The organism is Flavobacterium panici (genome assembly GCF_024499525.1).
In the GTDB taxonomy this organism is placed as follows: Bacteria; Bacteroidota; Bacteroidia; order Flavobacteriales; family Flavobacteriaceae; genus Flavobacterium; species Flavobacterium panici.
Genome location: NZ_CP100437.1, coordinates 4,152,345 through 4,210,015, shown reverse-complemented (window position 1 = coordinate 4,210,015; position 57,671 = coordinate 4,152,345). Strand labels below are relative to the sequence as shown.

Annotated in this window: 53 protein-coding genes (2 of these 53 cut by a window edge); 29 read left to right on the top strand and 24 right to left on the bottom strand. The window is 34.5% G+C overall.

Features of this window, described 5'->3' with window-relative positions:
- From NLJ00_RS17710 to NLJ00_RS17675, 8 genes are all read left to right on the top strand, one after another.
- A protein-coding gene (locus NLJ00_RS17710; protein WP_256634797.1) for a transposase crosses the window boundary here: on the top strand, window positions 1–50 show its 3' end. 559 nt of this gene lie to the left of the window's left edge; the window shows 50 of its 609 coding nt (coding positions 560–609); the start codon falls outside the window, past its left edge; the stop codon is at window positions 48–50.
- A 266-nt stretch (window positions 51–316) separates the two neighbouring features.
- Window positions 317–598: a hypothetical protein gene (locus NLJ00_RS17705; RefSeq protein WP_256634796.1), complete on the top strand. Its 282-nt coding sequence runs from the start codon at window positions 317–319 to the stop codon at window positions 596–598.
- Between the two features lie 1,296 nt (window positions 599–1,894).
- Window positions 1,895–2,263 carry a hypothetical protein gene (locus NLJ00_RS17700; RefSeq protein ID WP_256634795.1) on the top strand — a complete coding sequence of 123 codons (369 nt, stop codon included), beginning with the start codon at window positions 1,895–1,897 and terminating at the stop codon, window positions 2,261–2,263.
- A gap of 4 nt (window positions 2,264–2,267) precedes the next feature.
- Window positions 2,268–2,918, top strand: coding sequence for a S24 family peptidase (locus NLJ00_RS17695; RefSeq protein WP_256634794.1), 651 nt, complete (start codon window positions 2,268–2,270; stop codon window positions 2,916–2,918).
- An 88-nt stretch (window positions 2,919–3,006) separates the two neighbouring features.
- Window positions 3,007–3,366 (top strand): peptide chain release factor 1, encoded by a 360-nt coding sequence (locus NLJ00_RS17690; protein WP_256634793.1) that lies wholly within the window; start codon window positions 3,007–3,009, stop codon window positions 3,364–3,366.
- A 171-nt stretch (window positions 3,367–3,537) separates the two neighbouring features.
- On the top strand, window positions 3,538–4,698 hold the full coding sequence (locus NLJ00_RS17685) for an IS3 family transposase (protein WP_256634792.1): 1,161 nt from the start codon (window positions 3,538–3,540) through the stop codon (window positions 4,696–4,698).
- An 8-nt stretch (window positions 4,699–4,706) separates the two neighbouring features.
- Window positions 4,707–5,306 carry an IS3 family transposase gene (locus tag NLJ00_RS17680; RefSeq protein WP_256634791.1) on the top strand — a complete coding sequence of 200 codons (600 nt, stop codon included), beginning with the start codon at window positions 4,707–4,709 and terminating at the stop codon, window positions 5,304–5,306.
- A 40-nt stretch (window positions 5,307–5,346) separates the two neighbouring features.
- The gene (locus NLJ00_RS17675) at window positions 5,347–5,601 is read left to right on the top strand and encodes a hypothetical protein (RefSeq protein ID WP_256634790.1); all 255 of its coding nucleotides are present in this window, start codon (window positions 5,347–5,349) and stop codon (window positions 5,599–5,601) included.
- Between the two features lie 724 nt (window positions 5,602–6,325).
- Here the strand turns inward: NLJ00_RS17675 and NLJ00_RS17670 are convergent.
- From NLJ00_RS17670 to NLJ00_RS17645, 6 genes are all read right to left on the bottom strand, one after another.
- Window positions 6,326–9,376: an efflux RND transporter permease subunit gene (locus tag NLJ00_RS17670; protein ID WP_256634789.1), complete on the bottom strand. Its 3,051-nt coding sequence runs from the start codon at window positions 9,374–9,376 to the stop codon at window positions 6,326–6,328.
- 8 nt (window positions 9,377–9,384) lie between these two features.
- Complete coding sequence (locus NLJ00_RS17665; RefSeq protein ID WP_256634788.1) at window positions 9,385–10,470, bottom strand: efflux RND transporter periplasmic adaptor subunit; 1,086 nt, start codon at window positions 10,468–10,470, stop codon at window positions 9,385–9,387.
- An 11-nt stretch (window positions 10,471–10,481) separates the two neighbouring features.
- Complete coding sequence (locus NLJ00_RS17660; RefSeq protein WP_256634787.1) at window positions 10,482–11,813, bottom strand: TolC family protein; 1,332 nt, start codon at window positions 11,811–11,813, stop codon at window positions 10,482–10,484.
- Window positions 11,814–11,869: 56 nt separating this feature from the next.
- Window positions 11,870–12,487 (bottom strand): TetR/AcrR family transcriptional regulator, encoded by a 618-nt coding sequence (locus tag NLJ00_RS17655; protein ID WP_229350995.1) that lies wholly within the window; start codon window positions 12,485–12,487, stop codon window positions 11,870–11,872.
- A gap of 91 nt (window positions 12,488–12,578) precedes the next feature.
- The gene (locus NLJ00_RS17650; protein ID WP_256634786.1) at window positions 12,579–12,866 is read right to left on the bottom strand and encodes a Rossmann-fold NAD(P)-binding domain-containing protein; all 288 of its coding nucleotides are present in this window, start codon (window positions 12,864–12,866) and stop codon (window positions 12,579–12,581) included.
- 245 nt (window positions 12,867–13,111) lie between these two features.
- Window positions 13,112–13,555 carry a winged helix-turn-helix transcriptional regulator gene (locus tag NLJ00_RS17645; protein ID WP_256634785.1) on the bottom strand — a complete coding sequence of 148 codons (444 nt, stop codon included), beginning with the start codon at window positions 13,553–13,555 and terminating at the stop codon, window positions 13,112–13,114.
- Between the two features lie 78 nt (window positions 13,556–13,633).
- On the opposite strand from NLJ00_RS17645, the gene NLJ00_RS17640 reads away from it, so the two are divergent.
- Both NLJ00_RS17640 and NLJ00_RS17635 read left to right on the top strand, forming a co-directional pair.
- Entirely contained in the window at window positions 13,634–14,437 is an 804-nt protein-coding gene (locus tag NLJ00_RS17640) for an enoyl-CoA hydratase/isomerase family protein (RefSeq protein WP_256634784.1), read from the top strand.
- Window positions 14,438–14,442: 5 nt separating this feature from the next.
- Window positions 14,443–15,444 carry an NADP-dependent oxidoreductase gene (locus NLJ00_RS17635; RefSeq protein WP_256634783.1) on the top strand — a complete coding sequence of 334 codons (1,002 nt, stop codon included), beginning with the start codon at window positions 14,443–14,445 and terminating at the stop codon, window positions 15,442–15,444.
- A 210-nt stretch (window positions 15,445–15,654) separates the two neighbouring features.
- Here the strand turns inward: NLJ00_RS17635 and NLJ00_RS17630 are convergent, their stop codons facing one another.
- Entirely contained in the window at window positions 15,655–16,545 is an 891-nt protein-coding gene (locus NLJ00_RS17630; RefSeq protein WP_180860256.1) for a LysR family transcriptional regulator, read from the bottom strand.
- Window positions 16,546–16,675: 130 nt separating this feature from the next.
- On the opposite strand from NLJ00_RS17630, the gene NLJ00_RS17625 reads away from it, so the two are divergent.
- Both NLJ00_RS17625 and NLJ00_RS17620 read left to right on the top strand, forming a co-directional pair.
- A complete protein-coding gene (locus NLJ00_RS17625; RefSeq protein ID WP_053471268.1) occupies window positions 16,676–17,248 on the top strand; it encodes a hypothetical protein in 573 nt (190 codons plus the stop codon).
- On the top strand, window positions 17,245–18,219 hold the full coding sequence (locus NLJ00_RS17620) for an NAD(P)H-quinone oxidoreductase (RefSeq protein WP_256634782.1): 975 nt from the start codon (window positions 17,245–17,247) through the stop codon (window positions 18,217–18,219). The genes NLJ00_RS17625 and NLJ00_RS17620 overlap by 4 nt, the downstream gene beginning before the upstream one ends.
- Before the next feature lie 768 nt (window positions 18,220–18,987).
- Here the strand turns inward: NLJ00_RS17620 and NLJ00_RS17610 are convergent.
- From NLJ00_RS17610 to NLJ00_RS17575, 8 genes are all read right to left on the bottom strand, one after another.
- Window positions 18,988–19,893, bottom strand: coding sequence for a carbohydrate kinase family protein (locus NLJ00_RS17610; protein ID WP_256634781.1), 906 nt, complete (start codon window positions 19,891–19,893; stop codon window positions 18,988–18,990).
- Between the two features lie 23 nt (window positions 19,894–19,916).
- A complete protein-coding gene (locus NLJ00_RS17605; RefSeq protein WP_256634780.1) occupies window positions 19,917–21,473 on the bottom strand; it encodes a glycoside hydrolase family 32 protein in 1,557 nt (518 codons plus the stop codon).
- 21 nt (window positions 21,474–21,494) lie between these two features.
- Window positions 21,495–22,892 carry a DUF4960 domain-containing protein gene (locus tag NLJ00_RS17600; protein WP_256634779.1) on the bottom strand — a complete coding sequence of 466 codons (1,398 nt, stop codon included), beginning with the start codon at window positions 22,890–22,892 and terminating at the stop codon, window positions 21,495–21,497.
- A gap of 18 nt (window positions 22,893–22,910) precedes the next feature.
- Window positions 22,911–24,602 carry a RagB/SusD family nutrient uptake outer membrane protein gene (locus NLJ00_RS17595; RefSeq protein ID WP_256634778.1) on the bottom strand — a complete coding sequence of 564 codons (1,692 nt, stop codon included), beginning with the start codon at window positions 24,600–24,602 and terminating at the stop codon, window positions 22,911–22,913.
- A 14-nt stretch (window positions 24,603–24,616) separates the two neighbouring features.
- Entirely contained in the window at window positions 24,617–27,718 is a 3,102-nt protein-coding gene (locus NLJ00_RS17590; RefSeq protein WP_256634777.1) for a SusC/RagA family TonB-linked outer membrane protein, read from the bottom strand.
- Between the two features lie 167 nt (window positions 27,719–27,885).
- Window positions 27,886–29,502 (bottom strand): glycoside hydrolase family 32 protein, encoded by a 1,617-nt coding sequence (locus NLJ00_RS17585; protein WP_256634776.1) that lies wholly within the window; start codon window positions 29,500–29,502, stop codon window positions 27,886–27,888.
- Entirely contained in the window at window positions 29,465–30,823 is a 1,359-nt protein-coding gene (locus NLJ00_RS17580; RefSeq protein ID WP_053471260.1) for a sugar porter family MFS transporter, read from the bottom strand. The genes NLJ00_RS17585 and NLJ00_RS17580 overlap by 38 nt, the downstream gene beginning before the upstream one ends.
- Before the next feature lie 230 nt (window positions 30,824–31,053).
- Window positions 31,054–33,792 carry a substrate-binding domain-containing protein gene (locus NLJ00_RS17575; protein WP_256634775.1) on the bottom strand — a complete coding sequence of 913 codons (2,739 nt, stop codon included), beginning with the start codon at window positions 33,790–33,792 and terminating at the stop codon, window positions 31,054–31,056.
- Between the two features lie 637 nt (window positions 33,793–34,429).
- Here NLJ00_RS17575 and NLJ00_RS17570 point away from each other — a divergent pair.
- From NLJ00_RS17570 to NLJ00_RS17550, 5 genes are all read left to right on the top strand, one after another.
- Window positions 34,430–34,552 carry a hypothetical protein gene (locus NLJ00_RS17570; RefSeq protein ID WP_256634774.1) on the top strand — a complete coding sequence of 41 codons (123 nt, stop codon included), beginning with the start codon at window positions 34,430–34,432 and terminating at the stop codon, window positions 34,550–34,552.
- A 747-nt stretch (window positions 34,553–35,299) separates the two neighbouring features.
- A complete protein-coding gene (locus tag NLJ00_RS17565) occupies window positions 35,300–36,061 on the top strand; it encodes a LytR/AlgR family response regulator transcription factor (protein ID WP_256634773.1) in 762 nt (253 codons plus the stop codon).
- A 31-nt stretch (window positions 36,062–36,092) separates the two neighbouring features.
- Window positions 36,093–38,330 carry a PAS domain-containing sensor histidine kinase gene (locus NLJ00_RS17560; RefSeq protein WP_256634772.1) on the top strand — a complete coding sequence of 746 codons (2,238 nt, stop codon included), beginning with the start codon at window positions 36,093–36,095 and terminating at the stop codon, window positions 38,328–38,330.
- Window positions 38,315–38,719, top strand: coding sequence for a response regulator (locus NLJ00_RS17555; protein WP_256634771.1), 405 nt, complete (start codon window positions 38,315–38,317; stop codon window positions 38,717–38,719). Before NLJ00_RS17560 ends, NLJ00_RS17555 begins: the two co-directional genes overlap by 16 nt.
- 640 nt (window positions 38,720–39,359) lie before the next feature.
- Entirely contained in the window at window positions 39,360–40,175 is an 816-nt protein-coding gene (locus NLJ00_RS17550; RefSeq protein ID WP_256634770.1) for a T9SS type A sorting domain-containing protein, read from the top strand.
- 275 nt (window positions 40,176–40,450) lie between these two features.
- Here the strand turns inward: NLJ00_RS17550 and NLJ00_RS17545 are convergent, their stop codons facing one another.
- Entirely contained in the window at window positions 40,451–41,383 is a 933-nt protein-coding gene (locus NLJ00_RS17545; RefSeq protein WP_256634769.1) for an NmrA family NAD(P)-binding protein, read from the bottom strand.
- Between the two features lie 71 nt (window positions 41,384–41,454).
- Here NLJ00_RS17545 and NLJ00_RS17540 point away from each other — a divergent pair, with 71 nt between their 5' ends.
- Window positions 41,455–41,805 carry a winged helix-turn-helix transcriptional regulator gene (locus tag NLJ00_RS17540; protein WP_035644047.1) on the top strand — a complete coding sequence of 117 codons (351 nt, stop codon included), beginning with the start codon at window positions 41,455–41,457 and terminating at the stop codon, window positions 41,803–41,805.
- Window positions 41,806–42,214: 409 nt separating this feature from the next.
- Here NLJ00_RS17540 and NLJ00_RS17535 read toward each other — a convergent pair whose 3' ends face one another.
- The 3 genes from NLJ00_RS17535 to NLJ00_RS17525 all read right to left on the bottom strand — a co-directional run bounded on the left by NLJ00_RS17535 (window position 42,215) and on the right by NLJ00_RS17525 (window position 45,020).
- The gene (locus NLJ00_RS17535; protein ID WP_256634768.1) at window positions 42,215–42,715 is read right to left on the bottom strand and encodes a response regulator; all 501 of its coding nucleotides are present in this window, start codon (window positions 42,713–42,715) and stop codon (window positions 42,215–42,217) included.
- Between the two features lie 196 nt (window positions 42,716–42,911).
- Entirely contained in the window at window positions 42,912–44,324 is a 1,413-nt protein-coding gene (locus NLJ00_RS17530; RefSeq protein ID WP_256634767.1) for an SDR family oxidoreductase, read from the bottom strand.
- A gap of 12 nt (window positions 44,325–44,336) precedes the next feature.
- The gene (locus NLJ00_RS17525) at window positions 44,337–45,020 is read right to left on the bottom strand and encodes an SDR family NAD(P)-dependent oxidoreductase (protein WP_256634766.1); all 684 of its coding nucleotides are present in this window, start codon (window positions 45,018–45,020) and stop codon (window positions 44,337–44,339) included.
- Window positions 45,021–45,267: 247 nt separating this feature from the next.
- Here NLJ00_RS17525 and NLJ00_RS17520 point away from each other — a divergent pair, with 247 nt between their 5' ends.
- The 7 genes from NLJ00_RS17520 to NLJ00_RS17490 all read left to right on the top strand — a co-directional run bounded on the left by NLJ00_RS17520 (window position 45,268) and on the right by NLJ00_RS17490 (window position 51,226).
- Window positions 45,268–45,561 (top strand): TIGR03643 family protein, encoded by a 294-nt coding sequence (locus NLJ00_RS17520; protein WP_256634765.1) that lies wholly within the window; start codon window positions 45,268–45,270, stop codon window positions 45,559–45,561.
- 36 nt (window positions 45,562–45,597) lie between these two features.
- Window positions 45,598–47,184, top strand: a complete 1,587-nt coding sequence (locus NLJ00_RS17515; RefSeq protein WP_256634764.1) for a sensor histidine kinase — start codon at window positions 45,598–45,600, stop codon at window positions 47,182–47,184.
- Window positions 47,185–47,865: 681 nt separating this feature from the next.
- Window positions 47,866–48,300 carry a thioredoxin family protein gene (locus tag NLJ00_RS17510; RefSeq protein ID WP_053471248.1) on the top strand — a complete coding sequence of 145 codons (435 nt, stop codon included), beginning with the start codon at window positions 47,866–47,868 and terminating at the stop codon, window positions 48,298–48,300.
- Window positions 48,301–48,340: 40 nt separating this feature from the next.
- Window positions 48,341–49,234, top strand: a complete 894-nt coding sequence (locus NLJ00_RS17505) for an FAD:protein FMN transferase (RefSeq protein WP_053471247.1) — start codon at window positions 48,341–48,343, stop codon at window positions 49,232–49,234.
- Window positions 49,231–49,464, top strand: coding sequence for a DUF4266 domain-containing protein (locus tag NLJ00_RS17500; RefSeq protein ID WP_053471246.1), 234 nt, complete (start codon window positions 49,231–49,233; stop codon window positions 49,462–49,464). Before NLJ00_RS17505 ends, NLJ00_RS17500 begins: the two co-directional genes overlap by 4 nt.
- A 17-nt stretch (window positions 49,465–49,481) precedes the next feature.
- Entirely contained in the window at window positions 49,482–50,666 is a 1,185-nt protein-coding gene (locus NLJ00_RS17495; protein WP_180860288.1) for a DUF3570 domain-containing protein, read from the top strand.
- An 89-nt stretch (window positions 50,667–50,755) separates the two neighbouring features.
- Complete coding sequence (locus NLJ00_RS17490) at window positions 50,756–51,226, top strand: hypothetical protein (RefSeq protein ID WP_256634763.1); 471 nt, start codon at window positions 50,756–50,758, stop codon at window positions 51,224–51,226.
- Between the two features lie 393 nt (window positions 51,227–51,619).
- On the opposite strand, the gene hemA is transcribed toward NLJ00_RS17490, so the two are convergent.
- From hemA to NLJ00_RS17465, 5 genes are all read right to left on the bottom strand, one after another.
- The gene (gene hemA / locus NLJ00_RS17485) at window positions 51,620–52,924 is read right to left on the bottom strand and encodes a glutamyl-tRNA reductase (protein ID WP_053471243.1); all 1,305 of its coding nucleotides are present in this window, start codon (window positions 52,922–52,924) and stop codon (window positions 51,620–51,622) included.
- A 223-nt stretch (window positions 52,925–53,147) separates the two neighbouring features.
- Window positions 53,148–53,741 (bottom strand): globin family protein, encoded by a 594-nt coding sequence (locus NLJ00_RS17480; protein ID WP_053471242.1) that lies wholly within the window; start codon window positions 53,739–53,741, stop codon window positions 53,148–53,150.
- 19 nt (window positions 53,742–53,760) lie between these two features.
- A complete protein-coding gene (locus NLJ00_RS17475; RefSeq protein ID WP_053471241.1) occupies window positions 53,761–54,195 on the bottom strand; it encodes a hypothetical protein in 435 nt (144 codons plus the stop codon).
- A 128-nt stretch (window positions 54,196–54,323) separates the two neighbouring features.
- Complete coding sequence (locus NLJ00_RS17470) at window positions 54,324–55,163, bottom strand: DUF5777 family beta-barrel protein (RefSeq protein WP_256634762.1); 840 nt, start codon at window positions 55,161–55,163, stop codon at window positions 54,324–54,326.
- Window positions 55,164–55,190: 27 nt separating this feature from the next.
- On the bottom strand, window positions 55,191–55,580 hold the full coding sequence (locus NLJ00_RS17465) for an OB-fold protein (RefSeq protein ID WP_053471239.1): 390 nt from the start codon (window positions 55,578–55,580) through the stop codon (window positions 55,191–55,193).
- Between the two features lie 171 nt (window positions 55,581–55,751).
- On the opposite strand from NLJ00_RS17465, the gene NLJ00_RS17460 reads away from it, so the two are divergent.
- From NLJ00_RS17460 to NLJ00_RS17445, 4 genes are all read left to right on the top strand, one after another.
- Window positions 55,752–56,120, top strand: coding sequence for a hypothetical protein (locus NLJ00_RS17460; protein WP_053471238.1), 369 nt, complete (start codon window positions 55,752–55,754; stop codon window positions 56,118–56,120).
- 14 nt (window positions 56,121–56,134) lie between these two features.
- The gene (locus tag NLJ00_RS17455; protein WP_082356405.1) at window positions 56,135–56,674 is read left to right on the top strand and encodes a YceI family protein; all 540 of its coding nucleotides are present in this window, start codon (window positions 56,135–56,137) and stop codon (window positions 56,672–56,674) included.
- Between the two features lie 48 nt (window positions 56,675–56,722).
- Window positions 56,723–57,262 carry a YceI family protein gene (locus tag NLJ00_RS17450; protein ID WP_256634761.1) on the top strand — a complete coding sequence of 180 codons (540 nt, stop codon included), beginning with the start codon at window positions 56,723–56,725 and terminating at the stop codon, window positions 57,260–57,262.
- 376 nt (window positions 57,263–57,638) lie between these two features.
- Window positions 57,639–57,671, top strand: partial view of a helix-turn-helix domain-containing protein gene (locus NLJ00_RS17445; protein ID WP_256634760.1) — the 5' end (the start) only. It continues 372 nt past the right edge of the window; only the first 33 of its 405 coding nucleotides appear in the window; it begins with the start codon at window positions 57,639–57,641; its stop codon lies off the right edge, out of view.

The following is a 57,671-nucleotide window of genomic DNA, read 5'->3' as shown; positions in this document are numbered from 1 at the left end:
GCGAATTAAATCTGCGCGTTTCAGTAAAAAAGTACAAATTCAGAACTTGAAAATATTTGCTTTGTCTTATCTACTCTTTTTGTTTTCAGAAAATGAACTTCAGACAGTTGGCATTAATTAATTCAAAACAAAGCAGCATGAAAGAAAGAAAGAAAGAAAGAAAGAAAGAATTAAACAACCCTCCCTGCACATAATCGGCCAGCCAATAGAAATTAACTGGTGCCGATTAAAAACATAATGAAATAAACAAAGAAAACGCCTCCGGTGCAAAACCAAAACCGGCCCCATTTCGTATATGGGATAAAACAAGCATTCCATGGAACCATCCCCTCTTTTTTGCAACAAAATCCTGCAACTGATTGGCCAAAATTATCAGCGCAGCTGCACCCTGGAGGAGCTTACCAGCATGGCATCCCTGTTTTTATCAGTAAAACCCGAGGACCGCTTTTCCCCTGAACGGGAAAACCAAGCCGCTGTACTCGACGCTTTGCTGCTGCTCAGTGAGAAAGGCCATATCTTTTTAAACTCCTATACAGATCAGAGCTGTATTACCATTAAAGGCCTGCTTGCCATCGGTGATAAGACAATCTGTAATTAATATTATTTAATTCCGCTTCTATCCCTACAAAACTACTTAAGTGTTCCTGTCTCAATAACTCCAAAAATGTCTATCTTAAAAGATAACTGCTGTCCGTTTTTATGATAAAAACATTTTTTTTTAATTAGAAATCAGCACAGAGAGAGTTAAAAAAGTAGTGTTCATCCTTCCGGCTCACAATCAATCACTGCATTTCACTTTCTTCACAAACTATAGTTCAAAATCATTCTATCCATTTCAACTGCAGAAGATCCCAGCCATCCCTTCCCGCCGTCGGCCCGAATAAAATAAAATATCCTTATTGCTTTCAGAAGGTACATACCTTTAAAGAAAGAAAAAAGGAAAAACAAATACTCTTTAATAATTAAAAGCCTTAAATGTAAGATACTGACGGATGCTGCCGGTTCCCTGAACTTTTAAAAATATTATTTCAATCTCAGCTTTACTTTCAGAATTTTATCTGGTTGCAGATTATAATCTGCAACCGCTTTGCAGGAAATTTTAAAAAGGAAACCACAGCAGTTTTGTACATTTAACTGTTTGTTTTTTTTACTACGTATTGATTATTTAAAACTAAAATGCAATAGCATATTTAATCCATACGTTTACATACTCTAACTTATTAATATGCAGAACATGAAACAGGAATTACCAAAACGGAGCCGGCTGTCTTTTAATTCAGAAAAATATAAACGCCTTAAATTTTAAACTGATTTTTCAATCGCGGCATATCTATTTAAACTCATTCAAAATATAGTGCCTATACGGCTAAAGGCACCAAAATTTAAATGGAGGCTAAACATGGAGTTCCACTATGCTGCGTATTGAAAATTTAATATGCCCAATATTATAAAGGGTTTAATTTACAGAACAAATAAATGGTAATCAGCATGTCTTTGCTTAGGATATTTACAGTCCCCGGGGATACAAATACTTATGGCGCTTATAATCACAGATCATTTTTAATTTTTAATCCAAGAGAGCCTTTTCATTATAGATCTGCAGACTGTTTGTAAACAAAATCCAAACAATCCCTTCCTCAACGGCCAGAATAAAAATACAAAAAACCTTCCCTTTAATTAGAAAACACATAGTTTTAAGAAAAAAAAGAATTATTTTTTATTAAAGCCCATATGAAAGAATCCATACTTACCTACAATTATATATTAACAGCTGCTTAAAAATGTCCCAATCTAAAGCCATCATATTTTTTCGTGTTTTTTCATACAAAAAAAAAAACAAATCACAACAAATTATGATTAATTTTATAGTATCATGACGTAAATTCGTATCTGGATGAATATATTATTAGAAAACATTAAAATTCTGGCAGAAAATGAAAATATATCCATTTCAAAACTTGAACAGGAAATGGGTTCAAGCCAGGCTGTTTTATCCCGTGCTATTGCAAAAAACACCGATATACAAGCCAAATGGATTTTGAAAATTGCTGCAAAATATCCTCAATACAGCTGCGACTGGCTGCTCAAAAGAGAAGGACCGATGCTTAAGGAAACGATTCAAAATTCAGACATCTACAGGTTGCTATTAGAGAGTGCAGAAAATTTTAAAGTTTTAGCAGCAAGCCAGCAGCAGACCATAGAAAATCTGCATAAAATAATCTCCTATCTGGAAAAACAGATTCAAGCTGATAAGCAGGAATAGAACCATGAATGAACTGCAGAGAATTAAAATAGCCTTAAAAACCCTAATGAGCCTCGGTACTGCCAAAAACCAGCAGGAAATAGGCCGGCTGATGGGCTATTCCAGCAAATCTTCCTTTTCGCAGGTGTTAAACGGTAAGGTTAATTTACCTGCTGATTTCATTAACAGGTTGTGTGAACTAAATATACTGCTTGATAAAGAATGGCTTACAACCGGAAATGGGAATGTTTTAAAAAACAGCTGTAAAGGCATTGAGAAAAAAAACAAATACCTGTCGCTTATAACAGCAGAAGACTTAACAGCTTACATCTGTGGCAGTACAACTGTTTCTAGTAATAACCAACAATTTTTAATCCCGGTTTTTGAAGACGCAGATTATTTAATTATCATAAGAGACTCCTCGATGCATCCCAATTACCAGAATGGAGATATTGCCGCCTGTAAGCATCTGCCTGCAGGTACTTTATTTCAATGGAACAAAGTGTATGTTATTTTAAGTACTAAACTGGGTGTACTGATCAAACGGGTGTGCAGGTCTGATAATGATAATTTTATTGCACTTGTAAGCGATAATAAAGATTACGATACGTTTGAAATACCAAAATCTGAACTACTTGCGGCATCCATTGTAACTGGCATAATCAGAGTTGAATAGCAGTTTTCATTCGTTTTACAATACAGGAATACTTATTGTATCTTACAAAAGAAAGATACAAATAGATAAAATCTTTAAATTACATGTAATGAATGATATAACGAAAAGATTTTTAATTGTTTATGAATACCTAAAGAAGGCAGATATCATTTCAAATCCTACCAAATTCGCCCTGGAATTAAAAATCAGTACTTCTTTAATAACAGAAATCTGCAAAGAAAGAACCAATGCAGGAATGCTTCCAATACATAATTTATTGGTAAAATATAAAGATATAGATCCTAATTGGTTATTAACAGGTACAGGATCAATGTTAAAAGTCGGTGATAAGAACCATAATATGAATTATAAAGAACTAGCCGAAGCAAGACTTGAAATTATAAAGCTTAAAAATGAAAAAATTGATCAACTTTATAATGAAATTAAAAAATTGAAAGGTTGTAACTAATTCTTCCACTTACTCCAGTATGAGAGACTTTAGTGAATTTGACCTTTGAATTTCATTAAAAAAATAATCTCTCAAAAGGCTTTTTCTGCTTTTAGCTGAAAACCAATCTAACAAAATGCATGCAGTATATTTTGTTATAAAAAAAACTAAAAATCAAATTGTTATCAGTTTATGGCAGGAAAATATAAAAAATATGACCATCTTTTTAAAAAAAATGCTGTGCTGCTAAGTTATGAAAAAGATAGTCTTAAAGAGTTTTCAGAAGAAATTGGTATACTTCCATGTCTTCTAACGAGATGGCGTAAAGAATATCAGGAATTTGGAGCTGGAAGTTTTCAAGGGTCTGGCTATGCACGCGTACATCCCAAAAACAAACTTTTTTTTGAACTAAAAAAAAAATCTAAAGAATCAGAACTCAGATTTGAAATTTTAAAAAATGCATCTCTTTATCTTTATAAAGGAAATATAGTAATCTATCAGTTCATAAAACAAAACGAACACAAATATTCTATATTGAAAATGTGTGAAATTTTAGAAGTAGGCTATGGCAGATACAATAGATGGAAAAACAATGGAATTTCGCAAAAACAACAACAATTAGCTTTATTAAAAAAGGAACTAACCTCTATATTTTATAGTTTTAAAAAACAGCAAGGGAAAGTACCAATTACTAAAGAACTAAATAGCAGGGGATATAAAATATGTGAAGGACATGTATCATTTTATATGAAACAGCTGGGATTGCGTAGAATCGCCAAAAAAAAATTTAAGGTAACAACTAATTCAAATCATTCACATTATATAGCTCCAAATGTTTTAAATCAAAAGTTTAAGACAGACGGCCCTTCAAAAGTATGGGTTTCAGACATCACCTACATACAAACAAAAAGAGGCTTTTCGTATTTAACCATTATTATGGACTTATATGATAGAAAAATAATTGGCTGGAATCTGAGTTCTAGACTTTCCACTCAGAAAACTACTTTACCCGCCTGGGAAATGGCTGTTATTAATCGTAAAGTTTCAAATGGTTTAATATTTCACTCGGACAGAGGAGTTCAGTATGCCAATAAAGTCTTTAGTAATAGACTTAGTTCTTTTAATTGTATTAGAAGTATGAGTCGCAAAGGTAATCATTTGGATAACGCTATTTCCGAGGCTTTCTTTAGTTCATTTAAAAGAGAGCTGTTAAATCGCAAAGATCAACTGCTTTCTACGAAACAGATGAAAGCTGAAGTATTTGAATTTATTGAAGAGTGGTATAATAAAGAGAGAATACATACAGCATTGAACTATAAAACTATAGAGCAGTTTAATAATATTAACAATTAGTGTTGCACATGAATGGAATTAGAAAAAAATATAGTCGATTTTTTAAAGAAAAAGCAGTTCTACTAAGTTATGAAAGAAATTGTTTAACAAAGCTGGAAGAAGAACTGAAAATATACCCTGGTGCTTTAAGCAAATGGAGACAAAAATATGAGAGATTTGGAAGAGAGCATTTTCTAGGAATTGCACCGTTAAAATTAAAATTTGTTGGACATAAAAAAACTCTTGAGCTTGCAAACAAAGTCAAAAGATCAAATTTAAAGTTTGAAATTTTAAAAAATGCATCCACTTATATGTACCAGGGAAAATCGGCGATTTATTATTTCATGGCAGACAATGAAAAAAAATATTCAATTAGAATTATGGCAGAAGCTCTAAATTTAGACAGAACTGCCTATAGCAAATGGAAAAATCAGCTTTTTTCGAAAACACAAATAAGAAAAATTGTAATACAGAAAGAAATTGCCTCAATATTTTTTGCTCGTAAACAACGATATGGCAGTGAACGGATTGCAGTAGAGCTGCAAAATTCAGGATATGATATATCAGCAAGAACTGTTAGAAAATATATGAGAGAATTAAATTTATCTAGCAAAGTAAAAAAGAATTAATTGGTAACACTTATTAGACATAATAATCTATACTTTTAATATGGAAAGAACCCTTCTATCGCTTTATCATAAGGTTTTTTTTGAGAATAGTATTATGATATTTAGAAAAATAATTAGTTTTATAAATAAAACGTTATATTTACATCCTAAAAATAACAGCAGTAAAAAACAATTTGATTCACTAATAAACAATAAGTTAATTAAAAATTTAGTAGTTTTAATTCCATGGCAACATCGTGGCATAATAGATTATAAATTTGAAAAAATGCAGTATAAGCAAGGGTTTCAAGCCTAAGGTTCGAATCCTGCTCTCCTCATCCCTTAGTAAATACACATAATTCCTAATAATTAGATTAAAGCGGTTTAAAACTCTAATATCCCAACCAAATTTTGATTTGAATATTCTCCAAATTATTATATAATTTTACTAAAAACTAACTCGTTCTCATTAGATACCACCAAATTTTATTTTAGGGAATTTTATAAAAATCTATAATATCTTAATAAATTAAAATATAAATAGGTTTTAACATTTTTTAACGTTTAACCCCTACGATACATACAAACCGATTCTAAGTAAAAATTTAAAATAATTATCTTACAAATTCACTTGAAAATAAGCTAATTTCTTTAAATCGTTCATAAAATGGTTTGTAAATTGTTCAGTAAGGGTCACAAAGCCAAATGGCGCCAATTGAAGACAATTGGCGCCATTTTTTTATTTAACCCTTATCAATAAATGAGTTTGACTCGTTTTTGCTTTATTTTCTTCATAAAGAAACAAACTTCAGAAAAACAGTATTTATATGAAAAACAAGATAAATTTAAATTTTAGCGTTCGATAACTTAACAGGATTCGAACACTAAGAACAGAGCTGAAATTAAGTTTTACATTTTCAAAATTTGATAATTTCCTGTCTTCCCTTATCAATCTTTTTCAAGAAAAAAAGCCAGCAGTCTAAAACACGCTGCCGGCTTTAAAAATTATCTTAATTTCAAAAAAAATATTTTCTCTCTTCTTACATCTTTTCAATACTAGGAGGAATCAATTTATACATCACGGGCGTTACAATTCGTGATAATATTGTAGAACTGATTAAACCGCCAATTAACACAATTGCCAATGGTGCAATCAAAGGATTTGAGTTTAATGCAATCGGAATCAAACCGCAGATTGCAGTAATTGAAGTCAGCACTACAGGCAGAAAACGCGTTTCTCCTGCAATTGCAATAGCTTCATCAATTGAATATCCTTCCTGTCTTAGCTGATTGGTAAAATCTACCAGCAGCAAAGAGTTCTTTACCTGAATTCCCGAAAGACCGATAAAACCGATTATAGCAACTAAAGACATCGGACTTCCATTGAGAAGCAATAATAACACACCACCCAAAATTCCCAGCGGAATAATAGATAATACAATAATAATTCCTTTAAAAGTTTTAAACTGCAGCAGTAAAACCGCCACAAACAAAAAGGTACTCAAAATAATTACGGCCAAAAAATTACCGCCCAGCGCATCGCCTTCGGATTCTTTTTCACCTGATAATTTATAGTAATATCCTTTTGGCATTTTCAATTGATCCAGTTTTGGAACTATGTGTGTCAATAAATCATTGGCATAATACCCTTTTGCCGATAAAGCGGTTACTTTTGAAAAGCGTGATTTATTAAAATGGTTAATCGCCGTTGGAGAAGTTTCAAACGAAATTTCAGCAATCTGGTTTAGGGCAATCGGAGTTCCCTGAAGATTATTTACGTACAAGTTTTTCAAAGCGTCAAGGTTCGAAAATTTATCTCGGGGCAATGTCAGCGTAACATTTCTGGCATCTTCCCTATCATCTATATAATCACCGACTGTTAATCCTGCTACCGAAAGACGGATTACCTTATCTACATCGCTGGTCAATACGCCCAATGTTCTGGCTTTTTCTTTATTGATTTTAACTTTAACATCAGTTTTATACGTATTCAGTTCATTGTTGATATAAACAGTTCCTTCCTGCTTTCTCAGAATAGTTTCTACCTGTGAGGAAAGCTTGCGTAACACTTCCTGATCTTCACCAAATAATCTTACGACAATATTAGCTTCTAATGGTGTTCCCTGTTCAAAATCTTTGACCTCCACTTTTGCGTAAGGCATTGTTTTAAATTTATTTCGAAGTTCTTCAATCAAGGCTGTTTTCTCTGATGGTTTAGCTTCATCTTCGAGCTGGACAAAAATCTGCGCAAAATCGGGTTTTCTGTCCTGGGGATGCACATTGTAATAAATCTGCGGATTTCCTTTACCAACGTTCGAAGTGTAATACACAATTTCCTTATGATTTTTAAGCTCTGCTTCTACAATTTTGGTCACACGGTCACTTTCTGAAATATTGGCCTGAAGGGGCATTTTTATATTGATAAGAAACATCGGTTTTTCTGAAGTTGGAAATAATTTAAAACCTGTTACTTTAAACAATCCAAAAGCAGTGATGCTTAAAACTATAGAAATAGCAATAGTTGTTCTAGGATATTTTAATGCTTTGGGCATAATATCACGATACGCTCTGGTCAGGAATTTTTGCAGATATTGAAGAAAAATATTTCCTCCCGCATGATCGTGCGTTTTTAAAAATCGGCTTCCTAAAAACGGCACCAATGTTAAAGCTACAATCATCGATGCCAGTACACTGGTAATAACTGCCATTGGAAGACTTCTGATAAATTCTCCCGAAACATCCGGCAGGAAAGCCAGCGGTAAAAATGCAATTACAAGTGTTGCAGTACAGCCTACAACGGCAATTCCGATTTGTTTGGTACCTTTAAGGACTGCATCCATTTTAGAATGTCCTTCCCGCAGCCATCGCTCTATGTTTTCGACTACCACAATACTGTCATCCACCAACAATCCTAAAGCTACCACAAGACCAACAATACTCAACTGATTTAAAGAAAAGCCAAAAGCATTCATTGCAATTAATCCCAATGCGAGGGATAACGGAATGGAAATCATCACAATTCCCGAAGCTCTTAAACCTAATGGAAGTAATGTCACAATTACCAAAACAATTGCCAGCGTAAAATCAAAACCTAAATGTCCCAAACGCTGCGATACCATATTCGCCTGATCGAAGTTTTTTACTAATTTGATGTTTGAGGGTAATTCTTTAGAAAATTCATCTACAATTGGCAGGAATTCTTTCTGCACATCTGTAATGTTTACATTGTCTTTCATACCAGCTGTAACCAGTACACATCGGTGTCCGTTGATGCGGGTAATATGATCGACAACTTGCGACTTATAGCCTACTTCGGCTACATCTTTCATATAGATTATTTTACCGTTAGCATTGTAAATTACTGTATTGGATACGTCATCCGCATTTTTAAATTTACCGCTGGTTTTTACATTAAATACCTTGCTGCCTAAATCAATACTTCCTCCCGGAATATCCGCTGCTTCGCTCTGCAGGCTTCCCATGACCACGTTTAACGGAATTTTTAATTGTGCCAGTTTTTCAAGCTGTAAATCGATACGAATTTCCTGCTCTGGAATTCCCGCATACTTTACATCTTTCAGATTGGTGATTTTTTCAATTTTAGATTTAAGTTTATCTGCTTCATCACGAAGTTTTTTATCAGATGCATTTTCTGAAACCAACGCTAATTGAAGGATTTTCACATCAGAAGAAGCAATTTTTTCGGTCTTTATCTGATAAATATCTTTTGGAAGCTCGCTGTTTTTAAGGGCATTCATTTCCGTAGAAATCTCCTGATATTTATTGTCAACATCTACTCCGTATTTAAATTTTACCTGAAAAGCTGCAACACCGTCTTCTACTGTGGTTAATATTTTTTCGATGTTTTCGAGTCCGTAAATTTTATTCTCGATTGGTTTTACAACCTGCTCCTCCATATCTTTTGGACTTGTCCCGGGATAGATTACCGTAATTAAATATTGCGGCGGATGTGTTGAAGGATCTTCCGCCCTGGGCATGGTAAACAACGTAAGATACCCTACCACAGCAACCAGCAGAAAGATAATCAGTGTAAACTGATAATTTTTAACAGCAAAGTTTGTTATTTTCATAATACTGATTATTTAATGATCTTGATAGTTGATTGTTCGTTGAGATAAGCACTGTTGGAGATCACAATCTGATCTGTTTTCTGAAGACCTTCTTTTATGAATACTTTATTGTTCTCAAATTTATTAATGGTCACGGACTGGCGTTTTACTTTGTTGTTTTCCACAATAAAAACAAACGCTTTATTTCCGTCAGCTTCAATAAGCGAATTGTACGGAATGATGATGAAATCTTCTGATTGTTCTGCCTTTATTTCGGCTTTTCCAAACATTCCCACCGCTGGTTTACTTTTTTTAAGGCTCAGTTTTAATTCGACTTGAAAGGAGCCCAATGCCGCATCTGCCGCCTGCGATTTTCTAAAAATAAAGGCATCGAATTTTTCATCAGGATAACCGTCAAGCGTCACAGTGGCTTTCTGCCCTACTTTTACCGCGGCCCATTGTTTGTCTGTCAATCCTACTTTTAGCAGATAATTATTGTTTTGGATGGTTTCATTTATGGCCAGAATTGGCGATCCTACGCCAACTACTTCTCCTTCGTTTGCTATTTTTTTCGAAACAAAACCATCTGCAACAGCATAAATTTTAGAATAACGTGCATTAAAAGCCACTGCATCTTTCTGCTTTTTAGCAATGTCAAGACCCGTTTTGGTATTCTGAAGCTGTTCTAATGTATACACACTGTCTTTGTACAAATTGCTTGCTCGTTTATAATCACGCTCGTACTTTTTGAGATTCAAATCGGTTTGGTTCAATCCTGCATTAATCTCTGTTTCGTCTAATGATGCCAGAAGCTGGCCTTTCTTAAAAAACTGGCCTTCTTCAACATAAATACGACTGATGACCCCTCCTATTTTAAATCCATAATTGGCCTGATTTTCTGTTGTTACTAAACCTGATGCGCTTATGGTATTGTTAAGAGCAAAAGATTCGACCGGAGCTGTTTTAATCGGGATGACATCCGCGCTTTCAAAGGGCGAATTTTCCTTTTTTTCTTCTTTACAGGCGTAAAAAAGCGTTAAAGCAAGCAATATAATCAACCCTTTTTTGGAGGCTGCGATATGTTTTTTTAGATAATTGTGAATCGTTAATTTCATGTTTTTTATTTTTAGTTAAAAGTAAAAGTGGCGTTGGCTCTTTCTAATTCTGCAAAAGCAATCCAGGAGTTATAAAGCGAAATATTAGTGTTAAGCTGCGCATTTACCCATTGGTTCTGTGCATCCAGCAGTTCTATATATATTGCCTGACCTTCCTTGTATAATTTGGTAATGTCGTCATTGTATTTTTTGGCCGACTGTTTTTGATTTTTATCAGCATAAAATTGCTCTAAAGCCGATTTTAGATTGTTCTGTGAAACCTGAAACTGAAGCAGTAACTGCTGTTTTACATTATCAGTTTGTGAAATGATTTTTTTACTGTCTTCTTCAACTTGTTTCAGCTTCCATTTGTTTTTGTTTCCCGAAAAAATATTCCACTCCAGCCCCACTCCGGCAAAATAATAGCGTGAGTTTTTATCTGCTTCAAAATCAAAATCCTGAATTCCGAAATCGGCAAAACCACTTACTTTTGGCAGCCAGTACGATTTGTTTAGTTTGCTTACATTTTCGTTTATTTCTTTTGCCTGAGTGAGCTTTTGCAACTCCTCTCTATTTTGGGTATTTTCTGAAAGTACTTCTATTGACGGTGCTTCACTCTGATCAGTTTCTATTGCGGTATCAAGTTTTTGATTCAATAAAAAATTAAAATATGATCTTGCATTATTACTGGTTTGTCGGGCGGTTTCTAAATTCGCCTGAATGCGGATTACCTCATTTTCACTTCGTAAAACTGCAGTCCGGTTTATTTTTTCATTTTTAAATAAAGCCTGATTTACCCTTTGGTTTTCTTTTACCAAAGCCAGGGCATCTTCATAAATCTTAATTCCTTCAACCGACTGCAGGTATTTGTAATAGGCAATTTTAATTTCCTTTACTAACTCTCTTTGATAGATTTCGAGTTCTATTTTTTGAAGCGTCGTCTGCTGGGTTTTTATTCTTTTATTATAAATAATTTCAAAATTCAGCAATGGCATCGTGGTATGAATTTTAGCATCATAAAAATTATCCGGATTTATCAAGACCGACTGATTTTCTAACATTGGAAAAGCGTTAGAATTGGTAATCTGATTTAAAGTACTATACACCGGATTCAGCATATCTCCAATTGGAATATCGATTGTCCTTCCACCTTCTGCTTTGGTGTAACTTCCGTTTAGGGAAACTGTTGGATAAAATAAAGCTCGTGCTTCTTTTAAGGCATACATGCTTTTACTAATGTCAAAATTATGCTGCCTGATTACTTCGTTATTTTTTAAGCCGGTCTGTATATAAGTTTCCAGCTTGTTCTGTGCATACCCTAAATATCCTAGACAGAGTACTGCAAAAGTTAGTTTAATTTTCATTTATTGTACATTGTTTATTATTTGAACACTGTTCATTTTTTTGAGCAAAAAAATTTTTAAAGCTTTTCTATCATTTTTAAATATTCATTATATCCGTCATACAAAATGGTATCGGGATTCGTAAAATTTACATTTTTAATTCTCTGGTGAATTTCCAGACAGCACATACCATGTACCAAACTCCAAACCATAAATGCCAGCGGCTCTACATTATGGCCTTTAAAATAACCTTTGTTAATACATTCTTCAATAGTTTTTTTAACTAATCCAAATGCTGTACATCCTTCGTCCCAATCTTCATTCTCGGAGTCTTTCAGGAATTCTATTGGAGCTTTTAGATTAAACATCAAATCGTACATTTCAGAATTTTCGATGGCAAATTTGATATAGGCAAATCCCATTTTCTTTAATCTTTCCTTCGGATCTTCTATAGTATATAACTCCATAAAATAACTATCTAATTCCTGAAAACCTATTGTATGAAGATCATGGAGAATATCATTTTTATCTTTAAAATAAACATAAACAGTGCCTACACTGTAATTAATTTCTTCAGCAATGTTTCTTATGGTAGTATGTTCAATTCCTTTTTCAACAAAAAGCTTTTTAGCACCTTTTAATATCAGGGCTTTTAAAGCTTCTTTTTCTTTTGCTTTTCTATCAATTGTACTCATACTTATTTTTATTCAAGGCTTGCGGCAGACAAAGATATAAAATAAAATGAACATTGTTCATTTTTTATTCAGTTAAATATTTTTATACCAATTAAGATTGCAATCTGTCCGTAATACCTTTATGATTCAATAACTTGTAAGCTAACTTTGGTAAAAATCTATTTAACAGATAAATCGTTTTTGTATCGCCAACACGAATAGTGTACGTATTGTCTTTTAATCCTTTTATCAAAGCATCAATTAGCACATCTGGTGTTATCGATTTACCTTCCATTCCCTCAGACATATTTGTTTTTACCAACGGCGGCAATAATTCAAATATTTTTATTCTGCTTCCAATTATCTGTAAATGATTGTCTCTTTTTTTATACGCTAACATATAGATTTTTCAAGCCTTTACAGCCTAATAATTGTAGTTCGATTTTTTCACAAGAAATTCTTAGTCTGTTTGAAATAAACAGTCTTCAAGTGGTGCTATAAGAGAATTAATCGAAGCTCAACGATGGTTAGAAATCCCGTTAAGGATATAGGATTTTTTTCTCTTTTGGTTTATCGTAATTTTTTGATACTAAATACAATAATTCCAAAATAATTTTAGTTTCCATCTCATCTGCCTGAGTATCATTATTTTGACACAATCGCTTTTTTCATTTTGTCAGTCAGCTTATCTATAAAAGCCTGTTTATCTTTCTTGATTTCTTTTAAAAATTCAATGTGATGCTCAGAAAGCATAAAATACTTTTCGCCCCAGATATACATCTCGATTAATACCGGAAGCAGATCAATACCCTTCTCAGAGAGTTGATATAAAAATTTCACTTTGCTTTCGGGGTGATCCAGCTTTACAATGATCCCTGCGTCTTCAAGAGTTGATAATCTTGTGGCAAGGATGTTAGTCGCAATTTTTTCATCCGATTTTAGAAAATCACCATAAGTGCACTTCTTATAATACATCAGATCTCGAACAATTAAAAGTGACCATTTATCTCCTAACAAATCAAGTGAACTGCTCACTGGACAGCCCGACCTTTTTTTAATTTCTTTCATTATCATTTCAACTACTTGCATTTTGCAAGTAAATTTAATTATATTTGTGCTTTCAATTTGCAAGTAAAATTACAAAAAATTAACCAAAACAACTAAATTATGATTTTTACCACACACAAAATTACAAATGGATACTGGAAAATCAGTTTCAACAATCCTCCTATTAACATGTTTGATACCGAATTTTCTAAACAGTTAATGACCGTGATGGACGAACTGGAGTCAAATCAAAATCTAAAAGTTGTAGTATTTGAGAGTGAAAATCCAGACTTTTTTGTTGCTCATGTCGAGTTGCTAAATGTTGGAGACTTTCCAAAAGGAACCGGAAAAACAGGCCTTTCTATAGCTTGGCCAGATATTGCACGCAGACTGGAACTTGCCCCTTTTGTAACCATAGCTTCCATCCGTGGCCGTGCCAGAGGACTTGGAAGTGAATTTGCACAAGCATTTGATATACGCTTCGCCAGCAGGGAAAACGCATTCTTGGCTCAGGTAGAAATAGGGATCGGTTCATTTCCTGGTGGCGGAGGACTTGAACGCCTGCATCTGCTTACAGGACGCAGCCGAGCTCTTGAAATTATTTTAAGCGGTAACGATTATGACGCAGATACGGCCGCTTTCTACGGCTGGATAAACCGATCAATTCCAGACGCTGAACTGGATGAATATGTTGAAAAATTTGCAAAGCGCATAGATTCATTTGACAAAAAACCAATTGCTGCCATAAAGCAAATCATGAACCAAAGAGCCAAACTTCCTTCAAACGAAGAAATTTTAGACACACAGGTTAAATTCTTTGCTTCACTCGAGGAGCCTGAAGCGCGTGGCCGTATTAAAAGCTTATTTGAAAACGGACTTCAGCAGAATGGTGATCTGGAACTAAATCTTGCTGATAACATCTAAAAAATATGAAAGCATACATCTTACCTAAATACGGCAAAACAGAAAAATTATTACTCAGCGAAGTAAAAATACCTGAAATTGGAGATTATGAGGTATTGGTAGAAATTCATGCTGCCAGCATCAACCAGCTGGACTTAAAAATAAAAAACGGGGATTTCAAGCTAATCCTTCCTTATCAATTACCTTTAATATTAGGTCATGATATTGCAGGAATAGTAGTAGAAACCGGTTCTAAAGTCAGTCGCTTTAAAATTGGAGACCAGATTTTTGGACGAGCAGCCGATTTTCATATCGGTTCCTTCGCGGAATATATTGCTGTTAATGAAAATGATCTGGCAGTAAAACCTATAAATATATCAATGGAGCAGGCAGCATCAATTCCATTGGTCGGACTAACTGTATGGCAGACATTCGTCGAAAAAGCGAAACTTCGTAAAGGCCAAAAAGTTTTTATTCAAGCAGGTTCTGGCGGAGTTGGTACAATAGCAATTCAGTTTGCCAAACATCTTGGGGCATTTGTCGCCACGACAGCCAGCGAAAAGAATTTTGACATGCTGAAAGCCCTTGGAGCTGATATTATAATAGATTACAAAAAGGATAACTTTGAAAATATTCTTAAAGATTATGATGTGGTACTTAACAGCCAGGATGTTAAAACACTTGAAAAATCATTGACAATTTTAAAACCGGGAGGCAGTATTATCTCAATTTCTGGACCTCCAACTCCAGAGTTTGCAAAATCAATAGGCGCATCAGCAATAATACGATTCATTATTTGGCTGACCAGCCTGAAAATCCGTAATAGGGCTAAAAATTTAAATGTTAATTATTCCTTTTTATTCATGAAGGCGAACGGAAGACAACTCGAACAAATAAGTAGTTTACTAGAATCTAAAGCAATTAAACCAGTTGTGGATAAAATTTTTCCTTTTGAGCAGACCAATGATGCTTTTAATTATCTGGAAAGCGGACATGCAAAAGGAAAGGTTGTGGTAAAAGTAAAATAATAGTGTTATGGAGTTGCCTCAGTTTTTGACGCAATTATAAATTGGAGTTGCCTCCATTTTTTGCCATAAAAAGTTAATCCGGTTTTTTAAAAAGATATTATACGTCAAAATTTTGTAGCAGAATCATGGCACATCATAATGAGAAAACCTGTACCTCAGCAATATAAAGGGTTTCTAAAAAAGGCTCTAATGGCGGAGCGATTTGTTTTTTTAAACTAAATTATGCATTACCATTTTTTTCATGATTAAATTTTGAAAAAATACAAGTGACGCTTTGCGATAAATTCCAGAAGGAAATGTAATAGTTGCTTCACGAGTAATATTTTTACTTTCAATTGGGACCGCAACAAGTTCCGGAAAATGAAACAAGGAAGTATCCATTAATATGGTACACCACTTTTTTGAATTAACCAGATCCAATAAACTGTGAATATCATTGATTTCTATTTTTGCTTTTAATTGCATATTATTTTTTAGAAGTGTTTCGTCCAGAAAATTCCTGATGCTGTAACTTTGCGAAGGCAGCACTAAAGGTAATTCCGCAATTTTTTGAAATGTGATTTTTTTAAGCTTACTCCACGGATGTGATGTATGAAGAATCAATGAAAGATTCGCAGAGAAAAGACGCATCACATCAAGCTGATTATCCTCAGACGAAGGCATAAATGAAAGCATACAGTCAATTTCGTACGAGCGTATTTTTTGCATTAAATCTGATGTAGAACCCAATACAATCTGGATCTGAATATCGGGAAATTCCTCATTAAATTCCGTCGCTGATTGCAACAGTAAATTTACAAGACCATAAGTCGATCCAATAATTATTTTTCCTGTCTTAAGGTTATTCAAATCCATTAAAACCTGTTTTGCTTCTTCTGCCTGTCGAATCGTTCTTCGCGCATATTCAAGCATTATTTCTCCTGATTCTGTCAGTTTAACTCTCCTCCCTATTCTATCAAAAAGAAGAACATTTAGTGACGTTTCTAATTCTTTTATCTGATGTGATAATGTACTTTGAGTAATATATAGATCATCGGCTGCCTGAGTGAAATTTAAAAGTTCTGCCGCGCGGACAAAGTATTTTAATTGACGAAGTTCCATCTTTTCTAATTTTTTTATAAAAATACTATTATAAATCGAAAATTTCGATCGTTTACATCTAAAAATACCATTTCCACGATTGGTTTACATTGTCGAACTTTGACATAAATTAATTTAAAAAATAGAAAAGATGGAAATCGTACAAACACCCGAAAATGCATTATCAGCTTCAATTGTTTCAGCAATAATGAATGCCCCAATTGAAAAAATCAATATAGCAGACTGGCTTCTAAATCTGCCAGATGCCGAATACCAGCGCTGTTCTGTGAACCATATTGCAGCGGGAATTACTTCAAATTTTGAAGGGATACCAATGTCTATCAATGTAGAATACGTCGGAACTGCACTTGTTGTACAGCACTATATTTTTGATGAATATCGTGCCGATTATTGCCGCATGTTATCTATTTCTGATACTATTACAGCGAGCGGAAGATCTAAAGTACAGGTTCTTTGGGAATTAAAAGCAGAAAGAATCGACGACAAAACTTCCAAATTCACCAACACCATTCATGCAACAGCTACACCAGAATTTTTAAATTTCATCAAAGAAAACGGAATTTCTTTAGCGGAAGCTGCAAAAGCAAGACAAGAAGCCTCTGACACCCACAACCACGAAGAAACACCTCTGTTTGCAAAAAGCATTGAGAACAAAGCTTTATTTGGAAAATATAATCTACCTTTTCAACAAATTAGACTATGAAAGCTATTACAATCACAAAATTTGGAGGTCCTGAAGTTTTGCAGCTAACGGAAGTTACTGATTTAATTCCTTCTAAAAATGAAGTGTTAATTCAAGTAAAAGCATCTGGTATCAACCGAAGTGACATTCTCCAGCGTAAGGGAAAATATGCGGCTCCAGATAGCACTTCTAATGAAATTCCGGGTCTTGAAGTGTCTGGTATAATTGCAGCATGCGGTCCGGAAGTTACGCAATGGAAAAAAGGAGATCGTGTTTGTGCCCTTCTTGCCGGGGGTGGCTATGCTGAATATGTTGCTGTTAAAGAAGGTCAGTGCCTGCCTATTCCTAAGGGTTTAAATTTTGTGGAAGCGGCAAGTCTGCCTGAAACGGTATTTACAGTTTGGTCTAATATTTTTGATCGAGGCAAACTCAAAGCTGGTGAATCCCTATTAGTTCACGGAGGTAGCAGCGGTATCGGAATTACAGCTATTCAAATTGCTCATGCTCTAGGGTCAAAAGTTTTTACAACAGTTGGTTCAGAGGAAAAAGCAAAGTATTGTGATGCATTGGGATCTGATCTTTCTATTAATTATAAAACAGAGGATTTCGAAGAAATTTTAAAAGGCAAAGGCGCAGATGTAATTCTTGATATGATAGCCGGACCTTATTTTCAAAAAAATCTCAACGTCTTAAACGAAGACGGAAGACTTATTCATATTAATGCGGAGAATGGAAAAGACGTAGAACTTGATATTTGGCAGTTAATGGTAAAAAGAATCACGATCTCCGGAAGTACACTACGCGCAAGAGATTATAACTACAAAAAACGATTAACAAAAGAAGTATTCCAAAACATCTGGCCATTAATCGAAAATGGAAAATTCAAGCCCGTTATTTACAAAACATTTTCGTACCAGAATGTTATAAACGCTCATCAATGCATGGAAAAAGGAAGCCATATTGGTAAAATTATACTGGATTGGGGTTCCTAAAAATTATTGCAAGCCCTGAAGCAATTTAGTTAAAAGTGCTTCTTTCTCAAATTAAAATTCTAGAGATTATTTTTTTAAAATTGAATTACGCCCTACAGAATAAATGAATTTGAGGGCGTGATTTTTACTTTTTACAAAAGCTTTAAATGAAACACTTTTATTATTGTGGCAGAATGATGGCGTATAGTGTTTTCGGAAATAGAAAGTAAACAAATTCAAGTGTTAACGAGGTTAGGTTCGAAACTGTATTAAATTATCCTCACCGAACCCCTAAATTATTTTTTTAAGTATTCCATTAAATATAAAACCGTTAAACGGCAAGACAGAATACCAGTATATTTTACCTATAAGTCCCAGTGGCTTAAAAGTAGATCCTATAAGGTATTATTGATTATTTTAAATTCCAGCCACGCTTCGCACGAAAGTTTCATTTATGCATACAAAATCAGTTTACCTTCCTTCTTCTCTGCGTATATTACTTTCCCAAAATCCAGTGCATATCCTGCATGTATTTGCTTCCAAATTTTATAATATTACGATAAAAGCCTAATATCTAAAAGATATCAGGCTTTACTTCAAAAAACAAATACTTAAATTAAGTAATTAAAACTTAAACAAAATTCGAAAAACTTACAGTATTTAATAAAATTCGGATTTTAAAAAAACATAAGACCCCTCATAAGCGATATTAAACTTATTATTGTTAACAACACTAACTGCAAGAATTTTGGTTTAACTAACTCATATTTCATTTAAATTTCATAAAAGTTAAATTTTCATTTTTAACATCATCTTTTCAATTCTGGAAAGTGAAATTTCGGGATTAGCGCCAGGAGATTCAGCTACTAATGCACCTACTGCACAGGCAAAATCAATTGAATACTGAGGTTCTTTTCCACTTAACAATGAAGCTATCAAAGCCGCGAGAAATGAATCTCCGGCACCTACGGTGTCAGCAACTTCAACAGGATATCCCTCATTTTCATAAAGTCGGCCTTCCCACATTAGCAAGGCTCCGTGTTTGCCTCTCGTTACACACATTCCCGTTACTTTACTTCGTTCAGCTATAAAATTCATATTGTCTTCCAGACTTGTAAAGGGCGAAGCCATAGCTGCAGTAATTTCTAATAATTCCTCATCATTAAACTTTATAAAATCCGCTGACTGCATGAGGCGATCCAGCATTTCATACGAATAATGTGGTTTTCTTAAATTCACATCAAAAACCTTGTAGACTTTTTTTTGCAGCATTTCTTCCAGTGACAGCCTTGAAACGTCATCACGGCAAACTAAACTGCCATAAATTAAAACATCCGCATTAGCAACTGAATTCCTCGCCAAATCATTCAATTCAATTTTATCCCATGCAGACGGGTAACTGATTTCATAACTTGCCGATCCGCGCTCATTTAAGGTTACGTTGACCAAACCAGTTGGAAAATCTTCAGAAACTACAATTGTATCCGTTTCAAGTCCCAGTTGTTTCACTTGCTCTTTTATTGCTCTCCCGTCTTCATCATTGCCTACACAGCTTATCATAGCTACTTCGCAACCCAGCGTTTTCATTCGCAAGGCTACATTCAATGGTGCTCCGCCAATCTTTTTTTCATTGGCAAAAACATCCCAAAGTACCTCTCCGTATGCCACCGCCTTAAGGTTTTTTCCGTTATTCATTCTAAAATATTTTATTATTGTTCTTATTCAGGCTGGGTTATCTGAAGATTCGAGATTGTGCTCGTTTGTCCTTCAGCAATTAAACCCCATTTATTTTTGTCTCTTCCGTAAACGCGATTTGTGAGCGCTGCTTTTCCGTTTATGTAAACTACGACAACACTTCCTTCAGTAATTATTTCAACATCATATTTTACATTCGTCTGAAATGCAAATGGTAAACGGGTTACTTCCTGCGAAGCCGAATTATAACCGCTTATTTTACTATTAGCAATATCCAAAACCACTTTATAGTAACTTCCTGTATCATTGGTATTAAAAACAAATCCTGTTGTTCCACTAGCTTTCGCTAAAGTAACTTCGGCTTTTATTTTGACTTTCTTTCCAACGCTTTTAAAAGTAACCATTGCTTTTTCTGTTTCTCCGGACAAAGAATAAGTTCCATTGTTAGCTGTTGCATTAGAAGTAATCTCATCTACTTCTGCAGTAGCATTCTTTTTCGAAAATAAATCCTTAACCGATTTCGGTGATTGAGTTCCTAAAGTTCCATCTGAATTCTGAGTTAATTCATGAATGACCATATTCCCCGCCCAATCTTTATTTCCTAAATCATTCTCAGGCGTTTTTCTGGCATTCCATCCAAAAACATATCTTTTATTTCCGTCAGAAGCCGTTTTTCCTGCGTAAAAGTATTCTCCATCAATTCTGTCATTTTCCGGTTTTGTCCATGGACCAGTTATTGATGATGAAATTCTGTAATGCGTTCCTTTATTGCCACTCCAATTCTCAGAAAAAATTAAATACCAATTGCTTCCCATTTTGAAAATATCCGCACATTCCATCATCAGATAATTATCTTCAGGAGTTGTCGTATAAATAGGAGCTTCTACATTCCATTTTCCTGATGCAGGATCTGCGCTTGTAAAATGCAGCAAAACGGCTTTTCTTCCAGGTTCTGTCTGTGTACTTACTAACATGGAATATTTTTTCAATTCATCATTATAAAACACATGCGGATCTCTGAAATCATAATTGTAGTAGCCCGCCGGAGCTGTAATTTTAAAAGAAGGAACTTTTGTCCAGTTTTTCAAATCACTGCTGGTTGCACATAACACACTTTCTCTTGCATTCGATTGTACAAAAGCCGGAGTTTCATTGTGCCCTGTGTAATAGAAATAATAAAGATTGCCCACTTTGACAACTGATCCTGTACCAATAGCAAAATCAGGTTCAAGCGTTGTACCATATGGAATGGTTTGACCTTCATAAGTAAAATGCGCCAAATCTGTACTTTGATATTCATGAATATCATGAAACCCTTTTCCTGCAGGTTTATTCTGTGCATCATGTAGAAAGTAAATATGGAATTTTCCGTTATCGAAAAAAGGCATAATATCTCCGGTATAACCCGCACTGTAATATGGGTCGTTTGCGCCCATCCATTGCGCGGGCGGAACAGGAAAAACACTAGTTATTTCAGAATTTCCTCCTGAAATCGAACCTCCAATATACGTTTCATCCTGACTGCACGAAACCAGCGAAAAGAAAATCGAAGCGATTGTGATTATATTTCTATATTTCATTTTAGTTAAATTCAAGGTGGATTATTTTGCCGCTAGATAATTGATACTGTTTTGTGTCAGCAGTTTAATGTTTGTAATAAACTCGTTTGCCTGACTTGGCACTCCGCTGCTATTGGTTTCATTGTACCAATCATAAGCTCCCATAGAAATAACAATTACATTTTTATTTGTACTCGTGTTCGGGAATTCTGCAATTGTTACTCTTCCGTTCAGTTCATTATCCCAGGCTTCACTTGCCAGATTGGTTCCTCCTGTTTGGTTTCTCCAACCTTCTCCATTATTGTAGCCTCCCCATTCCGGTAAAAACCACCACGCTGTATGGTTTAATCTGAAAGTTCCGCTTTGTAATAAATTGGCTTTTCCAGCTTCAAAAGTGGTTAAACCCTGAAATATTGGATGACCTTCATGACCAACGAATGACATTCCCCATGAATTACCGTCTACAAATCCATTTGGAGGAAAATCACCAAAAACATTATTCGGTCCTTTTCCTGACGGAACAATTCCTAAAGCATCGACATATTGCGAAGCAAAAGAAGTCAAAAGCAAGTTTCCGCCATTTGTTCTGAAATTTTTCAATGCGTTTGTAACCGCAGGATTATAAGCCACAGAAGGTAAATTTGTAGCTGAATCAAAATGCCACCAAATCACATCAATATCACTTAAATCGGCACCGTTTTGTATACTTTCGAAAGAAATGTATTTCGTACCAGGGAAATTATCAAACAACCAGTTCGAAGCTGTAACTTCATCCATGTTTGTAATTCCTGATCTTGTAGCGGCAGTTCCTAAAAACGCCACAGTTAATCCTGTTACCGGAACTCCAACATTTGCTGTATAATTAACGCTTTTTCCGTTTGATGTTATTATAAAAGTAACTGCATTTGTAAAATCAACTGTTGCTCCTGAAGCAGGTGAAATCGTAACACCAGCAGTTGTTTCAATTACTGGTTTTAGCGCTGTCAAATCAGTATTTTCTGGAAGCGTCATATTAATGGTTTTGCTAATATCGTTTACAGTAGCTGCAACACCATTTATCTTAAAACTCTTAATTGGACTTAAAACAGTTGTAGTTACCGTATAATCTTTGTATAAATTACCATTAACCACTCTGAATTTTACTGGATTTGTAAAATTCATCGTCGAATTTAATTCCGGATTTGATGTTGCGCCATCGACAAAAACAACTTCCGGTTTTATAGCTGTTATGTCAGATCCGTAAGGCATTACAACAGTAATTTTTCCTGTTGTCTGATCAATGTTTCCTGAAACTCCATTTAATTTGAATGAAAGTACATTTGAAGGCGAACTCACATCAAATCCGCCAGTTTCAAAACTATTTTCGCAGGCAGTAATCATAAAAATCATTGCCAATACTATAGACACTTTGGTCCAATATTTATTTAAAGCTTTTTTCATATTGCTGATTTTTAAAGATTAATAACCTGGATTCTGTTTGTACAATCCCTGGCTGAAATTAATTTGCTTCAACGGAATTGGGCAATATTCTTCTTTGTGTGCATCAAAAAAAGCATCCTGATAATACGTACGTTTTGTTTTTTCTTTTGCGTAAAAATCATTCATCACCTGATCTGTAATTCCCCAACGAACAAGGTCAAAGAATCGGCTTCCTTCCATCGCCAGTTCTAAACGACGTTCCCAACGCAACGCTTTACGGGCAAAATCTTGTGTCCAGTTACAATTGCTTCCATCCACATACGTATTGATTTTGAAGTTACTCACATAAGGCAGTCTTCCCGTACTTTGCGCTGCTCTTTCTCTGATTTCATTAATTAACGGTAAAGCTTCAGATTGTCTTCCTAATTCAATCAAAGCTTCGGCACGCATCAAAATCACATCAGCATAACGAATCTGAATTCTGTTTTTAGAATTTCCGTAAAACGGATCAATATTTACAACACAGCTGCAATTTGGGGCAACATTTTCCTTTAAAGAAGCAAAATAGCCATAGGTTCCCGGAGATCTTACCCAAGCTTCAACATATAGAAATTCTGGATCATATTTGTAAGGCAGACCTGGCATTGCAACGGTATGATACAATCTAGGATCAACTGTATTGGCATCTATATTTTTATAATCAAAATCTTCGTTGTTGTACGTGTCAAACTCAGGCAAACCATTTGCTCCTGTTTTAAAAGCATTCACCAAGTTTTGACTTGGTTTATGAAAATCGCAACAGCCTAAACCTTGTGGCGTTGAAAGAACATCTGAGAAATTCAATCTTCCGTAAAGCGTTCCGTCATTATCAGAAAATTGGATTGAGAAAATAGATTCCGGTCCGTTTTCGTAAGTTCCCGGCAGGAAGTTGTTTGCAAAATCAGGCTCCAAACTTGCTTTTCCAATTACGTTATCTGTTGCCACGATTACTTCCTGCAGATGCTGCTGGTTTATTCCTGTAACTTTGAATGTTTCATCCTGTGTGTACGCTTGGTACAATCTTGTTTTTGCCAAATAAGCATAAGCTGCTTTTTTAGTTGCACGCCCCACTTGTGGCTGTGTATCTGGCAAATTATCGGCTGCAGCCTGAAAATCTTCAGCAATTTTATTCCAAAGTTCTTCGTTTGAAAGTGCTTTGTTTGAAATCGTTTTATAATCTTCAACCGGAACATCTTCGGTAATATAAGGCACATTTCTGAACATGATTTTCAGCATAAAATAGAAATGTCCTCTTAAAAAATGCATTTCTGCCATTCTTGTTTTCTTCAATGGATAATCGGCTTCTGAGATTTGTTCCAAAGCTTTCAACGCTTTATTGGCTCTTGAAACACCCACATAACTGATGTACCAGAAACTGTCCAACTCTCCAAAATCTGGACGGATATTATTTGAAACTTCAAAAAAGTGAAAATCTTGGATATCATTTGTACCGCTTCCGCCTTTATAAGCATCATCTGAACGAACATTACCAAACGGCCATAAACTGTAAGGAGAATCGTAATGATCATTGCCTAACTGTGCATAAGCCGCATTCATAAATCCTTCAACCGACTGCGGTGTTACAATATCTTCTTCAGACAACACACCACGCGGATCATTTTCTAAAAAATCGGAACAGGAAGCGAAGAAACCCATCACTGCAAATCCTGCTATATATAATATTTTTTTCATTTTTAAATCTTTTATTATAAAGTAAAATTAAGACCTGCCGTAAAAGTTGTTGGCTGTGGATATCCAAAACCTGCATTTTCAGGATCAACTCCTGTGAAGCTTTTCGCATCAAGAATCAATAAATTTTGACCGCTGATATAAAACCTGAAACTTTCCATGCTTAGTTTTTTCAATAAATCTTTTGGCAGACTGTAGCCAAACTGTAAAACTCTAAGTTTAAGATAACTTCCGTTTTCTACATAATATGTTGAAAATCTAGATTCCGCATTTCTGTCAACTGTTGTCAGTGCCGGAATAGTTGAATTTGGATTATCCAAAGACCAGGCATTCAATAAACGAGTTCCTTTATTTGATCCTACGTCATCAACACTCCAAAAATCAGTCTGATATTTTGTGTTGTTAATCACATCAACGTCAGTTGCACCTTCCCAAAAAGTAGTAAAATCAAAGTTTTTATAAGACAAGTTTAAATTGATTCCGTACAACAATCCCGGATTTGGATTTCCGATCCACGTGCGGTCTTTATCTGTAATTGTTCCATCGCCATTTAAGTCTTTGTAACGAATTCTTCCAAGGCCTTTTCCTTCCTGAATTGCCGAGTTGTCCACTTTATCCTGACTTGTAAACAATCCGTCAGTAACATAACCGTACATCGAATTAATTGGACGTCCTAAAATATTATCATCCAATCCGTCGCCTCCGTAGTTGTTTTTTACTTCATCCGGTAATTGTGTAATCTTATTTTTGTTTGCCGAAATGTTTCCGGAAATATCATATTTCAATCCAAATGAAGTTTCATCATGATAGCCTAAAGAAAACTCCCAACCTTTGTTTTCCATAGAAGCACCGTTTACCCAACGGTTTCCTCCTTCGCCAATAACCCCTAAATAAGGTGGCAATACCAAAATATCATCTGTTTTCTTGATATAATAATCTATAGATCCGCTCAATTTTTGTTTGAATAAACCAAAGTCCAAACCAATATTGGTTTGTGTAGTAGTTTCCCATTTCAAATCATCATTTCCGGATTGCGTTGCAATAAAACCAGAAGGAAGCAATCCGTTCCCGTTTCCTGCAATATCGTAAGCTGTTCCAAAAGAAGTTGCCCAAGTTGGGCTTCCGCCTGCGTAACTTGCCAAATAAAGCGAATAAACTGCTGTATTACTTATTTCCTGATTACCGGTTTGTCCCCAGCCTGCTCTTAATTTTAAGTCAGAAAAAACAGGGGCGTTGTTTTTAATGAAATTTTCATTGCTGATTCTCCATCCTGCAGAAACTGCCGGAAATGTCCCGAATTGATTGTTTTTTCCAAAACGAGAAGAACCATCACGACGAATTGTAGCCGAAACCAAATAACGATTATCAAACTCGTAATCTGCTTTTCCGAAATAAGAAAGCAAAGAATATACTGTGGAAGTTCCGCTTGTAAAAGATTCTCCCGTTCCTGCATCCGGATACATATAATCCGGCGTTTCAATCAAAAAGTCATTTTTACGTAATGTATTTGTATCGTAAGTGTCCTTGTACATCTCCGTTCCCGCCATCAAATTCAGATTGCTTTTTCCAAAGTTTAAACTATAAATCGCAGTATTAGTCCAAGTCCATTTATCACTTATTGACTGATCGATAGTTACAGAAGTCTGATCATTTTGCAGATAACCCGATTTGTAGCTTCTTTGTAACGTGCGTTTTTTATAAAAACCATAATCCATTCCGAAACTGGTTTTGATGTGCAGGTTTTTAATGATTTCCAAATCCGCGTAAGCGTTACCAAAAAGGCGCAAATAATCGTATTTGTTGTCTTTATTATATTCTAAAAGACGAACCGGATTTTGTCTGTCGTTCATACCTCCAACCGGTCCTCCCCAACCAATTCCGTCAACTGTGTGCACCGGAATAATTGGTAAAGCTCTAAGAGCAGGATCTAAAACGCCCGGATCTGTTACTTCGTTCGTACGGTTTAAACTGAAGTTTTCTCCGATAACTAATTTGCCATCAAAATATTTATAAGAACTGTTCATTCTCGCAGAAATTCTTTCGAAATCTGTTGTTTTTACAACACCTTCATTTCCATAATAACCTAACGAGAAAACATAATTTCCTTTATCAGAAGCATTCGATACAGACAAATCATAAGAATTGGCAACTCCAGTTTGAGAAATTGCATCATACCAATCTGTATTTGAAGCTTTAATGGTTTGTTGCGCATCAAGATATTCCGGAACCAAAACTTTGTTCAATTGCGGTTTGTTGTTATTAACCAACCAGTCAAATTGATAACGCAAATTGTTATTATTCGGATTTAATCCGTCGTTGATATTGGCCTGCCAAAGCGCCTGCCCAAATTGGTTTGCATTTAGTACATCTAGCTTTCTTGAATAATCAGAAAAGGAAGCATAGGTACTGAAATTGATTCTCATTTTACCTTCTTTTCCTTTTTTGGTTGTAATGATAATGACACCGTTTGAAGCTCGGGAACCGTAAATACTTGCCGAAGAAGCATCTTTCAAAACCTGAATGGTTTCAATATCATTAGGGTTTAATTCATGCATTCCGGATTTTGTCGGCATTCCGTCAATTACATAAAGCGGATCTGTATTGTTCAGCGTCCCCACGCCACGAATCACCACTTTTGTATTTCCTCCACTTGGCGAACCATCAGACGATACTTTTACTCCGGCAATTCTTCCTTGTAAAGCTTTGATCGGGTTTGGCTCTGGCTGTTTCATGACTTCCTTCATGTTTACAACGGCAACCGCTCCCGTAATATCCGTTTTCTTTTGTTTTGAATATCCTGTTACAACAACTTCATTCAATTGATTGTTGTCGACTTTTAGTGTTATATTGATTGTTTTTTGCCCTTTAACAGAAATCGATTGCGAGGCATATCCTATAAAGGAAACTACAAGTACAGCATCTGGAGCAACATTTGGGAAGGAAAAATTCCCATCAAAATCGGTGACCGAACTGGTATTTGTTCCTGAAATAATTACTGTCGCTCCAGGAAGCGGCATTCCGTCATCAGACGAAATTACCGTTCCTTTTATTCCGTTTTCCTGTGCCATCATGAGCATTGGAAAAAAGAAAAATAGAAAATATAAAATCTTATTTCTCATAAATTTTGGTTTGATTAAGGTTATTTTAATAGTTAGTTATGTTTTACTGCCATTCCCTGGCAGTTTTTTATTTTGCAAATAGATGTAACTAGCCTGAAAGAGATTATCCTTCTTACGGTTGTACGATTTGTTTTTGGATTGAATTAGAAAAATTCTATTCGATTTTCTTATTGCTTTTTATTGATGCCCAATACTTGAATAATCCCATTTTTTATTTCTATTTTCTGCTTTGAAGAAATAGTAAGGGCTGAAAATGGTTTGTTTAGGAAAAAGATTTCCGTCATTACTTTTTCGCCATTATTGTAGAATATTTCGATTGACGTTTTATCCAGAATAATTTTAAAAGCGGCACTTTTTTGGCTTCCTTCTAAAAATGCTTTGCTTACTGGTGACGCAAACTTATCTGAAAAATCAACTTTACCCGCTTTTGAACGATCAACAAACAAATAATTTTCTTTATTGTTTAAACCAAAACTTAAAGATTCTCCATTTGCATTAGAAAGTGTAAAAGTGTAATCTTCCTGCTTTAAGTTTTTTAAATCTAAACTAACAACTGTCTGAGTTAAATCTACTTTTCCGCTTTCAATTAAATTTAAAGTTCCTTTTCCGGTTTTACTTTTTGTTTTAATGGTTTTAGAAACATAATTATTGATTTCTTTTACCGGCGTGCTAACCAAATTATAATGGTTTTCTTTTTTAACCAATTTCAATTCGCGCGGAATTGTGGTACTGCTTCTCCATGTCGTTGTTGGAACCTGTTGTGCATATTCCCAGTTTGACATCCATCCGATAAATAAGCGTCTTCCGTCTGAAGTTGGAATATTATTCCAGGTCACTCCTGCATAATTATCTTTTCCATAATCTGCCCAGACTGCTTTTTCGTTATTTACCCTTTCAGCAAAAGTAGTGTCTATTGTAAATGTTTTTCCGTCAAAATCCCCAACAAAATATTGAACTCCGGAACCTCCGTTTGGCCCGCCCGGATTAAGGTTTACAATTAAAATCCATTTTGTTTCTTTTGTTCCTTCTACTTTTATTTCGAAGAAATCAGGACATTCCCAAACACCACCATGAGCACCAATATTTTTTCCAAATTCAGATGCAAATTCCCAGTCTTTCAGATTCGATGATTTGTAAAAATGAATTCGATCCTGAGCTGCCAAAGCCATAATCCATTGTTTGTGCGTTTCATCCCAAGATACTTTTGGATCTCTAAAATCTCTAATTCCAGGGTTTTTCACGACAGGATTTCCTTCCTCAAATTTCTGCCATGTAAAACCGTTATCATTAGAAAAAGCAATATCCTGCTGTTCGACATCAATTTTGCCTGCTTTCTCCTTCGTCATGTCATGCAAAGTATAAATGGCAACAATTGGTGCGGTTTTTCCAGTTCCTAAACCAGATGTATTGTGTGTGTCGACAACAGCACTTCCTGAAAATATATATTTGTCCTTATCTGGGTAAAGCGCGATTGGCTGTTCTTCCCATTTAATTAAATCTTTAGAAATGGCATGTCCCCAATGCATTGGTCCCCATGTATTTCCATCAGGATAATGCTGGTAAAACAAATGATAATACCCATTGGCGAAGAACATTCCGTTAGGATCGTTCATCCAGCCTTTTTTTGGCGTAAAATGAAAATGTGGTCGATACATTTGTTCTTCCGCTGTGTTCGATACAGTTACGGCAGCAGTTTGTGCAGTTGCAGAAGATGGTTTCAATCCTACTATCGACAGTAAGGCAGCACTATAAAGAGCTAACGGCAGATGTTTCTTTGATTTCATTTTTGTGGTTATTTTTTTTAGTTAGTGTTTCGCTTAAAGCTTCTAAAGAGATTCCTTTTGTTTCCGGCATCAGAAAAATTACGAACAACAGTTGCAACACCATCATCAATGTAAAAATAAGGAATACAACTTCGGGTCCGATTTCTGAAAATAACATTGGAATTAAAGACGGAATAATTGCCGCTAGAACCCAATGTACTGAACTTCCAAATGCCTGTCCGGATGCACGAATGTGATTCGGAAAAATTTCTGAAATAAAGACCCAAATGACCGCACCCTGACCAATTGCATGTGAAGCAATAAAAAGGAAAAGGAAAATAGGAACCGATAAACCTCCCCAATTGTAATAAAAAGAAGCCGATACTAATCCGAGTGAAATAATATATCCAACAGAACCAATGTACATTAACAACTTTCTTCCTAATTTGTCAATTAATGCCACACCAATTAAGGTGAAAATAAGATTTGTAACTCCAATTCCGATACTGCTTAACAACGCGGTATTTTGCCCTAATCCGGCTTCTTCAAAAATTCTTGGCGCATAATAAAGAAATGCATTGATTCCCGAAAACTGATTAAAAAAGGCAATTAAAAAAGCCAAAATCAATGGGAAACGATATTTCTTCATGAAAATATTCTCGTGTTTAGTAACACCGTTTTCACGCGAATCGTCGATTAAATCAGAAATATTTGCATACGGATCAATTGTATATAAAACTTTACGAGCTTCTTCGTCACGATTTTTCGACAAAAGCCATCTTGGACTTTCCGGAATTGTCAAAATAAACAGAATATAGATTAGAGAAGGAATTGCCTGAACTCCAATCATCCATCTCCATGCATTTTCGCCAATATCTTTTAAAAAGTAATTAGAGATAAAAGCAATCAAAATACCTAATACAATATTGAATTGATACAAAGCTACCAATCTTCCTCTTTTGTCTGCCGGAGCAATTTCTGATACATAAGCCGGAGCAGCAATAGTTGAAGCACCAACTCCTAAACCACCAACAAATCTGAAGGCAGCAAAAACAAACGGATCATTTGCAAAAGCGGCACCAATTGCAGAAGCAAAGTATAAAATACCAATCCAGAACAGCGTTTTTTTACGTCCTATTTTATTCGTTGGAATCCCTCCAAAAATAGCACCGACTACAGTTCCCCATAATGCCATTGCCATAACAACTGAACCATGAAAGGCATCTGACGAGTGCCACAGAAGCTGTAATTGTTTATCAGCTCCAGAAATAACTACGGTATCAAAACCGAAAAGAAAACCTGCCAGTGCAGCAGTAACAGACCAAATCAATATCTTATTCATTGTACATGTATTAAAAACTTGTTGCTAAGATATCTGCAAAAAAAACAACTTATTTTTAATGATGTTACAATTTATTTCTATAAATATTGATAGTTTAGCATTTTAAACTCAAAGTCTTTATTTACAAGGTTTTACGCAAATTAAAAAACTTTTACGAAAACCTTGTAGTTTCGATTTTGTTACATAACCTTCAAAATTGATACTTTAAAAGAAACAATTTCAAAGACAAATTAGCTTGACGTTTTGTATTCTTTAGGAGAAATTCCAAATTTATTCTTAAAAGCTGTAGAAAAATAGTTTGGAGAAGAGAAACCTAACGAGTAGGCAATTTCAGAAATATTCATTTCATTTGACTTCAAAAGCTCTGCGGCTTTCTCTAATTTGACATTATTAATGTGATCGCTAATATTAATTCCGATAATTGCTTTCACTTTTCTATATAACTGAACTCTCGAAACGCCCAATTTATCTGCCAAATCCTCAACAGAAAACTTTGGGTTCTCGACATTCTTTTTAATTATATCATTCATTTTGGTAATAAATGACTGTTCCTGATTTCCAAACTTAGATTCAGGTTCAACTCTGTAAATATTATTGGTGTAATAATAACGTAGTTTTTCTCTGTTGAAAAGCAAACTCGATAAGGATTGTTTTAGAATTGAAAGACTAAAAGGTTTTGTCAAATACTGGTCTACTCCACTCTGCAAGCCTTTTAAAACAGATTCTTTATTACTTTGCGCCGTTAGAATTATAATTGGAATATGTGACGAACGAAGATCTTTCTTTAGTTCTTTGCTGATTTGGTAACCATCTTTGTCTATCAAATTAATATCGCAGATAATAATGTCCGGAATAATTTCCAACGCTTTTTCAATTGCATCGCTTCCGTCAGAATTGTAAACTACATATTCATTCGAAAGTTTAGCTTTTAAAAAATTAACTAAATCTACATTGTCTTCTATGATTAAAAGCGAATGTTTTTCAGCATCTGAACTCGTATTTGATTCTTTTAAATCAGGTTCTATGTTTAAATTATCGGTAATTAAATTCGGAATACTGGTTAGGCCTTCGACTTTCTGAATAATTTCACCAGGCTGCAAATGACTGTTTCCTTTTAATAACGTAATCACAAATTCGCTGCCTTGCTTTGATTTTAGCTCGATAGTTCCATGATGCAAAAGCACAAACTCTTTAGACAAATGCAAACCAATTCCGGAGCTGTTTTTATTATTATTTGAAGCCCTGAAAAAAGGATTAAAAACGTTAGACAATTCATTTTCCGGTATCCCAATTCCAGAATCTTTAAAACTAATTTTAACTGTGTTATCGTGATTTTCGTTAATCGAAATACTAATTTTTCCATTGTCTGGAGTAAATTTAAAAGCGTTTGAAAGCAAATTAAAATACACCTTATCCATGAGCTCCCTATCAATAAATAACTCTAGATTTTTGTTTTTACATATAAGTTGAAAATCGATATTTCTACGGGCAGCTTCACCTTTAAAATTAATCATCACTTCGTTGGTAAAATCAGAGATTTTAGTATTTGAAGCTCTTAAAGTAAATTTTTGTTCTTCAATTTTTCTAAAATCCAGCAATTGATTTATTAATCTGAGCAGTCGATTTGAGTTTTTATGGATTAGTTTTACTTCATCGATAAGAGCAGTGCCTTTAATTTTTTCGTTTTCAATCAAAGACTCTACATAACTCATAATTAAGGTTATTGGAGTTTTGAATTCATGTGAAAGTCCTGTAAAGAAATTCAATTTTGCTTCGTTGCTTCTCTGCGCTATTTTAGCCATTTCCTGAATTTCATTATTCTGATCAATTACAGTTTGATTAATTCTTTCAAGCTGTTTTTTCTTTCTTGAAATAGAAATCGTAGAATAAATACTGTAAATCGTCAAACTCAAAATAATCACTAAGAAAAAACTTAGCAATCGAACCAGATTGTTCTGTGAAGCATATTCTCTTTCCTGAACTTTTATCGCTCCCTGCTGCGACTCAATAACTGTTTGCTGCTGATCGACTTTGTCCATTTGATTTTCGATAATTTCAGCATTATTCTTGTCTATTACAATTGTATTGAGAATATTATTTTTGGCAATTGCTTCTTTATTGTACATTTTTAAGGCCAATTTCAACGCTTCATTTCCTCCTGTCGGATATAGAATTGTACCGTCTAAAACTCCGCTCTTCACCAATTCTATCCCCCCATTTACTGAATTTAGTCCATCAACACCAATAAATTTGATTTTCTTTTCTAATCCAACATTTTTAGCAGTTTCCCAGGCGCTTAAAGCCATACGATCATTATGGGCAAAAATATATTCGATGTCAGGGTTTTGCAAAAGGATAGTTTTTAAAGGCTCCCTAACAGATTCTCCTTCCCAATTGCCATGAATAATATTATCGACTCTGAAATGTTTATTGTCATTGATAATCTGTTCAAAACCAAGACTTCGCTCGTATGCTGGTGAAGAACCGTTTGCTCCTGTAATTTCTATAATTTTACCTGACCCTTTACTATGCGAAATAATATATCGGGCAGCAATTCTTCCAATTTCAATATTATCAGCTCCAAGGTAGGCAGTATAGCTTTCTCCCTCGATTTTTCGATCTACAACAAGAACAGGAATTCCTGCCTTTATTGATTTTTCTACAACTGCAGTCAAAGGTTTAGATTGAATTGGAGAGACAATAATAACATCAACTTTCTTAGATATAAACCCTTCAATATCTTCTATCTGTTTCTCGATATTGTTATTGGCATCTTTTATAGTTAAATCTACTTCTGGTCGTAAGGAAGCTTCAATCTTCATTGAGCTGTTCATTTGTTTACGCCAATCATCTGTAGTCATAGCCTGAGAAAATCCAACTTTTATTTTATCGTCCAGTTTTTGTTTGCAGGAAATTAAAGTTGATGATGCCAAAAAAAGCAGCAAAATATATTTTACAGTGTGAAACATGAAATTATAAGTTTATGTAAATGAAAGTGAGTTTCGAAAATACCTTCTTAAACTAGTAACTTGCCAAAATAATTAGGAAGGATTATTTTGTTATGACAAGTAAGAAGTGCGTATATGATTGTAAAGATAAAATTAAACTTTTAAGTTTTAACAATGACACCTCATAATTTTCTCATTATTATAATCAACAAATTTTCTTTGCCAACATTTCAGTAAAGTTCAATGTAAAATCGTGGTAAAAGAGGTTAAAAAGACAACAAACGCAGGAAATACGAGGGTTCCGTGCGTAAGGTTCCAATCCTGCATTGCAATAAAATGCATAAATAATTATCTTCTAATTAGATTAAAGCGGTTTAAAAAGTCTAATATCCGACCAAATTTTGATTTGAATAACCTTCAAATTATTATATAATTTTACAAAAAACTAACCCGTTCTCTTTACATAGTACCAAATTTTATTTTCAAGAATTTTGTAAAAAGCTATTACATCTTAATAAATTTAAATATACATATGTTTTAATAGTCTTATTTCTAAAATTTAACCCACTTTAATTTATAAATATGATCAGCTTGTAAATCCACTAAAGTCAACTTGACTGGATTCAAACCATTCATAAAATACTAAAAAATAAGGATCATGTACAAAAGTTGGGGATTAGATAAATACAATTCACTGCCCGAAGATTTAAAAACCTATACAAGCTGTTACATCATTTCATCTACAATTAATCAAAAGAGAATTAAACATGCTAATAGATAAAATGTTGTTGCTTTTAGAAAAAAACCGGTTGACCATAGTTTTCTTTAGAATATTTTCAGAAACTATAATATTTACATTAACTCGCGGCCAACACAGCCAAATGGCCAGTTGATCACAATTAGCACTATTTTTTTCACCACCTAAAAATTTTTGTTAAAGAGACAATAGTCCTATAAATGAAGTATTTTATCCTATAACTATCTCACTAACTGTATCTTATTTTGCAAAAGAAATAGAACTCCAAAAAAAGCATCAGCTTTATTTTAAACATTTCTATTTCATAAAAAATAAAACAGAGTAATTAAACTAGAACGGAGATTAAATAATGTCAGAAAAATAAAGGGTCCGTCTTTTCAGTCATATCATTAGTAACGCAAAATTGGCAACACAAAAACATCTCAATTATCATCTTCAATTCATTAGAAGAGCCAGGGATCCTCGCTATTGAAGGATTGAGAATCACAATAGTTCCATTAGATTTTGGCGTTTTTGTTAACTGTATTATAGTTTAAAAATAGCAACGATCCACAAATAACCGCCAATTTAAAACACTTATACTCTTATTGGTTCATTTATTACTTTTCGATAAATCTAACAACTAAATTATAAAAGTATTACTAAATGTTCCTGTAATTTATCTTTCAAAATATGATATTCTATATATCAATAAACAATTAATAATCAACGCATTAATATCTGATTTTCAGAACTAAATTTTTGAATTGATAAATAAAAGTAAAAAAAACTATGACTCCTATTAATGCCCTAATCATATCTGAAGAAAAAGAGACTTTTCAAATCTTAAAAAAATTTGAAGAAGAAAATGCTATGATTATGGAAATAATTGGTAACGCTGATGGTATAAAAGACGGAATGATCTTAATAAAAGAAAGAAAACCAGACCTTATCCTCTTAGATATTCATCTTAAGGATGATCTGTTTTTTGAAATGCTTGAACAATTGGAATTTAGCATTCCAAAAATTGTGTTTATATCAGCAAACAAAGATTATGCTGTCAAGGCCTTTAAACATGATGCTGTTGATTTTTTACTGAAACCAATTGATTTTAATTCCATAATAATGGCTATTTATAAAGTAATTAAAAGAAGGGAAATGGAACGCTCTTATCAGCATCAAAAAATTAACAATTTAAATATTTCAAACACTGTTAATCAAAAAAATGACTACGTTGCCGTTGCATCATTAGAAAAAATAGAACTCATACCAATGTCAGAAATTATTTTTTGTAAGGCAGATGGAAAGTATACCGTTTTTATTCTACCCAACGGAACCAGTATAATGTCAAGCAGAAATCTGGGTGAATACAGTGCAATTTTAGATGACAATTATTTTTTTAGAATACATCATTCCTATATTATCAATCTACGTCATATTGTTAAAATTTCAAAAAAAGATGGGTATTTCTGCGAACTTTCGAATGGATCAGTTTTACCAGTTGCCAAAAGACGACAAGATGATTTTAATAAATTTATAAAACTTAAAGATTAAAATAATATAAGCTAAATATAATTACTAGCAAATGAATACCCATAATATTCCAGAAAACGATGCGGCAAAAAAGAAAAATAATAATACTGCTTATTATTTTGAAGAACCGTTACATGAACTTGCTAAAATTTTAGATTTTTCCATGGACCTAATTTGCTCTTGTGATGAAGAGGGAAGATTTGTATGGGTAAATAAAGCTTCAGAACGTATTTTAGGCTATACGCCTGAAGAATTAATTGGTAAAAAATGCCGTGATTTTATATTTCATGAGGATGCTAATATTCCTATAAATGAAAATATTGATTTTAGAAGCGAGACACACTTACCTATGTTTGAAAAAAAGTTCATACACAAAAATACAAGCATTATTTATTTGCAATGGTCTGCTGTACGGGATGATGTTAAAAAATTATCCTATTGCATAGGCAGAGATATTACGGAGAAAAAAAATATAGAAAAAGCAATTGAAATAGAAAGGCTGCAATTCTTTAATATATATTCGCAGGCACCTTCCTATATGGGAATTTTAACTGGTCGCGACCATGTTTATGAATTGGCAAATGAACTTTATCTGCAATTAATTGATAAGAAGGATATTATTGGGAAGGCCGTCAAAGATGTTTTACCCGAACTTGAAACGCAGGGAATTTTTGAAATTCTAGATAATGTATATCAAACAGGTGAAAGCTTTTCAGCTAATGAAATGCTCATAACATTTGATCGTTATAGCAACGGAAAACTAAAAGATGTTTACTTAAATTTTATTTTTCAGGCTCGAAGGGATGCTAATAATACTATTGACGGAATATTTATTTTTGGCAATGATGTAACAGAGCAGGTTCTATCGCGAAAAAAAATTGAAGAAAGCGAAAAAATGTATAAAGATCTAATCCATAAATTGCCAGTTGCCACCTACTCTTGCGATGCTGAAGGACGAATAGTGCTTTATAATAAAGCTGCAGCTGCGTTATGGGGCAAAGAGCCTGAACTAGGAAAAGATGTATGGTATAATTCATGGAATTGTACGGACAATAAGGAAATAATTATAGAACGCCCTAATGGAGATAAACGCAATGTATTGCCCTATCCAGTTCCGTTTCACAATACTGATGGCGAGATAACAGGAGCCGTTATTGTACTTTCTGATATTACAGAAATGAAATTGGCACAAAAAGAACTGAGAAAAAGTGAAAAAAAATACCGGTATCTTTTTGACAACAATCCCATGCCAATGTGGATTATCGATTTAGTGTCTTTTAAATTTCTGGATGTAAATAAAATGGCAATTCTGCAATACGGATACAGCCGTGAAGAATTCCTTTCTATGACTGCTTTGGACATACGTCCAAATGATGATAAAATCCATTTCATAAAATCGAGTGATACTTCAAATATTAATCAATCAAATTATAACAGGGGAATATGGAATCATATAAAAAAAGATGGAACTATTGTTCCGGTTGAAATTATTGCCCATAATATTGTATATGAAGGAACTGCAGCAAGATTGATTCTCTCTAATGACATCTCTGATCGTAAAAAAGCAGAAACAAATCTGGAAAAAAGAAATCGGGAACTCATCAAAACCAATTCGGAACTGGATCGATTTGTATACAGTGTATCACACGATCTGCGTTCCCCCCTAACTTCAATTCTTGGTCTGATCTCTTTTATTGAAACAGAAAGCAAGGAAATTGATACGCTTAAACATGCCGAACTGATACGGATCAGTATCAATCGTCTGGATGACTTTATAAAAAACATTTTAAGTTATTCACGAAATAACCGTACAGGGCTTGAAGTGGAACAAATTTCGCTGAAAGAAATGATACTTGACATAGTAGATTCGCTTCAAAGAATGAAAGAAGCAAAAGGAATTCGTTTTGAAATTGAAATACAAGAACAAAAACCTTTTTATACAGACAGGCTGCGATTTACAACCATTCTAAAAAATCTAATTTCCAATGCCATAAAATACCATAAAAAAGAGAATGCTGACAGATTTGTAAAAATATTGGGATATTCAGATCATGAAAATCTCCATTTTTCAATAGAAGATAACGGGATAGGAATTGATGCCGCGTATCATAAAAAAATATTTGAAATGTTTTTTCGTCTTTCGGGCAAAGATGGCTCTGGTATTGGTTTATATATCGTAAAAGATGCCGTAGAAATAGTGCAGGGCTCTATAGAGGTACAGTCAGAAAAAGGGACTGGAACCAAATTTAATATCACACTAAAAAATTTGAAACCATGTCAAAACAACTAGACTCAAAATTTGAAACAGTAATGATTATTGATGATAATCTCGTAGATTTATATATTATCTCGCGTATGATCACTAAGAATAATTTTGGAAAAAATGTGCTGCATTATACGGAGGCACAAGAAGCAATGAAATATTTGCAGGAGAATCAGGATAATATTTCGAAATTACCTCAAATCATTTTTGTAGACATCTACATGCCTTTAATGTCCGGATTTGAATTTATGGAAGCGTATGAGACATTATCAACTACTTTAAAAAATTATTGCAAAACCTATATTGTATCCTCAACAATAGATAATGAAGATATCGCACGATCAAGCAATAATAAGAATGTGGTTTCTTTTCATGTTAAACCGCTTACCAAAGAATTTCTTGACCGAATTATTTAGGAATAATTACTTTAAATATTACTTCCAATAATTCAATCAAACCAAATCAGTATTTTATACTTCACCACTAAGCTGGCACTATCTCAGTGATTTTAATAATTACTACAACTGTTGTTTTTAAGTGTGCCCCACTTCCATAACGGATTGATATATTGATTCTTAAAATTTAAATCAGAAATTCAGCATAACAAATTAGCAGAATTTTAAAAATCAGGTATGCTGGTTTTTGTTGCTCCTTTTATAATTTTCAACATTATAGTTTTCCTTCATTAAACGGTTATACCGTATAGCTGTCAGTTATTACTTCTCCCTTTTACATTAAAAGGCATTCTAGTTAATTTGTATATAAGCTTTTAAAATCAATGCTTTGTAAAATGTCAATTTTTTTTTTTGCGTAATAAACTGTTATCAAAATAATGAAAAAAACTAACTTTCTATTTCATTTTTCTTATTCCAATAATACCTCATTCAACAAATCTACCTTCCCCAGGTTTACCCGATGAATCAGTTAAAGCTCCTATTGACTCGATGCTTTTTTTACTATTTACAGGAGGTATCGGATTTGATAGTTATCATTTTAAAAAGAAATAGACTTTAAATTTAAAACGCGCCATAGTATTATAATTTAAACCAAAAGAATATGAAAAAAACTTTACTATTAATCTCTGTTTTGCTTTCTTTTCAATGTTTTTCACAAATACATATTAGTGCCAATACACCTATCTATAATGGTAATGGTGACAATTATGATGGACCGCCTCCCCCGCCTCCCCTAATTCCTTATTTTAAGCTCAATACTATAATAAACGATGAGTTTACAAGAGAGCTTAAATTAGTTTTTGCTTATGAAGCAACAGACGGCGTCGATAGTAATTTCGATGTAAAAAATATGGATGGAGATTATCCTCAGGACATTTCTTTCTGGATTGAAGACGGAGATTACGTAATTCAGGGACTCAGTTTCAATTTATTCAAAAAAATTCCACTCTCTGTAAAAGCAGCTGTAAGTACAAAATTTAAATTTTACATTTCTGAAAATGACGGTTTTGATGATAGACAGCCAATTTATATATACGATGCACTTGATGGGTCTTATCATGATATTAGAAACACCCCATATCAAGTTGTAGTTGCACCCGGAAAAGATACAGAACGATTTAAAATAAGCTTTACTAATGATACAACGTTGGCAACAAATAATGCAGTCAGAGGCATTTTTTTTATTAGTCAGGACAATAAAAACCAGGTTTTAAATGCCACAAATCCAAATAATGAAATTATGAAATCATTTGGGCTTTATGATATTCTTGGAAGGACTGTTATTTCAGAAGATAATTTAGGCACCCAACAAAACTTTAGCTTTTCAACTTCAGGGTTAAGTGCCGGGATATACATCGCAATATTCAAAGCGGCCGATGGTGCAAATATCACTCAGAAAATCATTATTTCTAATTAGGGTAATTAAAAATTCAGTATAACAATAATCCGTTAGGAGCCTGTTTTTTGAAAGCTAAATATCAGTTAACTGAAATTTTACGATTTATTGAAATTGCCCTCACATACTTATACTTTTTAGAAATATTTCTGTGCTGTTATAAAACTGCAATACATTGAAAAAATAAAATATTATTTTTTAATTTAACTAAATGAGTTAAAAATTGTCAAATCACAGGGCAATAAAATCTATGCAAAAAAACTTTTATACCTACATTTTACACCTAATAATTGGATTTATTTTGGATTATTGTATACTCTCTGGAGAAGGGATTTATTCCTCTCCAAGTAAGTTTTTAGCGATTCAGGCTCAATTCCTAAACCTGCTGCTTCTTGAGGGTCAACTTTATACCCTTCCACATTCTGCCAGATAAAAGCTTCGGTTCCCCATTTAAACAATCCGCTTTCGACGGCTTGCTTATCTGTTATACTAATGGCCTCAAATTGCTTACTGGTAACGCTTGAAAGCGCATCTGCAACCTCTCCCATTGTAAGTGAATCTCCCACTATAGCGAATTCTTTCTTGTTGAATTTGTCAGGCTCTGCAAATGCCTCAGCTGCAAAACGACCAATATCTTCAGGAGACACCCAGTCTATTTTTGTATCTGGCGCAGTTGGACTCATTATTTTACCCTCCGAAATAGTAGGAAACATCCATTCATTTTTAGGAGGAAGCAGATTCACCATGATAAACGGTGGTTTTATGATCGTCCAAAAAGTAAATCCGGCATCTTTAACAGCGTTTATAGCTGCAGCTTTCTCTTCCCAGTAAAGCGGCTCCCATCTGCCTTTATCCCAGTCCGCAAAGTTTTGATGATCTCCCGCGCGGGCAACAGAGGTGTGAACTATCTGCTGAATCCCAGCGGCTTTTGCTGCAGCAACCAGATTTTTTGCATGTCTAGTTTCCTCTCCCTTATTCCCAGGATGGGATCCCATCTGCATCGAGAATACGCCTGTTGCACCTTTAGCGGCTTCAGTCAGACTTTCTAAATCATCGAACGTCGCTTCAGCTAATTCAACATTCCTTGCAGCGAGTGCTTTTGCAGCTTCACTATTTTTATTTCGTACAATAGCCCTCACCGCTATATTTTTAGCTAATAATGCTTCAATCACTGCTCCTCCCTGAGTACCTGCCGCGCCAGCTACCAGTATTAATGATTTATCTTTCATATTTTTATAATTTAATTTTTTTGTAAATTTACGCCGTAATTGGTTTACAAAAGATACCAGTTACCTAAAGGATGCCAGATATACAAAAAGATAATTCAGAAAATGCACAGCAGATCAAGCATTTGCAGGATGCCCTATACGTGATAAGCGGGAAATGGAAACTCCCCATATTGACAGCTGTGCACCAGGGTAACAGCCGATTCCGTGACATACAGAGGAGTGTGAACGGCATCACAAGCAAAGTACTGTCAAAGGAACTTAAAGAACTGGAACTAAACAAGCTCATTTTGCGCAGGGTCTATGATGACTCACCTCCGACCGTTGAGTATACAGCTTCTGTGTATTGCGATACGCTGCACAATATGATCTCCGAAATGATTGAGTGGGGTAAAAACCACCGTGACAAGATCAGGGAAGTTTAATAAATAATAGGACTGCTTTGTTGTTAGAGATAATGCTGCTATATGCTCTTTTAGAAATTATAAGTATAAGGTCTTACATCAGCATATTATTTACAGTCAAAGTTTTGTATTAAAATCATTTCCGAAAAAATAGATACGCCCTTTCCCTATTAGCCCCGATAGCAGTGAAAATCCTTTTGTGCTGGTGTTCGGTGCAAAAGATTGCTTCGCCAGTTCGCTGCGCTCGGGTGGAACGTATAGTGGAAAGAGCTCCAAAAAATAATATCATATAAAATTGACCCTGGATACTATAGACCGGGTTTTTGACAGCCCGAAGTTTTATAAAGTTCCCTGCGCAGCCTGAAACTAAATTAGCCAAATCAATTATATGAGCGCGCAAGGTCAAACACGCAGACTAAAAAGCAATCCTTTACCCCTTTCCGACATTCTTTTCCGAAACAAAAAATAAATTTCTCACCGGACCCAATAAGGCTTTTGCCCAGTGCAGAAGAAAGACTTTTTTCAGCAGCAGCACAAAAGCGTTAAAAGAATTTGGTTTCTGCACATAAAGGTCTGCCCCTTTAGCAAAGGCATCTTCAATATCGGCAGGATGATCCCAGGTGGAGAGCATAACGGTGGGAATGCCACTAAGAGCATCGTCTTTCTTTATTTCTTCCAGCGCCTTTTTGCCCCCTTTAACGGGCATATTGACATCTATAAAAATAATATCGGGATCGCTCTGAGATTCATCCCTGAGCGTATCGAGGAGCTCCTGCCCATTTTCAACGGTCGTTACCTCAGAAGCAATCTGCCCTTCATCCAGGGCATCGATGAATAATTCCTGGTCTTCGGTATCATCCTCGGCCAGCAGAATTTTTATCGGCTCTTTTTCTTTTGGGCTTTCAGCATCCGGATTCTCAGCACTTATCATATTGAAGCGGTTTTATAATTTCCAAATGTACTAAAAATGCCCAAATGAAATTATGCCGTACAAAATTAATGGTCAAAGGATCTCATTTTACAAACCCTTTTAAACTGCGGAATATTGAAAACAGCATTATGCCGGTACAATATACCCCCTGCTGTAAAATAGTCCACAGGCTAAGCCCATGTTATCCGACAATCCCTTAAATTAGTTTTTTAAGCATGCCGTTAAATATAAATCCATGAAACGGCAGCACGGCATACCAGTATAGTCTTCCCATAAGCCCGCGGGGCTTAAAAGTGGCCGCCTGATATAAGGTATTGTTGATTATTTTAAATTCCAGCCAGGCTTCGCCGGGAAGTTTCATCTCGGCATATAAAACCAGTTTGCCCTGCTTCTTATCCGCGTATACAACCCTCCAGAAATCCAGCGCATCCCCTGCATGTATTTCCTTTTTATGTGTCCTTCCCCTCCTTGTGCCTACACCGCCAAAAATCTTATCGATGAACCCGCGCAGATCCCAAAGCCAATCGGCATAATACCATCCTGTGTCCCCACCTATGGACCAGATCCGTGCGATGGTATATTCCCTGTTTATAATTGTTCTTTTTCTTCTGTCAATATAACAGCCTCTTTTTGGAACCTTTAAATATTGAGAAACATTTCCTCTAAATTGCCCGCTTACTTGTGAATCTTTCCAGCTCGAAATAATATCATCATCACTGATCTTTTTCAAAGCCCTTTCTAAAGCCTGCCGGTAAGAGATCGGTGTAACTCCCAGTAAATTATTAATTCTGTTATCTCCGCAGATGACTTCCACTTTCATGCTGCTAACCAGCGCCGAGGCCAGCTTAAAAGAAGTTGACGTCACAAAATACAGCCAGTAAGACGATAATTTCGGGGTCATCACCGGTACGGTGTAAATGTATCTTTGGAGTTTTTTTACTCTGGCAAACTCCAGCAGCATTTCCTTGTAGGTCAAAATATCAGGTCCCCCGATATCAAAACTTTCATTATAAACTGCCGGGTTTAACAGCGAGCGGATTAAAAATTCCAAAACATCGCTGATGGCAATCGGCTGGCATTTTGTATTGAGCCATTTAGGGGTAACCATAACGGGCAGTTTATCCACCAGATCACGTATTATTTCAAAAGAGGCGCTTCCTGATCCTACTATTATTCCCGCTCGAAGTACAGTTAAAGGCACTGCTGCGGTCTTTAAAATATCTTCCACCGCCTTTCTTGATGATAAATGTTTGGATAGTGATTTATCATTTACAATTCCGCTGAGGTAAATAATCTGTTTTGCATTTGTCTGGTTTATTTTTTCAATGAAATAATGTGCCGAAATGCTTTCCAATTCATCATAATTGGAAGCGCCGGACATGGAATGGATCAGGTAATAAGCTGCATCTATATCATCAGGGATATTTTTAAGACTTTCCGGATCCAGAAAATCAGCTTCAATGACCTGTATTTTATTTTTAAACTGTTCAGGAAAATAAAACCTGTTTTTATCCCGGACGCAGCAGACCACCTCATTTCCCTGATCCAGGAGCAAGGGCAGCAGCCTCTTGCCGATATAACCTGTAGCACCTGTTAATAGAATTTTCATCTCTGAGCTGTTTTACAATTTAAAGCTTACCAAACCATAATCCATCGCGAAAATCTGGCCTGAAATTGATGCTGCATCTTCAGAAATAAGATACCCTGCCATACGAGCCACCTCTGCGGGCTTGAGGTAATTTTTCAAGGGGTGGCGCTCGATCATATTTTCTTTCATACGGTCGTTTCTTAAAATAGATCCCGACAAAGAAGTCTCTGTAATAGTCGGGGCAATACCATTGATACGAATTAACGGGGCAAGTTCGGCACCTAGCGATTTAACCAGACCCTCTACTGCTGCCTTAGAGGCCGCAATACTGGAGTGAAAAGGCATTCCGAGCTTTGCCGCAACGGTACTGAATAAAACAATAGAAGGGTTTTCTCCTTTCTTTAACGCAGGCAGATAATGCTGAATCACTTTGACGGCACCCATCACGTTAATTTCAAAATCTTTTCTGAAATCATCCAGGCTTAAGCCCAGAATGGGTTTGAGGTTTATGGACCCCGGACAATACACCAGGGCATCTATACTTTCAAATTCAGGCAAACCATCACGGAGCACATCAACTGAAAAATGAATTAAATTTGGATGGGTAATATCGGGAGCTGTCCTGCTGATATTGATTACCTTATAATTTTCCAGCTGCTGCACTAAAACACCATTACCGATTCCTTTACTGCCGCCAACAATTACAATAGTTTTCATTTTTTTAAAGATTAGAATTAAAGAACCGTTCTGATTGTTTCTGCTATGATTTTCAAGAAAATAAGATATTATTTATTAAATATCAAAAAGACCAAAGGGGTATTTCATATAAGATGATATCTTAATGTTAAAGATAATAATTGTTTAAGTATTTTTAATAAATATTAAACAAAATAAAAACTATTTTATTTAACTTCGCTATGCTCTCCTTAATTCCCTATTGGGAATCCCTCAAAAAAATACAATTATGAAAAAAGTAAAACGGCAATTTCCCGATCGTGACCTGGATCGAATAATTGAAATGGCATGGGAAGACAGAACCCCTTTTGAGGCCATTGCATATCAGTTTGAGCTTCAGGAATCTGATGTAAAAATTTTAATGAAGAAGGAACTCAAACCCGGCAGCTATAAACTTTGGCGCAAAAGGGTAGAAAACTGTCAAACAAAGCATCTGCGGAAACGCAGTGACGCAATTAAACGCTTTAGATGCAGCGAGCAGCGGGCCATTTCCAATAACAAAAAATCGAAGCAGAAACAATAGAAACAATCAACTGTATTATTGGAATTATGATAAAAAATGCAGAATTCATGTAACCATAAACATTTAAAAGCCAATAGCTTCGCCATTAAAACTATACCAATCAAATCTAACGCTATGTACCGTAATCCAGGGCTTCTACAAAATATAATTGATGCTATCCCTCTTCCCGTCGGAGTGTATGTGGGAGATAATTTAGAAATTGCACTGGCCAATGATGCCATGATCAAAACATGGGGCAAAGGAAATGATGTACTTGGAAAAACCTATCTCAGTGTTGTTCCTGAAATTGAAAACCAGCAGATTCTCGATGAGGCCCTTGGCGTTCTCAAAACCGGAACAGCCTTTCATGCTGTGGGCAGAAAAGTAGATCTGGTCATGCAGGGAATTATGACCGAACATTACTTTAATTATAGTTTTATTCCGCTCTTTGACGAGCATGGAAAAGTCTATGGCGTGCTTAACACCGGCGCTGACATCACGGATCTGCACAAAGCAAAAGAAGAAACCCTGAAAGCGAATGAAAAATTAACCATAGCTATAGAAAGCTCCGGGATAGGAAGTTATGAAATAGACCTTGAGACCAAAAAAATCAAGACTTCAGCAAATTTCAATACGATCTGTTCCATTGGAAGCGAAACAACAAATGACGATTTAATTTCAAAACTTCATCAAGAGGACCTCCCGGCGCGCGAAAAAGCACACCAGCAGGCTGAGGCAACGGGAAAAATATGTTATGAGGCAAGAATTTTAAATGATAACGGCTCCTACCGCTGGGCTAAAATCAATGGAAAGATTATCAAGGACAAGGACGGGTCTGCAAAGACCATCATTGGGATTGTTCAGGATATACACGAGCATAAGGAATTTCAGGAAGAACTAAAAAAGCAGGTCGCAAGCCGCACAAATGAGCTCACGCGTTCTAATAGCGATCTGATGCATTTTGCCAGCGTAGTAAGCCACGATCTTCGAGAGCCGCTGCGAAAAATTAAATTTTTCAATACCCTTTTACGAAATGACATAGAAGACAATGTTAATGAAAAATCTAAAAAATACCTTCATAAAGTAAGCCAGTCTGCCCAGAGAATGGAAAATATTATAGAAGGAATTTTGACCTATTCCACCCTTGACAAAACTTCACAGTTTATAGAAACAATTACTCTTAATGAGGTTATTGAAGACATAAAAATAGACCTCGAGCTCATAATAAGAGAAAAAGGTGCTATTTTAGTTACTTCTGATCTTCCGCAAATTCAGGGAGCGCCGATTTTAATTAACCAGCTTTTCTATAACCTGATCCAAAATGCCCTGAAATTTTCCAAAGCGGGCGAGCCTCCCAGAGTTATCATAACAAGCAGCATCATCAATAGTGACGGCCAGGATTTTGTACAGATAAAAATAAAGGATAATGGTATTGGAATTGATCCTAAATTTGCAGAAAAGATTTTTACGGCATTTGAAAGACTGCATTCTAAAGATCAGTACGAGGGAAATGGCTTGGGCCTTGCCCTGTGCAGAAAGATTGCCGAAAGGCATAATGGCAAAATAACTGCAGCCGGAGAAAAGGACAACGGTGCCGAATTTACGGTGACACTTCCTTTAAAACAAAAAACCGATACGCTGTAGCAATTGAAATTTACAACTTCACCCGTTAGAGGAATTTTACAATAACAGCAATCTGTCTGATAAAATAATATTAGACAGCTTCATAAATACATCTTTTTTATTTTGCATTCCTGTAAATTTCAATCTTGCCAATCACATCAAAATCCAATGTATAATTGAGAGCAGGCTGATAATTTTCATCGGTGAGGACAATTTTCATAACCTGATGAATTGTAGGATGAGTGTCTGTATCTGCATTTTTGAAATAACAGGATAAAATGACAATATTCCCTTCGGAACATTATTGTTTATAAAAAAATCAAATTCTTCTATTTTAGTGGGCTCCACAAATGACTGACCTGAAAAGTTAAGTGGATTTTGCCCTATAAAGGCCTGAAACTGCTCAAGCTCAAGAATATTAAAGGAAAGTGCCTTCAAACTGGAACTATCGGCCTTGTCAAGTCTGAACCATTTGAGATTTAGAATTAACCTTTTAGAATTAAAACTATAGTTAAAATATGCCAGCTGTGTATTGATGGGTATACATGAAGACGTTCCTTTGTTAAATTTAATTCTCCTATTCAATTTTTAAAAAGAAACAGTCCTGAAGCGGAGTAAAAATTAATTGAATCTTAAGCAATTAAAAAAAATAAGAATCGCAACAATGCGTTATTTCGTATATACCTAAAAACAGATTGCAAAATGAAACTAATTACATTATTTCTTCTATTAAACATACTTCCCATCAACTGGGAACCTGACTTTAATAATGCAAAAAAAACGGCAAAGGAAAAACATGAATTAATCCTATTGAACTTCTCCGGTTCAGACTGGTGCGGACCTTGTATTGTGACGCGCAAAGACTATTTTGAAAGCCAGGTATTCACAGACATGGCCAACCAGAATTTAGTATTGGTGAATGCTGATTTTCCAAGGAAAAAGAAAAATATCGGAACACCCCAGCAGGTCAAACGAAACGAAGATTTAGCCGAAATATACAACAAGGAAGGAAGTTTTCCTCTAACGCTTCTTTTGGATGCCGATGGAAAAGTACTTAAAACCTGGCATGGAAAACCAGAAATTACTCCTGAACAGTGGACTGCCGAAATAAAAGCGATCTGTGAGAGCCGAAAATAACATAATTAAGACCCAAAAATATTCGCAATCCCTAAAACTTATGGGGAACAACTTTACTATAACAGTTGTTGCCGAAAATGAAAAGCTGGGTAATGAAAATATCGATCTTGCCATTGAAGAAATCAGACGGATTGAGAAACTTTTGACGACCTACAAGGCAGATAGTCAGACCAATTTTATCAATGATAATGCAGGTATTAAGCCTGTTAAGGTAGATCTGGAAGTTTTTAATCTTATCGAAAGATCTATCGGAATTTCGAAAATTACACAAGGCGCTTTTGATATTTCTTATGGAAGTATCGATAAAAGTCTATGGAATTTTGATAAAGCAATGACAAGTCTTCCTGATCCTGAGACGGCACTCAAAATGGTACATCTTATTGACTACCGAAACATAATCCTTGACAGAGAAAATATAACAGTGTTCTTAAAAGAAAAAGGAATGCGAATTGGTTTTGGAGGTATCGGAAAAGGATATGCTGCTGAAATGGCAAAACAAATTCTTATAAAACATAATGTGCAGAGCGGCATTATTAATGCCAGCGGAGATCTTTCGGCCTGGGGATTACAGCCTAATGGTAAAAAATGGACTATTGGCGTGGCGGATCCCGATGCTCCAAATGCGGCATTTTCGTACATGGAAATCTCTAATAAAGCCGTGGCAACTTCTGGAAACTACGAAAAGTTCGTGACCATTAACGGGAAAAAATATTCGCATACCATTGACCCAAAAACAGGACTGCCAATAACCGGAATAAAAAGCGTGACCATTATCGCATCAAATGCAGAATTTGCAGATGCAATGGCTACCCCAATAGCAGTTATGGGTATTAAAGCCGGCTTGTTTTTAATAGATCAGATACCGGATCTGTATTGTATTATAATCGACGACAACAATAAAATTTACACTTCTAAAAACATTAACCTGAAATGAAAAAGCCAAAGCAAAAAAATCTCGTGCTCCTCTACAGTATTGCTTTTACAGGTATACTGCTCACCTCCTGCACTTCCGTAAAGGAATACCAGAAAGGAAAAATCAACGATTCTGAAATGGTACTTTCTAATAGAAAAATCGAAAAGACAGAACTTAGTTTTCAATCCTACCGTGAAGGAGCTTCCGGAGCAAATTCAGGAAAAAGCGGCGGCGGCTGCGGCTGTAACTAATTTGATTTGATCAAAAAATGAAAAGAATATTCATAACAGGATTTGCTTTATTGGCACTATTTCAGCTAAGAGCACAAAATGTTCCTACTGATTCTACCAGTTATAAAAGCAAAAAATTAAAACTCGAAGAGGTAAATCTGGTTTCCAGTTATTATAAACAGGATGGAAACAATTCTGCCGTTACAGGAGGAATTGGTTCTGAGCATCTTACTGATATCGCTAACACTATTGATGTTAAACTGGTAAAATATGGTGAAAACGGGATCAAACATACCTTTGATATTGAAGCCGGCATTGACCATTATACTTCTGCTTCATCAGATATGATTGATTTGAGTGCGAATTCATCTGCTTCATCTTCAGACAACCGCTTCTACCCTTCATTAACTTATCTGAGAGAAAATGAGGAAAAAGGAAGAACACTTGGGATTGGCGTTTCATCATCAACTGAGTTTGATTATCAATCTTTTGGAGGAAACATCAGCTTCTCACAAAAAACAAAGGACAGAAACGGAGAATTTACCGCTAAATTTCAAACCTTTATAGATCAGCTGAAATTAATTGAACCCGTGGAACTTCGTGTACCTGGAAGTGAAGGTTATGACAGCGCTAACAGAAATACTTTTGCAGGAACTTTAAGTTATTCTCAGGTTGTAAACAAAAACCTGCAGGTAATGCTTGTAGGTGATGTTATCAGACAAAATGGGTATTTAAGTCTTCCTTTTCACAGGGTTTATTTTGCAGACGGATCTGTTCATCAGGAAAAAATGCCGGATACAAGACTTAAAATTCCACTTGGAATCAGGGCCAGTTATTTTTTTGGGGATAATATAATTATTCGTGCATATTACAGATATTATACTGATGACTGGAGTTTAAAAGCTCATACCGCTGATCTTGAAATTCCGGTGAAGTTAACACAGGCGTTTTCAGTGAGTCCGTTCTACAGATATTATACCCAGACAGGAACGAAATATTTTAAACCTTACGGCGAGCATACTGCAGCTGATGAATATTATACCAGCAACTATGATTTATCTAAGTTTGACAGCAGTTTCTTTGGGATGGGAACGAAATTCACGCCCCTTAATGGCATTTTCGGGCTCAAGCATTGGAATACGTTAGAGATTCGTTATGGGCATTATACCAGAACTACTAATATGACTTCTGATATTATCAGCATTAACATAAAATATAAATAAAACATAATCAAACACTTAAAAACATATAAATTTTTCGGCACGTTTATTGTTTTTACCGAAATATAATTAATGACTTAAAAAGTAAAATCATGAAAACTTTAAAATATTTTTTGATCGGAATTTTATTCCTTTCATTTAGTTACACTCAGGCTCAGGTATCAGTAAATGTGAATATAGGAACACCTCCTGCATGGGGACCTGCCGGTTATTCAGATGTTCGTTATTATTATCTGCCGGATCTTGAAACTTATTATGACGTAAGCACGTCAAATTATGTTTATTTAAATAACGGACAATGGGTTAGAACCAGATCACTGCCTTCAGCCTATAGAAACTATGATCTGTATAATGAATACAAAGTAGTACTGACTGATTACAGAGGAGACAGACCTTACGACAACTTTAAATCTCACAAAGTAAAATACGGAAAAGGGTATAAAGGAAAACCTCAAAAAACAATAGGACAAAAGCCAGGAAAAGGAAACAATAAAGATAAAAGCTACCATGATAATGGAAACCATAATGGAAATGGCAAGGGAAAAGGAAATGGTAAACATTAATTTAAAAGAGGCTTTTGGGAGCCTCTTTTTTATCTTCAAATAGCAGCCAATACGTCATATTTTAAAATATAATCCATAAAAGCTTATTCACAGAAGCAAAAAAAAATGGTTTACTTCTTTTTTATAAGATGGATTAATGATCTCAGATTATTTATAGTAAACAAGGTAATTATAAAATTAATTAATAATCGTGTAAATTGTCATTAAATTAATTAATCTAACTTTAACCAATAATGTATTCATTACTCCTATGCAAAATTAAGTAAACATTTTTTGGAAGATTATGTTTATGGACAGACCCGTCGAAGCATGCAGCGCCGCTGGCGGGTTCTATTTTTTTATAGCTTGTTTCAGAGACATCGTATAGGTTCGAAACTGTAGTTAATTAAGTATTTATGAGAGATTGATTTTGTATTTTTCTTCTACTGGTGATGCTGGCTTTTTAGTTGCGAGATGTCCTATTTGAAATACTTTTTCAATAAATTCGATACTTTGATCTACTGACGTATTTTCATTTTTTAAATGACTTGCAAAATGGTTTGTTAATTTTTGAATAATTCTGGAACTGATTAAATCAATCTGAACATCATCAAAATTGGTTGTTTTCTTTTTTTGAAAAGCAAATTCAGCCGATACAATGTCATTTAGTTTGGATTTTAATGCATGAATAGTTGGTGCACATTTACGACCATTTATCCACGTATTAAATTCTAATTTCATATCGTCAATAATAGCTTCTGCAGCAGGAATATGTTGTTTTCTTCTTTCCAGCGTATCATCAGTAATTTGAGATAAATAATCCAGATGTATTAAAGTTACTCCTGATATTTCTTCTACATTAGTATCTACATTTCTTGGAATGGATAAGTCTAAGATTAATAAAGGTTTCTGTAAATTTAGAGATGTTTTGTCAATAGTTGGATTTTGCGCTCCAGTCGCCACAACCAGCACATCTGCCTGCTGTAATTCTTCTTGTAGATTGGCATAATCTTTTACAATAACATTCAGTTTTCCAGCCAATAATTCGGCCTTATTTTTTGTTCTGTTTATAAGAGCAATATGACTGTTTTTAGTATGTTTTACTAAGTTTTCACAAGTATTTCTTCCTATTTTTCCTGTTCCAAATAACAAAATATTTTTATTTCCAATATCTGCTACATTTCGGATTATATATTGTACTGATGCAAAAGAAACGGATGTTGCACCAGAAGAAATTTTAGTTTCCGTTTTAACTTTTTTACTCGCTTGAATAACAGTATTTACTAAACGATCCAGAAAAGTATTTACCAAACCTTCCTGTTTACTATTATTAAAAGCGATTTTAATTTGGCTGATAATTTCAAAATCTCCCAAAATCTGACTGTCTAAACCTGTTCCTACCCGAAACATGTGGTTAACAGCTTCTTCATTTTTATATATATAAGCAACTTCCTGAAATTCTTCTACAGAACCATTGCTGTTTTCGCAAAGCAATTTGATTAACTCATAAGGATGATGGGCAAAACCATAAATTTCAGTTCTATTACAAGTAGAAGTAACAATCAAAGATTCTATACCTTCTGCTTTAGCTTGTAATAATAAATCAGATTGTGCTTTAGTGTCTAGACTAAATTTTCCTCTTATAACTGCATCTGCTTTCTTGTAACTTAACCCTAATGCGTAAAAAGTGGTGGATCTGGACATATTAAAATTTTCCATATTTATGGGGTTCCTTAAAAAGTTCAAAAATTATTACTTGCTAATTTATACAACAGCGCTAAAAGTGTTTTTTATCGCTGTGGAACAAATTGATTCAAACCGGCGATTTTATATAATTTCCTGATATTATAACAATAACAGTTTTTCAAAAATATTTATATATTTTAAAATGATATTGAAATATAAAACGCTGCCCTTTTCAGACAGCGTTTTGATAAGAAAATTATTTTTGAACTATAGGAGTTCTCAATGATTCTAAAACAGCAACAATGTCTGTATAAAGTTCTGTATTTGAAGCAACACCATTTGCATTTGCTGCAGCTCCAACATATCCTTCAAATTTTGTATAATCTGCACTACTGGATTTTGTTCCCATACGAGGATTTTTTGCAGGATCATGAGCAGCAACCATGTTCAAACCGGAATATGTATTTACCGCATTTGTACCACCAGTATTATAAGAAAAGAAATCAGTCAGATTATCGGACAATTTAGCAATATTAGTAGACTGAGTAGTTCCAGTTTCTGCTAATAAAGGCGCAAAATGTGCTTGTAAATTCCCCGAAGCATTAGATTGAATATCAGCAACAATTAATCCAATAGTTGAATTTACCACTTTACGGAAACTCAAACGTCCCTGTTCAATCATTTGACCGGAGTTATCTGGATCAGAAACCATTTTAGTTCCACCTAAGCGTTCATAGATTGATGCCTTTACAGGAGGTTCTGGGGTTTCGTCATCATTACTGCTGCAGGAAATCATAGCTGCAGATGCAGCAAGTAATACACTAAGTGTAAGTTTTGAATAAATTTTCATAAATTAAGGTATTAAAGGGTTAATTAAAAAAACGGTTTATTTTTTGAGATAATTTATAGCTCAAACTGTTTTGATCCATTGGGCAGACTTCTTTGTTTGCTAAATTTGCCGGTAAAATATAACGCTTAGCATCATAGTTTCTTTTAGACATCAACTCATTGAAAACTTTCTCTGAATTTGTAATTTTATTATTGTGGAAATACACCACAACATTTCTTTTAACGATAATAGAGTCAGATGTCAGACCTTTTATACTTCTTAAGTCGGCACAGATTTGTCTGGCTTGCAGAGAATCGATATCTGATTTAAAATCGATTCTGCTTACTTGCAGATTTGGAGTATCATAAACGGGTGGTTTTGCTGTTATAATGTGAAAAAGTAAAATGGCGATAAATAACCCAAATATTCCGATCAGTATAAAAAGTCCTTTTTTGATTATTTTATTAGTTTTCATAATTTTTATGGTTTTAAAATTATCTACGTTTACTTTATCGTTGCGGTTTTATAAATAATTGCAAATCGATTAATTTAGAATCGTTTTAAATACAGAAATTACCTAATAATTTAATTATAAAGGAGATACTAGAAAACTCTGGCAAGATTAAATCCAAAAAATATATCTCCTTTTGTCCAGTCGCCAGTAGTTCTTCCAAGATATCCGGCTTCATCAATTGCTTGTGAACTGGTAAAATGCATTTGGAAAACGTGTCCGCCAGTCTCTAAATCAAAACCTATAGATAGCGGATTTTTATAAAGAGAATTTGGTGCTCTGTTTAAATGCGCCGCATAATCCATATTTAAAGACCAGCGCTTAGCAAATTTATATCTTCCTCCAAATCCTATGGCATATTGAGTATTGCTTTGATCTACATCTTCAACAAAATTTTGATGAAAGAATGACGGCACAATTTCTAAAGACAGCTTTTCAGAAAATTTTCTGGAAATCAGCAGCTGCGCTACATAAGTCAGCCTGTCTTTAAATTGAAGTTTCGGATACAGACTTTCTTTTAACGTGTTATTAATAGACAAACTATTAAACCCGGCAATAGTAACTGGGAAACCATCTTTTATTTGAGGAAACAACATATATTTTGTTGCAAAATCGTAAGCAAATTCACTTCTGGCAGCACTTACGTTGAGTCCATTTGTTAAACCGTAAATAAATTTTATTTGTGTATTGGCATTATCCAGTCCGTAGAAACCTTCAAAACCATCTTTAATAGAACCAAATCGGTGTGCAACAACAAAATACAAATCGCCTTTTGCTGCCAATTTTGTAGATTCGAGATTAACAATTTTTAGGGCTTTGAATGCAGAATTCACTTTTTCTTTTGCAGAAGGAGTTTCTACTCCAGACAACAAATCGGTTTGGGAGAAGGTTAAGAGCGGAAATAAAAAAAATAATAGAATAAAGTTTTTCATGAGGTTAGTTTTAAATTGTTATTTGTATTAGTGTACAACTGAAGATTGGTCTATTTTAAATTCCTGGAGCAGTTCGTCATATCCTAAAAAACGCCCTTTAATCTTGATATTTTTCCCAGATATAATATTTTGCGGCAAAGGTTTTTTGAATGTGACAAATATTTTTTCGCTCATAACAATTCCATTACTGGCTTTATCAATACTTGTTACTCGTGCAGATAATTCAATTGTTTTGTCCTGATATTTGATGTAAGCCAGACTATCGTTTGAAGTAAACTCTCTTTCTAGTTCGTTAACGGTTACAACATAATCGGCAGTTTCTGATTCTATATCTCTATGCCCTTTGTAGATGTAGAGGTACGCCGAAATTCCGATTATTATAAAAATGGAAATTGTAATTAGTATTTTTTTTTTCATAACTGGTTTTTAGTATTTCAAATTATCTACGTTAAAAAATACCTATTGGATTTAAAACATTAAATATGCCTCTTGCCAAATCTGTATTATTCTTTTCAACGTATATGATTTTGAAATGCCTGATGATTCTTAAAAAAATCATGCATTTATTTATAACTAAAAACCAATCTTATGAATTTAAAAACCCTTTTCGCCATCTCATCATTAGCATCAATTTTTGTAAGTTGTGCCAACGATGATCCAAGTACTTTAATTGACTCTACACCAATTAATGGTTTGGCAACATACAACCAAAATGTAAAATCTATTATTGATAATAACTGTGTTGTATGCCATGCGGCAGTTCCTAAAAATGGCGCGCCAATGTCTTTAGTTACTTATGAACAGGTGAAAAATGCAGTTTTAAACCGAGGATTGCTTACACGAATTTCTTTAGAAAATGGAGATAGTTCCTTAATGCCGCAAGGCGGACCAAGATTGCCTCAAGCTACTATCGACATTATAAATAAATGGAATCAAGATGGATTATTAGAAAAATAGTCTATAACAGCAACATGAAGAAAATCATAATAATGCCAATGATATTGGCTTCTTTTATTGTTTTTTCGCAAGAAAAAATAGTAACTAAATCTGCAACAATAACTCTGGAAGCTTCAGTTCCTTCTTTTCAGCCGGTTGCGGGAACTAACAGCAATGTAACTTTTGTTTTGAATCCCGTAACAGGAGAAGTAGCAAGTCTGGCTTTAATGAAAGGATTCGAATTTGAAATGGCATTAATGGAAGAACATTTTAATGAAAATTACATGGAAACCGATAAGTATCCGAAAGCTATTTTTAGAGGACAAATTGAAGATTTTGACATTAAAAATCTAACTGAAGATTATAAAGATTACACTATAAAAGGAAAATTAGAAGTACATGGAAAATCTAAGGATATAAATGCCGATGCAAAAATTACAAGATCAGGTTCCCGAATTACTTTTATTTCTGATTTTGAAGTAAATGCAAGTGATTTTAGTATTCCAATTCCGTCGCTTATTAAATATAAACTGGATAATAAAGTCAAGATTCAAATAATTGCGGTTTTAAAATAAAAGCCGAACAAAACGGAATGATTTTATAAAAAAATAAAAGACAGAATAATGAAAAAAATCATACTTATTGCAATGTTGTGTGTTTGCGCTATTAGTTTTTCACAAGAAAAAATGATTAGCAAATCAGGGAAAGTTACTTTTGAAGCTTCTGTTCCTTCTTTTGAAGAAGTCAAGGCAGTAAATAAGAATGTTACTTTTGTTTTGAATCCTGCAACAGGAGAAATTGCGAGTTTAGCCCTTATGAAAGGTTTTCAATTTAAGGTTGCTTTAATGGAAGAACATTTTAATGAAAATTATATAGAAAGTGACCAATATCCAAAAGCAATATTTAAAGGAAAAATAGATGGATTTGATTTTAACAGCCTAACTACAGATTTTAAGGTTTTTACCATAAAAGGAAAACTGGAACTTCACGGAAAATCAAAGGATATAAAAACTACAGCAAGAATACGCAAGTCAGGAACTGGAATTAATATTTTATCTAATTTTACTGTAGATTCAAATGATTTTAATATTGAGATACCCAGTATTGTTAAAGACAAGGTTTCAAACAAAATAAATATTCAAACTGATGCGGTTGTAAATTGATAGGCCAAAAGATAGAAATCGGAATTTATTTAATTTTGCTAAATTCTTCACTTAAATACCGAGTTGTATATTCAGAACTAATCCTTATTTATAAATTAAAATCACCATTGTTTAAAATATTTTAACGTTAAACCTTACGATACATGCAAACCGCCAACTAATCGAAAATCAAAATAATTATCTTATAAATTCAGTTGAAAATAGGCTAATTTCTTTAAATCATTCATAAAATGGTTTGTAAATTGTTCAGTAACGGTCACAAAAACTAAAACCCCATTTCTAACGAAATGGGATTTTTTTTTAATTTTTGAAACGCTAGGTTTTAATTCAAAAAAATGGTTTTATCTTTGAGCCTTTAGAAAAATTGACATTCGCTATGGAACAGAAAATACATCAGGGTAAAAACGTA

Excerpts from the sequence above, each read along its gene's own strand:
- NLJ00_RS17695 (WP_256634794.1), top strand. The coding sequence starts at position 2,268 with ATGAATGAACTGCAGAGAATTAAAATAGCCTTAAAAACCCTAATGAGC.
- NLJ00_RS17545 (WP_256634769.1), bottom strand. The coding sequence starts at position 41,383 with ATGAAAGATAAATCATTAATACTGGTAGCTGGCGCGGCAGGTACTCAG.
- NLJ00_RS17635 (WP_256634783.1), top strand. The coding sequence starts at position 14,443 with ATGAAAGCATACATCTTACCTAAATACGGCAAAACAGAAAAATTATTA.
- NLJ00_RS17625 (WP_053471268.1), top strand. The coding sequence starts at position 16,676 with ATGGAAATCGTACAAACACCCGAAAATGCATTATCAGCTTCAATTGTT.
- NLJ00_RS17655 (WP_229350995.1), bottom strand. The coding sequence starts at position 12,487 with ATGAGTACAATTGATAGAAAAGCAAAAGAAAAAGAAGCTTTAAAAGCC.
- NLJ00_RS17585 (WP_256634776.1), bottom strand. The coding sequence starts at position 29,502 with ATGAAATCAAAGAAACATCTGCCGTTAGCTCTTTATAGTGCTGCCTTA.
- NLJ00_RS17665 (WP_256634788.1), bottom strand. The coding sequence starts at position 10,470 with ATGAAATTAACGATTCACAATTATCTAAAAAAACATATCGCAGCCTCC.
- NLJ00_RS17450 (WP_256634761.1), top strand. The coding sequence starts at position 56,723 with ATGAAAAAAATCATACTTATTGCAATGTTGTGTGTTTGCGCTATTAGT.
- NLJ00_RS17590 (WP_256634777.1), bottom strand. The coding sequence starts at position 27,718 with ATGAGAAATAAGATTTTATATTTTCTATTTTTCTTTTTTCCAATGCTC.
- NLJ00_RS17530 (WP_256634767.1), bottom strand. The coding sequence starts at position 44,324 with ATGAAAATTCTATTAACAGGTGCTACAGGTTATATCGGCAAGAGGCTG.
- NLJ00_RS17460 (WP_053471238.1), top strand. The coding sequence starts at position 55,752 with ATGAATTTAAAAACCCTTTTCGCCATCTCATCATTAGCATCAATTTTT.
- NLJ00_RS17490 (WP_256634763.1), top strand. The coding sequence starts at position 50,756 with ATGAAAACTTTAAAATATTTTTTGATCGGAATTTTATTCCTTTCATTT.
- NLJ00_RS17540 (WP_035644047.1), top strand. The coding sequence starts at position 41,455 with ATGCCAGATATACAAAAAGATAATTCAGAAAATGCACAGCAGATCAAG.
- NLJ00_RS17475 (WP_053471241.1), bottom strand. The coding sequence starts at position 54,195 with ATGAAAACTAATAAAATAATCAAAAAAGGACTTTTTATACTGATCGGA.
- NLJ00_RS17535 (WP_256634768.1), bottom strand. The coding sequence starts at position 42,715 with ATGATAAGTGCTGAGAATCCGGATGCTGAAAGCCCAAAAGAAAAAGAG.
- NLJ00_RS17550 (WP_256634770.1), top strand. The coding sequence starts at position 39,360 with ATGAAAAAAACTTTACTATTAATCTCTGTTTTGCTTTCTTTTCAATGT.
- NLJ00_RS17650 (WP_256634786.1), bottom strand. The coding sequence starts at position 12,866 with ATGTTAGCGTATAAAAAAAGAGACAATCATTTACAGATAATTGGAAGC.
- NLJ00_RS17465 (WP_053471239.1), bottom strand. The coding sequence starts at position 55,580 with ATGAAAAAAAAAATACTAATTACAATTTCCATTTTTATAATAATCGGA.
- NLJ00_RS17570 (WP_256634774.1), top strand. The coding sequence starts at position 34,430 with ATGTACAAAAGTTGGGGATTAGATAAATACAATTCACTGCCCGAAGAT.
- NLJ00_RS17690 (WP_256634793.1), top strand. The coding sequence starts at position 3,007 with ATGAATGATATAACGAAAAGATTTTTAATTGTTTATGAATACCTAAAG.
- NLJ00_RS17700 (WP_256634795.1), top strand. The coding sequence starts at position 1,895 with ATGAATATATTATTAGAAAACATTAAAATTCTGGCAGAAAATGAAAAT.
- NLJ00_RS17520 (WP_256634765.1), top strand. The coding sequence starts at position 45,268 with ATGAAAAAAGTAAAACGGCAATTTCCCGATCGTGACCTGGATCGAATA.
- NLJ00_RS17480 (WP_053471242.1), bottom strand. The coding sequence starts at position 53,741 with ATGAAAATTTATTCAAAACTTACACTTAGTGTATTACTTGCTGCATCT.
- NLJ00_RS17470 (WP_256634762.1), bottom strand. The coding sequence starts at position 55,163 with ATGAAAAACTTTATTCTATTATTTTTTTTATTTCCGCTCTTAACCTTC.
- NLJ00_RS17610 (WP_256634781.1), bottom strand. The coding sequence starts at position 19,893 with ATGAATAACGGAAAAAACCTTAAGGCGGTGGCATACGGAGAGGTACTT.
- NLJ00_RS17495 (WP_180860288.1), top strand. The coding sequence starts at position 49,482 with ATGAAAAGAATATTCATAACAGGATTTGCTTTATTGGCACTATTTCAG.
- NLJ00_RS17595 (WP_256634778.1), bottom strand. The coding sequence starts at position 24,602 with ATGAAAAAAATATTATATATAGCAGGATTTGCAGTGATGGGTTTCTTC.
- NLJ00_RS17575 (WP_256634775.1), bottom strand. The coding sequence starts at position 33,792 with ATGTTTCACACTGTAAAATATATTTTGCTGCTTTTTTTGGCATCATCA.
- NLJ00_RS17605 (WP_256634780.1), bottom strand. The coding sequence starts at position 21,473 with ATGAAATATAGAAATATAATCACAATCGCTTCGATTTTCTTTTCGCTG.
- NLJ00_RS17630 (WP_180860256.1), bottom strand. The coding sequence starts at position 16,545 with ATGGAACTTCGTCAATTAAAATACTTTGTCCGCGCGGCAGAACTTTTA.
- NLJ00_RS17675 (WP_256634790.1), top strand. The coding sequence starts at position 5,347 with ATGGAAAGAACCCTTCTATCGCTTTATCATAAGGTTTTTTTTGAGAAT.
- NLJ00_RS17685 (WP_256634792.1), top strand. The coding sequence starts at position 3,538 with ATGGCAGGAAAATATAAAAAATATGACCATCTTTTTAAAAAAAATGCT.
- NLJ00_RS17455 (WP_082356405.1), top strand. The coding sequence starts at position 56,135 with ATGAAGAAAATCATAATAATGCCAATGATATTGGCTTCTTTTATTGTT.
- NLJ00_RS17510 (WP_053471248.1), top strand. The coding sequence starts at position 47,866 with ATGAAACTAATTACATTATTTCTTCTATTAAACATACTTCCCATCAAC.
- NLJ00_RS17580 (WP_053471260.1), bottom strand. The coding sequence starts at position 30,823 with ATGAATAAGATATTGATTTGGTCTGTTACTGCTGCACTGGCAGGTTTT.
- NLJ00_RS17505 (WP_053471247.1), top strand. The coding sequence starts at position 48,341 with ATGGGGAACAACTTTACTATAACAGTTGTTGCCGAAAATGAAAAGCTG.
- NLJ00_RS17680 (WP_256634791.1), top strand. The coding sequence starts at position 4,707 with ATGAATGGAATTAGAAAAAAATATAGTCGATTTTTTAAAGAAAAAGCA.
- NLJ00_RS17525 (WP_256634766.1), bottom strand. The coding sequence starts at position 45,020 with ATGAAAACTATTGTAATTGTTGGCGGCAGTAAAGGAATCGGTAATGGT.
- NLJ00_RS17560 (WP_256634772.1), top strand. The coding sequence starts at position 36,093 with ATGAATACCCATAATATTCCAGAAAACGATGCGGCAAAAAAGAAAAAT.
- NLJ00_RS17620 (WP_256634782.1), top strand. The coding sequence starts at position 17,245 with ATGAAAGCTATTACAATCACAAAATTTGGAGGTCCTGAAGTTTTGCAG.
- NLJ00_RS17670 (WP_256634789.1), bottom strand. The coding sequence starts at position 9,376 with ATGAAAATAACAAACTTTGCTGTTAAAAATTATCAGTTTACACTGATT.
- NLJ00_RS17500 (WP_053471246.1), top strand. The coding sequence starts at position 49,231 with ATGAAAAAGCCAAAGCAAAAAAATCTCGTGCTCCTCTACAGTATTGCT.
- hemA (WP_053471243.1), bottom strand. The coding sequence starts at position 52,924 with ATGGAAAATTTTAATATGTCCAGATCCACCACTTTTTACGCATTAGGG.
- NLJ00_RS17565 (WP_256634773.1), top strand. The coding sequence starts at position 35,300 with ATGACTCCTATTAATGCCCTAATCATATCTGAAGAAAAAGAGACTTTT.
- NLJ00_RS17660 (WP_256634787.1), bottom strand. The coding sequence starts at position 11,813 with ATGAAAATTAAACTAACTTTTGCAGTACTCTGTCTAGGATATTTAGGG.
- NLJ00_RS17705 (WP_256634796.1), top strand. The coding sequence starts at position 317 with ATGGAACCATCCCCTCTTTTTTGCAACAAAATCCTGCAACTGATTGGC.
- NLJ00_RS17515 (WP_256634764.1), top strand. The coding sequence starts at position 45,598 with ATGCAGAATTCATGTAACCATAAACATTTAAAAGCCAATAGCTTCGCC.
- NLJ00_RS17600 (WP_256634779.1), bottom strand. The coding sequence starts at position 22,892 with ATGAAAAAAGCTTTAAATAAATATTGGACCAAAGTGTCTATAGTATTG.
- NLJ00_RS17640 (WP_256634784.1), top strand. The coding sequence starts at position 13,634 with ATGATTTTTACCACACACAAAATTACAAATGGATACTGGAAAATCAGT.
- NLJ00_RS17555 (WP_256634771.1), top strand. The coding sequence starts at position 38,315 with ATGTCAAAACAACTAGACTCAAAATTTGAAACAGTAATGATTATTGAT.
- NLJ00_RS17645 (WP_256634785.1), bottom strand. The coding sequence starts at position 13,555 with ATGCAAGTAGTTGAAATGATAATGAAAGAAATTAAAAAAAGGTCGGGC.